Source organism: Vibrio sp. ArtGut-C1 (assembly GCF_002105475.1).
Taxonomy (GTDB): Bacteria; Pseudomonadota; Gammaproteobacteria; order Enterobacterales; family Vibrionaceae; genus Vibrio; species Vibrio diabolicus.
In genome coordinates this window covers 1-57,671 of record NZ_NCTH01000021.1, presented here as the reverse complement: position 1 = coordinate 57,671, position 57,671 = coordinate 1, and the positions used below count along the sequence as shown (strand labels likewise).

Below are 57,671 nucleotides of genomic sequence, written 5' to 3'. Positions count from 1 at the left end.
AGGCCATGCCGCTGGTCAAGTGGGCTTGCTGGTTAAAAGAGACCAGGGTTGGCTGTTCTTACTCGCCGATGCATGCTGGTTAATCGAGAGCTTGAGTGAAAATATCGATCAGCATTGGCTGGCGAACATGCTTTGCGATGACACAAAGGCCTATAAAAACACCCTCTCTGAGTTGAGAAGTTGCTACCAACAAACCCGCCACGTTGTTCGCTTTGTACCTTCACATTGTCAGGAAACTATCCAACAGCTAATCAAAGAAGGATGGATGAAGTGAGAACGCTTATCTCAGAATTCTGGCGAACCCGCTACCGCCCTTTCGGCTCAAGGGAACAAGTCGAAACGTGGCAGCAACAACACTTAACGCAACACTTGGATTGGGTATGCCGTCATTCACCGTATTACCGCTCTTTTCAGGGTGCACCACTCAGTGATTTCCCTATCATGAATAAGCAAATCATGATGGAGAACCTTTCAGAGTTAAATACGAAGGGCTTAGATGCTGAACAGTTAATGCAGCAGGCACTCAAAGCAGAGCAGTCACGCAACTTTGCCGCTTCGAAAGTTGGCGATGTTACGGTTGGGCTTTCTTCGGGCACATCAGGCATGCGCGGGCTGTTTCTTGCTGACAAGCAGGAAACACAACTGTGGGCCGGCAATATATTGGCTCGCCTTTTGCCCAACCTATGGCAAAAGCACCGAATTGCACTAGCCTTGCGAGCCAACAGCCCACTGTATAAATCCGTCGCGAAAGGGCCTGTCACATTCTTTTATGCCGATTTAACCAAACCTTACCAAGAATGGATAAAAGAGCTGGATGAGTTCCAACCCACGCTTTTGGTTGGTAGTGCGCAAGCTCTTCAGCTCTGCGCCCAGTTCAGCGGTCAATTTGGTCAACCCGCAATTCAACCACAACGGATCATTTCTGGGGCAGAGGTTCTAACCGAGAGTGACCGTCACTATATTTCTCAACGGTTCGACAGCGAACTCCATGAAGTCTATCAATGTACTGAAGGTTTTCTTGCATGTACTGATCAGCATGGACAAATGCGCTGGAATCAAGATGTTGTTTACACCGAAAAACACTGGCTGAATACCGAACGTACTCACTACAGCCCCATCATCACCGATTTTCGTCGTAAAACTCAGCCAATTATTCGTTATCAGCTCGACGATATTATTGAGAATAAACAGGATAATGGCGTATTTGAACCTCTTGGAGCGATTGCCGGACGATGTGGTGATCGCCTCACGCTAAACGCAAACCACGTCCCAGTGACGGTGTTACCAGATCTCATCTACCGCGCTATAACACTATCTGCCCAAGGTCGCGTGGATTACCGAATCACCCAAACAGGGTCACAAACCATTCAAATTGAAGCGGATGTTCACCACCATCGGGTTATACATCAAGCCTTGATAAAGTTGTTTGACCAATTACGGCTTGATCCTGTCAGATTTAGTTACCGCCCTGCGCCTATTTGGACGCCAATGAATAAACAACGACGTGTGGTGAACATATGCGGGTCTTAATCACCGGAGCCCGAGCACCAGTTGCACTAGAGTGGGCAACCATGTGTATGCATCATGGACATGAAGTAATTCTCACCGATTCGCTAAAAAAGCCTCTGGGATCATTTTTGCGGGGCATCGAGTCTTATATACCCACCGCTTCACCTCGATTTGCATTTCCCACCTACCAACAGCAGATCCTAAAAATCATTACTCAGATGCACATTGATATGGTGATACCCACTTGTGAAGAAGTGTATTACTTGGCTCATGTTGACAAACAATGCCCAGATGTGAATTTCTTTCTGCCCGATATGGCGCTGCTCAATGCCCTACACAACAAGTTGACCGTCTTTGAACAGCTTCAAGGCTTGCCAGAAATTACACTTCCAAAAACTCGTTTGGTCGCTGATAAAAGTGAGGTTGAAACTAATGAAAGAACCGTTCTAAAACCAGTTTACTCTCGGTTTGGCGGGCAAGTAATAAGAGATGTGACAACTCAGTCTATTTCTGCCGTCACGATATCGCCACTTTATCCTTGGGTTCAGCAACAAAAAATCCATGGGACTCCGGTGTGTAACTATGCGATTTTTGAACATGGTGACCTTAAAGCACACCAAGCTTATGTGCCGAAATACTGTGTAAACGGATCGGCCGCCAGTGCTTTTCAGCCACTCTCATGCGAACGACTAGATACATTTATCGCCGCTTTTGGTAAACGTCATACTTATCATGGGCAAGTGTCGTTTGACTTCATCCAATCACAAAATGAACTCTACGTGATTGAATGCAACCCAAGAGCCACAAGTGGTTTGCACCTGCTCTCCTCTCGATGCACTCAACTGCTTCCTAACATGGAGTTTACCAGTCCTTCCAAGCAGCGATTGCATCATTTAGGTCCAATAACACTCATCGCTGAAGGTGGGTTATCCCTGTTCAAGGCTCGAACTTGGCAAGATTGGTGGTCTGGAGTGAATGTGATGCAACAGCATAACTTACCGGTCGGGAGCCAAATCCGGAGTGTGTTTGAATTACTCCGGTTAGCTAGGCAGAACAAGGCGAAGTGGAGTGCCGCTTCTACCGTTGATATTGAGTGGAATGGAGAAGCGTTGCGATCATGACACTTTCCTCTCAAGAATGGCATCAAACCTTTATCACTCTTATGCAGTCGAATCCTATTGATGAATGCACAGCAAGCTTTGGTTGCTACTATATCGATGATGTTGCCATTCCCTACTCCGTAACACCAAAAATACCAAACAACTGTTATGCCGTGTCCCCTATGACACTGCTTAGTGGCTACGCCGAAGAAGAGCTTCACAAAGTCCAAAATGTGGCTGTTCGATGGGTATGTAAGCTACTTATTAATATGACTAAACCAATCTTATCATTGGCTGGATTGGATCAAGTCCAAACGCTCAACAATCAGTGCTTGTCCACCAATATGTATAGTGAACAATGGGAATCCTTAAAACTCGATGAGCTGCGCCGCGTGGCACTCGATCAATACCCCACCTTTCCCTTGGTGCTTCGCTCCATTAACCAGCGTCAGCATTCACACTTAATTCAGCGATTGAAGCAGCAACAATGGCAAAGTTTGGTAACGCGACAAGTGTATTTACTTGAGGATTGGCAAGCATTCAGCTTCAACCGAGATTTAACGAAAGACTTCAAGCTGTTTAATGATAAAGATTGGCAGTTTAAGCCACTGGCTACTGATGAAGAGTTTCAGCGTGCCAAAGCGTTATATGACATGCTTTACCTTGATAAATACAGCCGGAATAACATCCAGTTTTCAACCCAATATTTAAAACAGGCTAGCCAGAATAACTTAGTGTATTTAGTGGGACTATTTTATCAAGGAGAGATGCTGGCTACGTTAGGCATAGTAGAAATTGATAACGACATGACTTGCCCAATTTTTGGCTACGATACCAATAAGCCGCAGAGTTTTGCGCTATATAGAAGAATATCTGCTTATACCATCCGCCACGCAATGATATGCCAGCGTCGCTTTAATATGAGCTCAGGGGCTCCAGCTTTTAAACGCAACCGAAAAGCCCAGCCAGAAATTGAATTTAGCTATGTTTATATTGCGCACTTACCTTGGTACAAACGCGTAATTTGGAAAAGCTTGTGCTGGCTCACTCAGCACTTTTATCGCCCTTTATTGATGCGTTTTCAGCTATAAATCGACATCTATAATCAGGCAAGCCTGCGTGCACACAATCTGGAACGATAAAAAAGCCTGCGACGTTCGCAGGCTTTTGTAATGGAGCTGTGTGAAGTAACCGTTTTTACGGTGTGTAGTATGTTGCTGCGCCAGGGCCTACTGGTAAACCAAATACGAATACCCATAGATAGAACAACACACTCCAACCGACAATGAAGCAGATTGAGTAAGGTAGCATGGTCGCGATCAGCGTACCGATACCTAAGTTCTTCATGTAACGAGTTGCTACCGCTAGGATCAAACCAAAGTAGCTCATCATTGGAGTAATGATGTTTGTCGTCGAGTCACCAATTCGGTAAGCAGCCTGAATCGTTTCCGGTGCATAACCAACAAGCATTAACATAGGAACAAAAATCGGTGCCGTCACTGCCCACTGTGCCGATGCCGAACCAATCATTAGGTTGATAAAGCCACACATGAGGATGAAGGCAAAGAATAACATTGGGCCAGTTAAGCCAATTTCTTGCAGGAAACTAGCGCCAGCAACCGCGAATACCTGACCGAAGTTAGTCCATTTAAAGAAAGCAACGAACTGAGCAGCAAAGAAAACTAATACAATGTACATGCCCATAGAAGACATAGATTTCGCCATTGCATCAATTACATCGCGATCCGTCTTCATCGTGCCAACAACTTTACCAAACACAAAGCCTGGGATAGCAAAGAACACAAAGATGAATGCCACGATACTTTTCAGGAATGGAGAACCTGCAATTGTACCTGCATCAGAACGTAAGATGCCGTCTGCTGGAACAACCGTCCAAGCAAGCAACGCAGAAACAACCAGTACAGCAACACCTGCTAGTTTTAGGCCTTTCTTCTCAATGTCTGTCAAGCCGCCCATTTTGTCGTTCGACAAATCTTCTGAGGCTTCTTCTTCACTGTATTTGCCAAGCTTTGGCTCAACAATTTTTTCAGTAACAAACGCACCAGTGATTGCAATGAAGAACGTCGAAACAAACATGAAGTACCAGTTAACTTCTGGACCAACAGTGTAAGTTGGGTCAATCATTTGCGCTGCTGTTTCAGTAATACCTGACAGTAGCGGGTCAACCGTGCCGATAAGTAGGTTTGCTGAATAACCACCAGATACACCAGCGAATGCCGCAGCGAGGCCTGCAAGTGGGTGACGACCTAGAGAATGGAACAGCATTGCTGCCAGTGGAATAAGTACCACATACCCCAGCTCTGATGCCGTATTTGAAATGATACCAGCGAAAACAACAGTCACTGTTACCATGCGTTGAGATGCGCCCATGACCAAGCCACGCATAGCTGCAGATAGCAAACCAGAGTACTCAGCAATAGCAACACCCAACATCGCAACCAAAACCGTGCCTAAAGGCGCAAAGCCAACAAAGTTTTTCACTAAGTTAGTAACGATAAGTTCGAGTCCATCAGCGTTAAGTAAGCTGACGACATGAATCATGCCATCTGCGGCACGACCTTTTGCGCCCTCAGGACGAGGGTCTACAACGGAAACTTCGAAGTATCCTGCAATGCCCGACATCACCAGAATGGCTAAACAGAAAATGGCAAATAGTGTGATCGGGTGAGGTAATAAGTTCCCCAAATATTCGACAGTATCCAAAAAGCGCGTAAACAGCGGCTTCTTAGGCGAGTTTTGTTTAATTGAATCAGATGAACTCATCTGTTCCCTCCTTGTTTTTATTCCTGTGCAAATGTGACAAAAATGTCAAAAAAGCGAGCGAAGGGTACTTGAGTAGAAGGTTAAAGAAAAGCCCTAAATGTTACAAACTGTGACCATTAGAGAGTTTTATAACCAATAATAAACAAAAACGTAGATATTTCATCCATGTAAAACAGTTAAGTCAAAATTATCAACCAAACAAAACCATAAACCAGAAATATGCAGAACGATTACTTCTGCACAGCTTTAAACCTCGGATTCGCCTTACAAATGACATATAGACGCCCTCTTCGTTTTACGATCTGGCAATCCGGATGACGACTTTTTGCACTTTTTAATGATTTTACTACCTTCATGATTTATTCCTTTTCGCTCTTAAATTGACCAAAACGACGGTTGAAGTTCGCAATACGACCTTCTGTTTGAACCACTCGCTGTTTACCGGTGTAGTACGGATGGGAGGCTGACGACACATCTAACGTAAAGTAAGGGTAGGTTTTGCCATCTTTCCATTCGATGGTTCTCTCTGTTTTCAACGTAGAACCAACAACGAAGTATTCATCTACGCTGGTGTCGTGGAACACCACTGGACGATATTCAGGGTGGATTCCTGGTTTCATAATACTTTTCCTCTCAATTAAAATGTTATGTTATAACGTTATAATTAATAATCATTATCAACAAGAAAAGCAAGAGAAATTTGTGATACTTTTCATCTCAATGAATTCTTAAAGATGTCCACCATGTATTCCATTGAACCCATCGGTGTCATTGAGACACCGTACAAAGAAAAGTTTGCAGTACCGCGCCAGCCTCGCTTAGTACCAACTGCGAAAGCACGCGTAAAACTGTTAGGCGCAGCGAATAGCCCTGAAGCAGTACGCGGGCTAGAACAGTTCTCTCACGTTTGGCTGTTATTTTTGTTTGATCAGAATTTGGGAGCAGGTTGGAAGCCAACCGTCCGTCCGCCACGACTAGGCGGCAATGAACGAATAGGTGTCTTTGCCTCACGCTCTACTTTCCGCCCAAACGGAATCGGAATGTCAGCCGTTGAAGTAAACGGAGTCACTAAGCAAGGCGATCAAATCTATCTTGATCTAGGCAGTGTTGATCTCGTGGATGGCACACCGATTGTGGACATTAAGCCCTATATCCCCTATTCGGATTCGATTCCAGAAGCACAAGGTGGATACGCAGACCAAGAACCAGAAAAGTCACAAGTCAACTTTTCTGCTCAAGCATTAGCAACGATAGAAAATCGATCCGATACTGACTATGTAAGGTCAGTCATTGAACAAGTTCTGGCCCAAGATCCTCGTCCTGCATACAAGAAAAACAAGCCGGACGGCAAAGAATATGCGGTAAATTTGTTCGACTTGAACGTAAAGTTCACAGCAACAAGCAACTTAATAACGGTTACCGCTATTGAAAGCTTTTGACAAACGCAATTGGCTGATATTATAGACGGCTAATAAATTTCCCTTTCGGGAACTCCCATACTCCAGCTTATTCAAGCTTGAGTATCTAACTTAAATAAACGGATAAATTTAATGCGTACCAGTAATTATCTTCTTTCTACTCTGAAGGAGACTCCAAACGACGCAGAAGTAGTGAGCCACCAGCTCATGCTACGTGCAGGTATGATCCGTAAGCTGGCTTCAGGTCTATACACCTGGCTACCTACTGGTCTACGTGTACTGCGTAAAGTCGAAAACATCGTTCGTCAAGAAATCGACAATGCAGGCGCAGTCGAAACTTTGATGCCCGTTGTTCAGCCGTTTGAACTATGGGAAGAGACAGGCCGCAGCGAAAAGATGGGTCCTGAGCTACTTCGCTTTACTGACCGTCATGTTCGTCCGTTTGTACTTAGCCCAACCGCTGAAGAAGTGATCACTAGCCTTGTTCGTAATGAAGTGAGCTCTTACAAACAGCTTCCGCTAAACCTGTACCAAATCCAAACCAAATTCCGTGACGAACGACGCCCACGTTTTGGCGTAATGCGTTCACGTGAGTTCTCAATGATGGATGCGTACAGCTTTGACATTGATAAAGACGGCCTACAAAAGTCATACGACGCAATGCACGATGCTTACTGCAAAGCATTCGATCGCATGGGTCTGGATTACCGTCCTGTACTAGCAGATAGCGGTGCTATCGGTGGTAGCGGCTCTCAAGAGTTCCACGTACTGGCTGAAAGTGGCGAAGACATCATCGCATTCTCTACCGAGTCAGATTACGCGGCAAACATCGAAAAAGCAGAAGCACTAGCTCCAGCCTCTGAAGCAGCGGCACCAACGCAAGAAATGACGTTGGTAGATACGCCAAACGCAAAAACAATCGCTGAATTGGTTGAACAGTTCGAGCTGCCAATTGAAAAAACAGTGAAAACTTTGTTTGTGAAAGCGTCTGACGAAGTTGATGCACCAATCATCGCGCTTATCATTCGTGGCGATCATGAGCTGAACGAAGTGAAAGCAGAAAACCTTCCTCAGGTTGCAGCTCCACTGGAAATGGCATCTGAAGAAGAAATTCGTGAGCTTATCGGTGCTGGTCCTGGTTCTCTAGGCCCTGTTGGTCTTAAACTGCCGTTCATCGTTGACCGCAGCGTAGCGGTAATGAGTGATTTCGGTGCGGGCGCGAACATCGATGGCAAACACTACTTCGGCATTAACTGGGGTCGTGACGCAGAGCTTGGTCAAGTTGAAGACCTACGCAACGTGGTTGAAGGCGATCCAAGCCCATGTGGTAAAGGCACTATCCAGCTTAAGCGTGGTATCGAAGTTGGCCATATCTTCCAACTTGGCAACGCTTACTCGGCAGCGATGAACTGTGGTGTACTTGGTCCTGATGGTAAGAACGTCATCCTAGAAATGGGCTGTTACGGCATCGGTATCACTCGCGTCGTAGCGGCTGCTATTGAGCAAAACCATGACAAATACGGCATCATCTGGCCAGATGCAATCGCACCATTCCAGGTTGCGATCGTTCCAATGAACATGCACAAGTCAGAAGAAGTAAAAGAAGCCGCTGAGAAGTTGTACGCTGAGCTAACGGCAATGGGCATCGAAGTCCTATTTGACGACCGTAAAGAACGCCCAGGCGTAATGTTCTCTGACATGGAGCTTATTGGTGTACCGCATACCATTATTATCGGTGACCGCTCAATGAAAGAAGGCAACTTCGAATACAAGAACCGTGCTACTGGTGAGAAAACGCCAGTCGCAATGACTGATATTATCGAGCACGTAAAAGCTCAACTAAAGTAAGCGCTCTACGAGTTCGCATTTGAAGTAATTTCAAAATAATTAGAAAGGGTTGGCTTCGGTCAGCCCTTTTTTATTACTGGGCAACCTTACTACTCCCCTTTAGATCTATTCACTTTGTTAATCTTTGGTTCAGCTTCTTGCTATTAAACTGATTTCATCATCTAAAGGAGGTCAGTTATGGATTTAAAAAGTCTTCTAAACCAAGCACTCAAATCAGACTTACTCAAGCAAGGAGCTGATGCGTTAGGTAAACAAACTAACAACATCAAATCCTCATCAAACTCAAGTAGCCTGAAAACGCTAGGAGCAGGTGCCGTTGGCGGAGGCCTTGTCGGTATGCTGATGGGCTCGAAGAAAAGTAAAAAAATGACCAAGAAAATAGGCTCGGGCGCATTAAAAGTCGGTGGCGCTGCTGCGCTTGGAGCATTAGCCTACAAAGTTTATAACGACTGGCAAGCCAAACAGTCCGGTCAAGGTGTTCATGAGATCTTTGACCCCGATGACAGCAAACACAGTGTACTAATTTTAAAAGCAATGATTGGAGCCGCAAAAGCCGATGGCCATGTCGATGAAGAGGAAATGGCCCGCATCGAGCAAGCCCTCGCAGATATGGGCGCAGATGAGCACGTACGTCAACTCGTTCAGCAAGAACTAAACAAACCGCTCGATCCTGCTGAAATTGCTAATCAGGCGACCTCTCCTCAACAAGCGTCAGAAATTTATCTCGCGTCTTTGATTGTTGCTGATGAGCAAAACTTCATGGAAAAAGCGTATTTGCAAGAACTGGCAAAACAGCTTCAGCTTTCACCAGAAGTCACTCAGCAGTTAGAAGTACAAGTGCAGTGATTAAATCTCGCTCAAGCAACTCCTCAACTTGAGCCAAAACAACTCTGCACTTTGAGTTTCAAATCTGCTGTGTGTATATTGAGATAAGTTATCATTTAGTGGAAAGAAAACATGCAAGTATACGGCTGTTGTGAACTGGTTCGTGAGCTTTATGCTCAAATTGGTAGTGGCGATCAAGCTTACATTCCTCAGGCAATTTCATGTGCTGTTAAAGCGCTGAACGATGTTGCGGCGGATGAGTCTCTGCCTAAAGAAGTGCGTGAAAAAGCGGCATTTGCTGCGGCAAACCTACTGATTTCAGATTTTGAGGATAAGTAATGAATCTAGCGAACTTTGAATCCATGGATCCTGTCATGCTCATGAGCATTGTAAATATGAAGCTACGCGACGACTTCGGTGGTGACTTAGATAAACTGGTAGCTTTCTTCGATATCGATCGCACAGCACTAGAAGCAAAACTGGCTTCTGCTGGTTTTGACTTTCTTCCAGAAGCAGGACAATTCCGTTAACCCGCAGCAATCACCGCGGGTAACTGAAACGGGGAATAATCAACATGAAAAAGGGCTTGATGATCACTCATCAAGCCCTTCTCTTTTGTCCAATAGACGTTTCGATTAGCCGAATGAAGCCCAGATGACCGTAGCCACAAGAATTGGACATACAAACTTCACATACGCAGGCCATAACTTACCAAACCAACCTTGCGTAAACTCCGGGCAACCTTGCTCAAGCTCTTTGATTTTTGAGTTGCGATTCCATACCCAACCACCAAATAAGCAGAATAAGAGCGCAGCGGTTGGTTGTAGATACTGAGTAGCAACCGTCGCGACCATACCAAACAGAGCGCCAAAGTTATAAACAATCACCACACTGAACAAGGCGATGAGACCACCTAAAACCCAGCTCGTTGCGCTACGCTTGGTGTTGAAACGCTCACTCACTAACGCCACTGGACACTCTAACATTGAAATGGAAGACGTTAGCGCCGCAATCGTCAGCAATAAAAAGAACACAATAGAGAACAATTGACCAAGCAAACCTAAGCTATCAAACATCAACGGCAATACGGTAAATACCAACGTATCAGAGCTTAATAGAGAGCCATCTTCAGCATAGATTTGAACGCCTTTTTGCATCGCAACAAACATCGCTGGCATCACCACTAACCCTGCAATGAAAGCAACGGCAGTATCTACCATGGTCACGTTCATCGCCATCTTTGGTAGGTTCTCTTTCTTACTCAAGTAAGAGCCATAAATCAGCATTGAACAGCCACCGATCGTAAGCGAGAAGAAGCCCTGCCCCATTGCAGCAAGAATCAACTTGCGGTCCCATACCTTTTCGAAATCCGGTACCAAGTAGTGCTTTAGCCCTTCCATCGCACCGTTTTGCGTCATGATGTAAGCAAACAGTAGAGCAAACAAAACAAACAATGCTGGCATCAAACGTGTGGACCACTTCTCAATACCTTGTTTTACGCCACCTTGTACGATGAGAATCGTTAGCACATAAAAAGTAATGGTTCCGAACAAGTTACGTTCAACGCTAAAGCCCTTTAGCCATTGAGTTGCGGCTTCTAACCCCATTAGATCTGTGATTGCACCCAGTAAAAAGCAGATCAACCAACCACCGACAATAGAGTAAAACGCTAAAACAGCGCTTGGTACGCTTAAACCTATCCAGCCCACAATACCGCCGAGCTTTTTACCTACCGGATGATTGGTAAGCGAACGCATACTATCTACCGGGTTGGCTTGACCATGACGACCAATCGCCATTTCAACCACCAGCATAGGAAATGCGACGATAAGAATCATCACCAAATAAACCAACAGGAAAGCACCGCCGCCATTACTGGCAGCTTGGGTTGGAAAGCCCCAAATATTGCCAAGGCCAACTGCGGCACCTGCGGCTGCTAAGATGAATCCGAGACGAGAGCCAAAATGCTCACGAGGCTGAGAAGAGGTTTGCTGTGTCATACTACTCACACAAAATATCATTGAACTAGCTAACTAGTACACTATAGCAATATTCACTATTCAACAAGAGCACTCCGGTTAAATACTCGACAGTTGAAACAATTCACAGTCATTCAGCTTGTAAATTTTAACGTACATCTCACATTCATCATTCTAAGACCTGGCGACTTTTGTCTTTTTCACACGCTTAGAATTTATGATTCTCCCATCGTGAAGTGAGCCGAAAAATAATGAGCTTTGGTGTAAGGAACGAATAGTTCCTCGTGATACTGTGTCGAAAAGCAGAATATTGTGCTTCGCTTTTTCCCCCTTATGTCTATTTATCAGCTAGTTATTACTCTGTTCTCATTTATATCCATGACTCAAGGAGAGGAAAATGAAGGTCACTCTACTTCACGGAGCGATGGTTGCAGCACTCAGCGTCAGCTACCAAGCTCAAGCCTATAACTGCCAAAGCTTACCCGACTGGGACAGCACTGCGACTTATACATCGGGCACTTTAGTAAAAACGCAAGGAGCCGCTTACGAGGCCGCGTATTGGACGCAAGGCAATGACCCTGTTACTAATTCAGGGGCTTGGGAGGCATGGAAAGCGTTAGGGCAATGTGATGGTGGAAGCAACAACCTAGAGCCAACAGTGTCATTCTCCTCTCCAACAAACAACGCACAAATTCCCGAAGGCAGTGCGATCACCTTGCTAGCCAACGCAGCCGACGAAGATGGCCAAATCGCACAAGTTGAGTTTGTTGCAGGCAACCAAACGGTTGCTGTGGTAACTCAAGCACCATTCGAAGCATCTTGGACCGCTATTGAAGGTGTCTCGCAATTGACCGCAATTGCGACCGACAATGAGGGAGCCGTTACCACCACGACGATTTCTATCCAAGTTCAACCACAAGTCGAATTACCGCCACCAAGCATTTCATTGACAAGCCCAGTAGGCACAGAAGTGCTTAATGTAGGCGATAACCTAACCGTAGCCGCTCAAGCTGATGATATTGATGGTGTGGTCACACAAGTTGAGTTCTTCGTGAACAATCAATCCGTTGCGATTGATACCAGCGTACCTTACGAATATCAATGGACCGCGAATGCTGGTACACATTCGTTTAAAGCACAAGCGACTGATGACACATACCTCGCAACCATGAGCCAAGAAGTAACGCTTGTTGTTAGTAATTCAGAAACAGGGACGGGCGGATGTTCAGATGCAGTGCCTTACGCGGCGGGAACGAGTTATCAAGTTGGCGACCTGGTTTCTCACTTCAACCAAAAATATCGTTGTGATGTTGCTGGTTGGTGTTCCTCGGATGCGACATGGGCTTACGAACCAGGTGAAGGGCTATACTGGCAAGATGCTTGGAGTGGCCTAGGTGCTTGCTCGACACCACCGCAAGTTACCATTACGGCACCAACGGATGGACAAGTCGTGCTCGCTGGCAGCAATAACGAAATCACGGCAAACGCAAGCGATGCTGATGGCACCGTCACGCAAGTTGAGTTTTTTGCGAACAACACCAGCTTAGGGGTCACCACTCAAGCACCATATTCCGTTACTTGGAACGCCACACTTATTGGCGCTAACCAACTTAAAGCCGTCGCAACCGATAATGATAACAACACGTCAGAGTCCTTGGTTGGTGTGGAAGTCAGCGATAAAGATTTGGTCGTCTCACTGACTTCACCAAGTAGCGGTCAAATCGTCGGCTTAGGCAAAAACCTCGCATTAAGTGCAGATGCAACGTCTTTAACTTCAGGCATTAAGCACGTTGATTTCATGATCAACGGCTCTATTGTTGCAACCGATACCACGGCACCTTACACAGCCAACTGGACACCAACTGCACTTGGTAACTTTACAGTTAGCGCCCAAGCTGTGGATTTGTCAGGAAGCAATGCATTGTCTGACGCAGCAGCAATAACGGTGGTTGAGCAAGCAGAGAAACGTCATAAACTCATCGGTTACTGGCACAATTTTGTAAATGGAGCGGGCTGTCCAATTCGTCTAGCGGATATGGCAGATGCGTGGGATGTGATTGATATTGCCTTTGCTGAAAATGATCGCAACAGTGATGGCACCGTGCACTTTAATCTATATTCAGGCGATATTTACAGCGATTGTCCAGCGCTCGACCCAGCACAGTTCAAACAAGACATGGCAGCGCTTCAAGCTAAAGGTAAGAAGTTTGTTCTCTCTCTTGGCGGCGCAGAAGGCACGATTACGTTGAATACCGATCAAGACGAAGCCAACTTTGTCTCTAGCCTAACAGGTCTTATCGCTGAGTGGGGCTTTGATGGTCTTGATGTGGATTTAGAGAGTGGATCTAACTTGGTTCATGGCTCGCAAATTCAAGCTCGCCTTGGTCGTGCTTTGCTTCAAATAGAGCAAAACATGGGTGGCGACATGTACCTAACCATGGCACCTGAGCATCCTTATGTTCAAGGCGGCTATGTGGCTTACAGCGGTATTTGGGGAGCTTACATTCCTGTGATTAACGAGACACGCAGCACGCTCGACCTACTTCACGTCCAGCTATATAACAACGGTGGTTTGCCAAACCCATATCTGCCAGGCAGTGCACCAGAAGGCTCTGTGGATATGATGGTAGCGCAATCTAAAATGCTTATCGAAGGCTTTGAATTGGCCGACGGCACTCAGTTTGCACCACTACGTGATGATCAAGTCGCAATCGGCTTACCTTCAGGTCCTAGCTCGGCAAATTCAGGTCAGGCTCCGACACAGAATATTATCAGCGCACTAGATTGTTTAACCAAAGGCACTTCATGCGGCACCGTTAAGCCAGCGTTCAATTACCCGAATTATGCAGGGGTAATGACGTGGTCTATCAACTGGGATCAGTATGATGGTTTTAATTTCTCAAAACCTGTCGGCGATAAGCTCACCGAGATGAACGCGCAATAAGCTATCAAAGAACAAGCGGGTAAAACGGAAATATCGTCTTGCTTTCATTACTTGTTCAAGTAAGTAAAAACGAAAAGAGAGCACAATTGTGCTCTCTTTCTTTATACCATTGAGTTCTACTTTTTGAAGGGTAATTAAATCGTAAATACTCGGTAATCTTTTAGCTCAGGGATTTTCTTCAACAAATCGTCTTCTTGCCCTGCCATGTCATCCAACGAGTCACACAAGTCTTCTGCTTGTTGCTCTACCTCTTTCGAATGCTCAGCTAAACGCTCTTCTACTTTCGCGCTGAGTTCAGCCATACTCTCCGATAATGCAGTGAGGTTTATTCCCCCCTCTTCCTTCATTTTTTTCGATAAAGCATCCAACGAACTCGCTAAAAACTCTTTATTGAAGATCTCTTGTGCTTTTGCAAAGTCTTCAGTCCACCCTTGTGTCATGGACTCAAAACTTTCCGCTGGTAGAATGAAATCACCATCTTTGTAGTAACGTGATTCAACATCAGCGAAAAAGTCCTGTACTGCGACTTTGACGTTATCAAACGCGCCAGGTGCGTCTAGGCTTTCCGCGACATCATCGATGATGTCATTTGCAAGCGCTAAACCATCACTCGCCAACTGCTTTGCTTGTGGAATATACGCGTTCATTTTTTCGTGATAGTCTTCAATTGCCGCTTTCTGGTCGGCATTGAGTTCAATTAGCTCACCTTTGATGAAGAGGTTGTTATCCTCATCCACAACCGCTTTGTCACCCGTCGTTTGGCGAATTTCCAAGCTTTGCCCATCCATACGGACTTCATTATTGATGTCCACTCGACACTGCGCTGCATAACCAGTAGCACTGACCATCAGCAATGAGAGTGTAAAAAGCTTTTTCATGTCATTCTCTTTTATTTAACATTACTCGTGTTAAACATAACACTGAGTGATACATGAGATGTCAGCAAACCGTCACGACTTCGTAACAAGTTGTTTTATCTCCTATTTTTACATCAATCTCATCGCCTTCTTCTTTCCCGAATAACGCTCGACCAAGAGGAGATTTTGCTGTTAAGACAAAAACTTCCTGAGCCTGATATTTAACAGTCAGACCACCAGAACAAGGGCCTACAAAGAAGTGCTTTTCAAGCAAATTCTCATCTGCGAGAACGACGTAAGCACCTACACCAACAGGTGCGCCTTTAAAGTCGCGAGTCACTAGAGCGCGATATTGACGCATCTCGTCTTCACTCTCTTGGATTCGCATGGCTTGTCCATGAGCAAGATACGCGGCTTCAAGTGCTAACGTATCGTACTTATGCTCGGGAACAGTTTCTTCATCTGTCGCGGCATCAATGGCTCGCTGAGCCGATGCATGGGCCACTTGAAGTTTTTCTTCCAGATGTTGGATGATAATTTGGACTAAGTCAGCTTTGTTCATACTTTTAGGACGCGCGTTTGGCACTCAGGGTGTGTTAATGTACCTAAGTTTACCATCAAAGAAAGGTTTCCCTATTATGCAAAGTGACTCGCTGCATCAAACACTTCAATCCGTATTTGGTTTTGACTCATTACGCCAAGGTCAACAACCCGTAATTGAAGCGGTTATGAATGGTTACTCTGCTGCGGCCATCTTTCCTACAGGTTCGGGTAAGTCTCTCTGTTACCAATTGCCAGCAACCGTATTGCCCAATCTTACGTTGGTGATCTCGCCGTTGTTGGCGTTAATGAAAGATCAGCTGAACTTTTTGCAAAGTAAAGGGATCCCGGCCGCTTCTATCGATAGCAGTCAAAGCAGAGAAGAGTCACAACGCGTCATGGCAGGGGTAAAAAATGGACAGATCAAAATATTGATGATTTCTGTTGAGCGCCTAAAAAACGAGCGTTTTCGTGAGTTCATTCGCCAAGTACCGATCTCTTTGATGGTGGTTGATGAAGCGCACTGTATTTCCGAATGGGGACATAACTTCCGCCCTGATTATCTCAAGCTACCGCAATATCAACGTGAACTGAACATTCCACAATCTTTGCTTCTCACTGCAACAGCAACGCCCGCAGTTATTGAAGACATGAAACAAAAGTTCGATATTGCCAGTGAACATATTACCGTTACAGGCTTCTACCGCCCCAATCTAGATATCTCGGTGATCCCGTGCGAGGAAGCAATGAAACAAGAAAAGCTAAGTGAAATCATCGCCTCTTCTCCTAAGCTTCCGACTATCGTATACGTGACACAACAGCAGACAGCAGAGCAAGTAGCAAAATCACTAATCCATATTGGCATTAATGCTCACGCGTACCATGCAGGTATGAAAAGCGACATCCGTGAACAAATCCAACAGCAGTTTATGGATAGCCAAATTGACTGTATTGTTGCCACGATTGCATTTGGTATGGGGGTCGATAAATCTGATATCCGCCGCGTCATTCACTTCGACTTACCCAAATCGATCGAGAACTACGCACAAGAGATTGGACGTGCAGGCAGGGACGGGCAACGTTCTGAGTGCATTCTGCTGGGCAATACGTCCGGCTTAACGGTGTTGGAAAACTTTGTCTATGGTGACACACCTGAACTAACCTCGATTAACTATGTAGTCGAGCAAGCGAAAGAACATGCTCCACAATGGGAGGTAGTGCCACTGCGTTTATCGCGTGAAAGTAATATCCGCCAATTGCCACTCAAAACCTTGTTGGTTTATTTGGAGCTACATAAACTCATTGAAGCAAAATACAGTTACTTTGCGGAATATCGCTTTAAGTTTTTGCACGATCAGCAATTTATTGTGAATCAATTTCAAGGCGAGCGACGTCAATTCGTGGAGGCTATTTTCTCCTGCTCGCAAAAAGCCAAAGTGTGGTGCCAAGTTGACCTAGAAGCGTTATGGATTAACTATCAATCGGAACGCAGCCGAGTTGTCGCAGCCCTCGACTATTTTCACCAGAATGGTTGGATAGAGCTAGAGAGCAAACAACTGACCGATGTGTACTCTGTTTTGCCAACCACACAGAGTTCTGATGTTTTAATCCAACAACTGTATGAACTGTTCCAATCCAAAGAAAGCAAAGATATCGAAAGAATTCACACCATGCTGCGCTTGTTCCAGTCAGAGCACTGTTTGAGCTCACAATTGGCGAACTACTTTGCTGATCACAATGCACCAGAGCAATGTGGTCACTGCTCCGTGTGTCGTGGTCAAGTCGCTTCGTTCCCAACACCACAAGGTGAGGATATTGAGCCACCTCAAGTAGCAATGTGGGTGCAGGAATTTATTCAGCTCTCCCCTTCAGCTATCAGCAATGATGCTGTCGCCCGCTTCTTGTGTGGAATTAGTACCCCTTTAATTAGCCAGCTAAAAGCTTCAAAACTGGCGGGTTATGGTGCGATGGCCAACACAAGCTTTGAACAAGTATTAGCTCAGGTAGAAGCAGTAAGAGCCTAGAAAAAGCTCAATTGACGCGCTTGGTTCTCGGGCTTGAGCATCACGTTCAAGCCTAAAAGGCGTATTTCCCGTCCGTTTTGGCGCTTAAGAATATCTCTTAGCAAGATCTTGAAGTCCTCAAGCTCTAATTGCGGATGGATATGCTCAATTGTTGTCCTCCAATATTCCCAACATTATAATATTATCAATATTATAATAAGTAGTTGTTATATAAAGATAAAGAACAACAAAAAACCTATTTTATCTATTGACAATTATCAACCACCCCATATCATGTTTTTATATACAGTAGTTATGGGAAAAACATGAATACTTCAATTCTCAACTCGTTATCAAAATTACAAACTATTCGCTCTAGTGAGTACTTTCAGTACCTGACTCCCTTTGTAGAAGCCAATATACTTGAGGATCATCGCAACCAAATATTGAATATTTATGCAGCATATACGCTAGTCACGGAGTCCGAACGTAAAAACTTTTCTAGTCTGCGCATATTAAATGATAGTCAATCATTTAATATCCACATTCGAACTTTCGTTGGCTTCATCTACGCAGAAGCAGATGCATCTCTAATGACATCGTATCGCAGGGCAATGTATGCCAATAAAATCTTTAGTCATATGGCTCTATCCCTAGATCTTAGTTTCCAAAAAATAGACTTAAGCACGAAAAAAATCACAGGTGATGCGCAAGAATGTATTGATTTATATCGTCACACTCCTCTAGATAATAAAAAATTAAATTATCTAGATGGCTGGGCAATAAAATCAAAAGAAGGAAAGGAACTTCAAGTCAATCTAGATCCCATCTTTTGTCGATATGGTGCCGATTTTACTAAAAAAATCCACATTGCATTAAAGAACTATGGGTTAACAACAACGAGCTCTTCATTGAAAACTGAAATATCTGGGCTTTGTTCCTATATTTTGTATGGATTTACCCTGCATAGAAACCAGACGCTTGAAGAACTAAACGTCAAATTATCAACTAAGAATGCACAAACTTACTTCGCTGAAATTATGGATATCCAGTTCGCTAGGGTAAAAATTCTGGGTAACGATGAAAAAACATTCTATTCGAAGTGGCTCATGGCTATTAACACTTATTCTCAATGTTTTATACAAACTGGGATTTTTGATGCACCTTTAAAGCCGTTCTTAACTCCAACATGGAAAGAGCCTGTAAATGACGACTTATCATTCAGTATTGGTGGTAACGCAACACAGAAAGAATCTCAACGCTGGTTTGAAGATATAGACCTGCATATTAAAGATGAAGAAGCAGTTAATACCATTCACTTACGACTAAATAAAGATTTAAACCACATAAAAACCGTATGCGCTCATATTTTTGAACAAACAAAAACCATTCATACTCGTAATGTAAGCTATACCCAAGAAGGTAATATTAAACCATTAATAAACCCAACCCATGGTACTCGATTCCCGATAGGCCTTGGACATCTTAAAAACACCATTACTACTTTTTACCATCACGGTATTGGCGCGGACAGTTCTCACTATTTACAATTTTTAGGGTTCAAAGACAGCAATGCTCAAACACTTGCTAAAGAATTAGCACTCCCTACCAGAACGACAATGAATGCTATCTTATCACTACTAATATTAGCCCACCCCAAAATAACTCCAAGTTGGTTTCAAGAGTGGGAATTATTTGATAAAAAAGGCCGTCAAGTTGGTTTTAAGAAAGTTGGCAATCAGTGGGTGGCGGTATCACTCAAAAAACGAAGAGGTGTAACACTTGCTCAACAAGAGGTTATTCTAAATAAAGATACGAAGGCTATAGTTGACTTTTTAATTGAGCACACAGCTATAGCCAGAACGCGCCTGAAGTCACTTGGCGATAGAAACTGGCGTAAGATGATCATTATTGCGACACATAATAAAGCAATCGTGTACTCAAATTTAAATAACTCGTTAAGTCTCGACCCGGGATTTTACCACGAATTAAAGAACAACGAATACTTACCAAATAACAATGTACTTAATCAGGGCGATATCAATGTTATCTCTGAGATATTCTCACTTCGTTCACTACGCCGGCACCGAGGGTTACAAATCTATTTGGAAACCGAATCCATGAGTGCTGTCGCCAGAGCATTAGGGCATAAAGAAATTAATTTAAAGTTGTTAGAAGGCAGTTATCTTCCGAAGCCCCTTATGGACTTTTTTATTGATCGAGTTATACGGCAATTTCAGAATGCTATTTTATTCGAGGCAATGAAGGACTCTCAATATCTTTTAGATGCCATTGATATCTCAGAAAAAAACATCTCTGAATTCCTTGTGAATCACGGTATTAGTGACATTCCATTTCACTTAGGTCTCGAAGTGAAAAATCAATCACAAGTTAAAGATGTTATTAGTGCACTGGATGGGGTGGTTTTCACCATCAGTACAGCATTACTGCAACTTCTGATTACTATAAGAACGATAGTGGAGACAGTTGACACAAAAACTCAATTAAAAGAAGTTGTTGAGCATTGGTATCAATGTGCATTATTCATCCTTTTATCCCTTGAAACTGACATGTACAAGGAAGAAGAAGACTATAAACAGATGTTAGAAGATGCCAAAGCTAATCCTATCGATAGCAGTAAAATCATGAGGGCGTTAACATGCTAAAGTATCATCTAAAACTGATTGAAGATATCAAAGCTGAAGAGCGCTCATTAAGCTCCCTTTCAAAAACAGAATTTAAAGGCGTCTACGAAGCATCTCTTGCTAGTAGTGATTTTACAGTGTTAAGGATAGTTACAAACCACAATACCGGCATCTATGACTACGATGACCGCTTACCTTCATGGCTAGATTCAGAATTCGAAGCACCGATTTGGAAATTAACCCTCTTAGACACCCCAAAATTCATTCGATGGAATACTGTTATTCTTGATGATGGAGAAAAGCTCACAGCTCCCAAACACTCCAAGCTTCTCAACGCCTTTAAGTATTGGATAACTGCCACAGCTAACCCATTAGAAAACAGCGGTAAAGTAGATTTGGCATCCAAAACAATATTAACAAAAGTTTACTATGTTATCAGATTAATCAATGCTATTTTGCTGCATGCGAAAGAACTTCAATTAGCAAAATATCAACTATTATTTGTGGATACCAACTTTTGGCTGACTATTTTCACTCAAATGGCTACTTATGGTGCAACAGAAGGTGTTTATAGATTTGAAGATAGGATCAAAAAACTAGTTGATAATGGCTCAAAAACAATCAGCGACGAAGAATGCGAAAAATTCGTCGCACAATACCCTTACCTAACTTCCACGCTGGCATCAGAAGATATTTATATCAATCCCAATAACAGGCAAAAAGCAAGTGCATGGCTATTTAAGCAAGGATATTACCGAACTTATCAAAACATGCCTAAATATAATGGCAATGGAGCAGTATTAGGTAGCCTTGTTTTAGGTGAAAAATGTTTATCTGATGACATCAGAATATCTAACTTTGTTGAATTTCATCTAAAACCACAATGTATAACAACCGAATATAAAACTATTGACAACAAAGACAATAACCATGGCATTAATATTTCTGGTTTAAGACGCTATATTTCAGTTCTTAAACTGATACATACCAACCTAGACCGTCAAGATGCCTGCACCCCGAATGTTATTCCAGACACACTCACGGTTGAAACCATTAATGATATTAAAGGCGTGAGGCTAAAAAAAACAAAACGTACTCGAACCTTATCCCCTTCATTTGTTTTTAACCTAATTGACTGCTGCTATACATTTACGAAAGAAAACCAAGATGAGTTACTAGTTCAATGTTTAATTGCACTACAAGAAGGGAAAACTAAATCGGCATACAAAAATAGCAATAAGCACAAACCTCACAATGGAAATAGACTGTTCGATGAAGCTATCCATGGAGAAATGTCTGGTACTGAGCGAAGCCATTGGTTCAATACAAAAGCCATTAACTGCGTCAGCAGTGAGTGGTTAAAAAAAGGCATCAAACAGGTTAATGCGTTTGAAATCAACACACCTAACCGACATCAACGAATTAGAGACAATGAGAGCCTGTTTGATTTGTTCGACGTATTGCAAGGCTCTATTCAATTTTTGGTTGGTGCAATTATGGCTAGACGACAAGATGAATTGATTGCTCTCAAACCATATGGAAACTTGGTACCCAACAAAAATCCTTTTACTAGTGGTGAAAATGAATGCCTTTTTGAAAAAGGGGAAGATGGATTAATCGCCCCCAAGTACAGCTTACAATTCAAACTTAAAAAGTCAGGTAACAAAGGGAAAAATAAAACCATCACTCGTCCTATTCCGCTCTCTATTGCAAAATTTATTTGGAGACTAGAAGAATTTAATAGACAGGCTGAAAATGCAGGACTAAACAAAGGTAAGTTATCACTTTTCAACTACCTACAGTCTAAGTCTTGTACTCTCACTAAGGTGACCTCACAGAGTTTCGATGGGCACTATAATGCCCTTTGTGATTACCTGGAAACGGATTTAGTGTTAATGGACAATGGCAAATACCGCCGGAATTACATCCGTCAGCACCAACTTAGACGCTTCTTCGCACTGGTTTTCTTTTGGTCAAAGAAAAAAGAAAGCCTGGATGCACTTCGTTGGATGTTGGGTCACACCGATATGGAACACCTCTACCACTATATTTCAGAGTCAGAAACCGGTGCGGTACTAAATGGTGCAAAAGCCAGTGTTCTCGCTAGTAGCGTTATCGACAAAACAGCTAATGAGCTCGATACCGAACAACTCAGAACACTTCGTAAACTCCTCGCTACCCGTTTAACTGGTAATGAAAACGCTGAAGTGATGATCAACTCTCTCAGCAATACAGCTGATGACTTTTACGAAGATGATTACGAGACCGTTCCTCACATTAGTCAAATTGAAAAACAGCAAGTAATAGAAAATGAAATTCTCCAATTACTAGATGATGAAACTATCTCTCTTGAGCCTGAATTTTTTAGCGTGACAAATTCAGAGGGAAGTACAAAAAAAACATTCAATTTAGTACTTACATTCAATGAGAAAAATTGAGGCGGACCACGATGGAAGCTAAAGAAATCAATCAATTAAAAGTGTTAAACACCGTCAAGTTTCTAAAAGAAATAATTGATAAACCAGATAATTTTAAAGACGATGAAAATCTTATTAAAACACTAAATTCTCAAGGTGGCATTGCTAAATACGAAAATGAGGCACGAGAAATTTGCTCCTGCTCTTTAAATACGCTCAAAACCACCTCCGACAAGCTTTTGGAGCGAGGCTTTCTCTTGGGATTAGATCAGCTACGTTTAAATGCCAAGACTGCAATTGAAAGTGCTATTGAAGGCAAAAAGCCAAATAAGCAAACAAAAATGGGGTTAAGATACACAGTAAATGAGTTAAAAGATGAGTTAGATATTGCCAAACGTAGTAACTTCATACTCACAACAATGATAAGTGATCTTCGCTCTAAGCTTAAACAACTCGCAGAAAATGATGGCTCTGTAGAAGAAAGAAAGGAACTTTATCGCAGGTTTAATAAAGAAGTACAGACGAAACTAAATTACACTCTTAATGGGGAGCTTTAACATGCCCTATCGTAAGTTAAAAGACTTTGAATTATGGAGTCATGTTAGTCCTCTCGATGATACATTGGTCATCAATAAACCCATAGATATACAATACTTTACATGGAGTAACCATGTCCCATGCTATGAAGCAAATATGTATGTTCACAAGCGGTTGTTAGACAAAGTTGCAAGTTCGACATTAAAACAAGAAGCAGGGTTAATCATCCATCTTATCCGCTTTGTTGAAAATCAACCATCGATTAACTCCTTTCACCAACTTACCGATGCTTTGTTCAGGCTCTTTGTTCAGAATTTACAAACCGAAATGTTACCAACAGGCGAGTTAAAAAGAGAGAACAATAGAGTCGTTGATATTGCTGAACGATGTCTAGACTTTCTCAAGTTTGTACAGGCGTTCCATGATCTAACTAACTTCATCGGAAGTGATAAAGCCAACGCTATACAAACGATAGAAAAACCATACAAAATAAAAATCGAAGGACAAAAGGGATATAAAGAAGGTATCAAGACTTCTCACCCTTGCATACCAAACAAGGATCCGATCAAGTCAAGGCATCCAGTATCTTCTGATGATGCTTTAAAACTATGGGAATACCTTATGTCTCAACCAGCAGGAAGGGACAAACGTACTCGGGATAAAGCGATGTACGTAACAATGGAACAGCTCGGTGCCAGAATTACAGAGTTTCACATGATCACACTCTCTGATTATGAAGAAGCCAAGAGAACTGGCAACATTAAGGTACATACATTAAAACGAAGGGATGATAAAACGACTCGCTATATTCCCGTGCCAAAAATCGTCCTGGATTACATTTCTCAGTATGTCAAAGTTAGAAAAAGAGTGATGAAAAAGAAAAAAGTAAAGCATGACATGCTTTTCATTAACTTAAACAATGGGCTATCACTTTCATCAGATACTTGGGGTACTTACTTAAATGCGTGGAAAAAAGAGATAGGTATAGAAGGTGAATTACATGCTCACCTTTGGAGACATGCATTTATTACCGACAAGTTGAAAGATATGATCCTTACTCATAATGAGATAAACAACAAGGATGATTTTCGTAAGCACTTACTGAATACAAAAGCATTCAAACAACAGCTACAGCAATGGACTGGTCACACAATGCTGAGTTCATTGGATTCCTATATCGACTTAGTGTTTGAAGAAATTAACGGCTATACAGAAACGTACAACGCCGTTTCATTAAAAAACAGCGTAACGCTTATGAAACGTCAACTTTCCGATATTAGAAGCATGTACCAAAGCAAAGAGCTAACACGCGTTGAGTACGATTTACGTTTAGATGAAATGCTTAATAGCTTTGAGCATGATATAGATAGATGCGTGAATACATAACTTTGATTTATCGTCCCCATGCCGATGAAAGATGATCAAACCTCAAACCACTGTATATTTAAACAGCCATAACGTATAATTCAGGTTTAATAATACTTCACCAAAACACCAAGCTAATTGGTCAGGTTTAATAAAATAATTTTGGTGATTCTTGCCTTGAATCTGTTAGGTTAATTGTTTTGGTACAGAAAATCATCCATATAGATCTTGACTGTTACTATGCAGCCGTCGAAGCAAGAGACAACCCCGAACTGCGAGGAATCCCTATCGCAATTGGAGGTTCCCAGTATGGCCGAGGGGTTCTCTCAACATGCAACTATGAAGCTCGACAATTTGGTCTGCACTCTGCTATGCCTACCGCTAAAGCTCTAAAACTATGCCCCCAGTTAACCGTTGTCCCCGGCAACATGGATAAATACAAAACGGTTTCCAAACAGATTCATGACATTTTTTCTAGATATACTGATCTCATCGAGCCACTTTCACTAGATGAAGCCTATCTTGATGTCACTGATTCTCTGCTTTTCCAAGGCTCTGCCACCTTGATTGCTGAAGATATTAGAAAAGCAATCTGGAGCGAGCTAAATCTGACTGCAAGTGCAGGAGTTGCTCCGTTGAAGTTTATTGCTAAAGTGGCATCTGATGTTAATAAACCCAATGGTATCTGCGTTGTTCCGCCGCATCAAGTAGACAGCTTTATTGAACAACTTGAATTAGGAAAAATATCAGGTGTCGGCAAGGTAACGTTAGAGAAGTTGCATAAGCTTGATCTTTATAATGGTAAAGACATCAAAGAATGTGATCATCATGTTCTTTTAAATAATTTTGGTAAATTCGGCCAAGTCCTTTGGGAAAGATGCCATGGCATAGATAACCGTAAAGTTGAAACAAGCCGGATTCGAAAGTCCGTCGGTGTAGAAAGAACTTTTCAAACTGACATTTATTCGGAACAAGAATGCATCGAAGCGATTGATATGCTTTATCCAAAGCTCGTTGAAAGGCTACAAAAAGCCTCACATGATAACGACATCATCAAGCAAGGGTTAAAACTAAAGTTTCAGGACTTCAAGCAAACCACTGTCGAACACAAAAAATTGCAATTAGATAAAGGTTACTTCTTAGAATTGCTGAAAGAAGGCTTAGAAAGGCAACAAAATCGCGGTATCAGATTGATCGGTATCTCTGTTAGTTTGAACACAGAGAAAGACAGTGACCAAATGACTTTATTCTAGCGAGAACTCATTTTCACATTTACTTTACTTATATTTCATTATGTTAATCTTCGAACTCATCTCCTTTTTAAGACTATGAATAAAATTAAGCACTTGATTTCTCTGTTCTTCAGATAGTGTTGAAATAGCGGTAGCTATCTCTGCAGTAGAGTCATCCTCACAGAAGAAATAATTCAAAGGAACACCGAGTTCTTTAGCCAGCAACTTGAGTGTCCGCACATCCGGAGTGTGCCCCCCCCCTTTTCATATTGATTCATTCGGGCACTAGCTGTACCAGATTCCATGCCGATACTAATCCCCAAGTTTTTTTGGGAGATTTTCATTTTCTTTCGGGCTTCTTTGAGGCGCTTTGGGATTGGGTTGTCTGTTGACACTTATGTTTCATACTTGTTCGAAGAGGTGCTCCAATACTACGGACCACCCGATATCTTTAACTCCGATCAGGGCTGCGAGTTTACTAGCACTGAGTTCACACAGAAGTTGCTCAATCAGGGGAATATGGATCAACATGGACGGAAAAGGTCGCTGGATTGACAATCTTTTTATTGAGCGGCTATTGAGAAGTCTGTAATACGAGGAGATTTACTTAAAAGCTTACAGCACACCCCGTAAAGCAGAGCTTGAAATCGGGCACTACATGGTGTTTTATAATGAGGAGCATAAACACCAAGTACTCAATGACCTCACCCTCATTAAGTCTACTTTGACAGACAGAGATACGCTGCATGAGCTGGTGTCAATCACTTAAGATATTGGCTTATGTGTCCAACCATTGGGCTTCATTTCTCTAATCCGTTCATAACAATAAGTTTCGTAGATGCGTAAAGATAATTTATACACCTTTGATAGCTGGCCTGTAGGTACACCAGAACGCTTAATACACGGCTATTGGGAGTTGGGCGTGATGAGGTTTCACACATTTGATAGTGAATGCGGTAAAGAACTTCAAGATACGTACAATCGCATTAACCATGGACTGGGTGCTAATGTTGTGTACATCGACCTAACTTCAATGGGAGATGGTTATCGATACAAGTCAGAAATCTTAGATGTTATTCGAAGTGATCAGCAAACATGGGTGTGGTTCGTAGGCTGTAGAGCGCTTTTGGAGAGTTCGTTGGCGGGTTGGTTACGCTCTGTTTTGACGACATACAACCTAGACCACGTTCGAGTTGCTTTTGTGCTTGATAGCCGTGAGCAATTCAACCATATCTTTCAGGATTACTCAGCTCCGTTCTATCAATCTACCATAGATCTGGATCTCTCAAAGAACAGTTAGACTTATTCTTAGTTACTATTAAATATTTACTCTGCGCTTTAGCTAGTTCGTATAGATCCAGCCCTAAATGATCCAATTTAAGTGACTAAAGCGTAGCTTTTACGCTCATATCATCGCTAAATCTAACTTTTGTTATTTTTCGGTCGGGTGGCAATTCAAACAAATGAGAAGTTGATACACTTGGGGCATTTTTGATTCTGGTGATTAACTCCGAAACACAAACATACTGGTTCACAACTCATCAATATCAACGTCAATTTCTGGGGAGTTTTCTCTTTGCTTAACTAGTTCTCGGTCTTGTTCATCTTCCTCAAATTCAATTCGGGAAGAGTCAAAAACATCACGTCGTTCAACTAGAAAGTCAATATCCGCCTTATCCGCACCTTCCGAATAAGCCCCCCAATCTTTTTCACTTGTAGTCACGAATTCATCGGTGTGCGCAGTATGACTTGTTAATCCTTCTAAAAGGTCTTTTTCTGACAGCAGTTTTTTACTCATAACTTACTTCTCGATTCAAAAATGACATTAGATAATTTATAGCATAGTGAGCAGCTAGAAATTAGCTCTGAAACAAGCAAAGGGGCAGAAATGAGCAAGCTCGTTGGTATGTCTTCGCATGTCTGACACTAGCAGGGCTAGTATCCTTATTTGTTAGGTTTATCTCCAGCCTACGACTGAGACTGCGTGGATGAAAAATATAAGAAAGCCTACGAAACAAGAACTTAGCAATGATAAGCAAAATACCGTTTTCTCTATAATGTTCACTGTATTTTTAGCTTCGAATATCGTATTTATATTGTAGCAAGATATGATGAATAGAATTAATAATGCCAACTTGAATGGCTCTCCATAGTTCACAGCATTTGCAAAAAACAATGATCCAATTTGAGCAAAAACTTGTATAATCACTGTTTTAATGCCAATCCTCAAAATTTTCTCCTAATAAAACTAAAATTACCGAAAAATTGGGAAAAACCCACGCCTTAATTTTAAGCAGTGGGCTAAAGTTGTTTAGGGCAGCTATTGCTATACTCTAGACCGCATTAAGGTGTCTTATCCTTAAATGGTTTGCCCGACACTTCTCCTTTACCATCATATAAGACGGTAACGACAGCGACGCTTTTAGGGTGTCTATTCGGGGAAGGGACTATCCATCCATTAGGATCTGCACCTTCGTTAACCGTGCAGTCATCATTTGCAGATTTAACACACAAGATAGAATACAGAAGCATAACTTTGTCATCATTAACAAGAAGCTTCATGACGGGGTTTGCATGATGGTTCTTGTAGTAATGGTTCATTGTTTCTATTTTTTGCTTGGCAAGCTCACTGTCTATCACATCATCAATTCGAAACCATTTAGTATCATAATTCTCATCGAAATTACCCCATTCGGGCTTCCAACGCTTTTGCCACTTTTCACGGGATGAGCCGCCACCAACTCCATTTTCCCATTCACCTTTTATGGCGCTAGGGATACCAATGCCAATGCTTGCACTTTTACAACAGCCCTGAACGCTCCCATAAGCAAAGTTTGCACCTCCACCATAGATATCACTGACCCACATATCACGAATAAAATGAGGACCGCTTAAAGACCCTGCATTGCCAATGCTCGCAACTGAAACTGGCTTGCTCTCAAAGCAACCATTAAGTAAAAAGCACATGCTTACAGCAATTAAAAATCTATACTTCATTATCAAATACTACTCGCTTGAGTTGGTTTCCTTCTTTCGTGACCGCATTAACAAGACTATCCATTGCAGTCTCACATCCTGCGTTGATAAGTGCATCATGAGGGCGATGTATCCATTCCTTTCCATACTGGCTAATCTCACCCTGCCAATGTGTCGGTGCAATGCTTCCTAACGGTTGAGCTAATAACTTTTCATTCAACGTTTTTAAAGCCACATCATTTCCTGTCAATTGGCTAAAATCTTGTTGATAGGCGAGCTTTTCGTCATCCCAATTAACACCTGCAACCTCTGCCTGCTGTTTCATTCTTTCTAATGGCAAAGCCGAAAGAGCATTGCTAATAGGCTGTAACTCGTAATAATAAAGGATGCCATTCACCAGTGTCACAACACCATATAAACCCTTAGTTCTGCATTCCAAATTCCAAGCATCTTGAGCTTGCTTGTGTAGGCGATCACTGTATGCGGCGGCTCCATAAACATTCTGTTGTGCTTGTATATCTTCCCTTATGGATTCTGTTTTTATTAACTCACGATTATAAGTTGCAGACAGAGGCATTCCATACCTTTCAGGTAAACCTTGCTTTGCATACTGCTCTTTTGAAGGATAACCGCCACCAATGTCTGTGTGACAGCCAGCAAACACCTCCTCATAAAAGTTAGAAGGTAGAATGCCATCGCTAGGTAGCAGTGACGTTAGAGGGAAGTTTTTTCTGTATTCGTGATGGGCGCTTATCTGGAATACACGCTCCGCACAACTAGTATCAAGTCCTAGTTCAAAATTGCCTTCATCGTTGTTTCCTGCTAGATAGAACGAGCCTACGGTATCAAATAATCCGACAAAACGAACACTACAGGTACGTGTTTCGTCAGGATAGTAACCATGTTTAGGTTGGCTACTGATATCATCTTGGTGGGCTAATAAGTTCGGGAAAACTTCACCGAATGCTTCACCATCACGCGGCTTGTTATAGTCAGGTAATCCATCTTTAACGGCATTAACAAAGTGACGAGCTAAAGCCGCTCCGCGACTAAAACCAAATACATCGAACTCAATGTGTGTTATCCCCTGAAATGATTGGTTATCTTTTAAGGATTGGATAATGTTAAAATATTGCTTTGTCCAATTTTGCCACTTATAAAATGCCCCTGTATCATCAGCGACAAGGTTATAAGCCGTATCAACGAACGTCCATGTTTTCTCTAAATTATTGGGGCTGACACCAAACGCCTGAGCTAGATCGACCTCATCTTTTCCTTCATCTATTAAGGTTGGGGTTTGCCAGGCTCCATCCACGGTCCCAACTCCAGCAACATAAATTGCATTAGAATTATCATCTAATGGGTAAATTTCAAATAGCCGTGCCACATTGGTGCGCGATTTTACCCCACGTATTTCTTTGTAGAGATCATTCAGATGGTTTTGCCCAGTTCCATCAAAGAACACCCCAATCCGTAGTATTTTTTCTTCGACCTTTTTTACATTGAGGACTGGTGTTGTCTGAGAAATACCTTGAAGCTCAAAGATGTGTTTCATTGACGGAGAAAGCAGTGGCTGATTGTACCTCCCCCATGTATTACCTAATACATAGCTCTCGCCAACTTTTATCTCCGTTAACGGAGAGGGAGATTCTTTGGTTTCTTGAGTCTCATCGACAACATCCGATTTTTCAACAATAAGAACATCGCCAGCTCTTAAAGCCATCGGAGCTTGTTCGAATGATGGATTTAATTTGAGGAGTTCTTTCGGGCTAAGGTCGTAATACCCTGCAATGTCACTCCAACTTTCATGCTGTCCATTATCCTTCATATTCACTTTATGCGTTTGAATTTCTTTGGCAGCGGTATCGTTGATGTCAGAAGGTGCTTCCCTTGGTAGAAGAGGCTGTTGTAAAGAAGAAACAAGTAGAGCTGTGTCAATCAGTGTCGCATTTTCATCGAGCCAAGCCATGCTTACTTCGCTCAATTGCTCGTTGGTCAACTTACCACGGGAATAGAGTATGTGTTGTTTCTCTGGTTCTTTTCCTTCAACTTTAACAGGAACCAGTAGAGAACTAAAAACATGATCGCTTACAGGGGTGCTAGATATACCATCAAACGATGAAGATTGAGTAATACGCCATCCCCATTTTCCGTCACCGAGTATATCGAGTTCATACAACAACTTACCTTCGTAGAAGTAGTAATAGAAGCCATGTAAAGCCCAACCTAACTTAGACTCGGTCTCTAGAGATGGCAGCAATGGTATAAACTCAGCATTAAAGTACACCGAGCCGACAGATCTTGGCGTAACGTCAAATGATGTGCTGATGCCAAAGTTCTGATGAAACTCATGAGTCAGTTTTTTTGGCTCTTCGACATGACACTCTCCAGTCAGCACGGTATACCTTGCCGAGTCTAGCGCCTCTTCAGAGCGCCAGCGTCTAACGCTCTCCTCATTATCAGATTTACTAAGAGAGAAGACACCTAATTTCAGGCTAGACAGATCGGACTTTGGTGCATAGATCTTAATACGGCACTCAAACCCCGCTACAGGCTCAGGTTCGAGCGCTGGGGTTGGAGTTGGGGGAGCAAGAGGGACATCATCCTGAACTGGGGCATATCCAGCGCTTGTTAACCGTTTCGGCTTAGGGAATTCTATAGGCATATCATATACTTTCAACTCAAAAGTACATTTTACCAACAGTGCATAAATCACACAGTAAGCAAGTGAATTGTTTTGCTATGCAATATGCCTGATTTCTTAGGAATTTTAACTAAAAAAGACAAGCTCTGTGCACATTTACAGAATGTTTGATGGTCTTTAATCCCTAAATAGCCTTGGTACAAAGACGATATCAATTCAAAACCACCTTTTAATGAAGAAATCTTTGTCTCTTCACATTAGCTATATTTGTGCAAAAGTCGGCTAACTATGACCGTAGCTTGTTGCACAAATAATTCTCATGTTGGCTTCATGTACTCTAAACACGCCTTGGGGCATTTTTGATTTTGACTGATTTGTGCAACAGGCTGTTGCACAATTGGGAAACGGCTTGTTTCACTAACAAGCGAGTCTGATTTTAGCCAACAGGTTGTTGACCAAATTTTTCATCTGGAAGGTCTTGCTCATCATCGAACATTACAATGCTTCGGCGATGCTCCTTTAGAGCAGATAATGCAACTTGAAAACAACGTTCACACATATCAAGGTGGTGATTAATACCGTCCATTTTTGACCCAAATCCCCAGTTAGCAGTCAGTTCACCAACTTCTTCTAACTGAACACCATTTGAATCGACCATCACGCTAGCACCACAGATATCACAATATCGATCGACAACGACCTCTATCGTTTTTTGTCCATAAACTTTCATTGTGAACTCCTGTCGCTGATAAGATTAATCATTACTTGAATGTTAGCCAGTACCAAATAACAACTAAGTAGTAGCTGAAAATTATAGCTGCCCTATAGGCAACTGAGCAATTAACAAGGTCACTGAATTTTTATTGTTACTCAGCGAAGTATCCTTCTTATGTAGACATGTTCAACGTATTAGCAAAACTCAGTCATGAGGCAGAGCAACAGGGAACAGACTCAATGGACGCTGGCACACAATGGGACATTTTTGATTCAGGCTAATTTGTGCAACAGGCTGTTGCACAATTGGGGGCGATGACAGTAGTTGCTGATTTTGCAACAACTGAAGTTTTTCACCTCTCAGGCAACTATTGCACATTTTGCAACAGTTCCCGAATCCACTGGAAAGAAGGAATACTGGGTAGTTGATTGATAAGCAATGCCCATATTAGTCCTACTGCCAAAGCGATGTGTCGAGTAAAAGATTTACGAAATAACTTGTTTCGCAATTTTGCAAGAGCCTCTTGCATAATTGGGTACGAGAAATTGTCCAACAGCCTGTTGGACAGGTTACCCCTATGACGGCTTGCTGCAAAAAGTGCATTTCAGGACTCTTTTAAGGGAAGCACAGTCAACGATCTTAATTTTGACATCTGGTAAACTTGCGATTTTCAACACTCAATTTTAGACTATGCTTGAGAGCCTCGGATATTCCTGCTTTTTCTTTGAGTTACTACGTACTGCTTGGCCAGAAGTAATGGTAGCGATTTGAACTTGGCATTACTGCAAAGTAGCCCACCGAGGACATCCGATAAGCTTAGGTGTTTTCCCTCCCTATTGTGGTGATAAAACACCCAGCGCTGCACACAGAATGCGTTCCCTCTTCAAATTGAATGAAAAACATTCTGTCGCTGTTATACAAAGCCACAGGTCCTGCTTGTGGCTTTGTCGTATCTGAGAGAGCGAAAAATAGCTGTACCGTTTGCCTAATAAAGCATTCCAATTCGAAATCAAAGAGTGGCTTAGTCCTGCGGTTAGAAGAGGTACTCAAACGCTGTCATTGTGCGCCATAGTTACGTTTTGTTTGTTTATTCGACTCATGTGGGTGCGTAGCGTACCTCGATTCAATCCTAGTATTCTTGAAGCTTTCGCTTGATTGCCTCGACAATGTATGACGACTTCCTCAAGCACAACGTCTCGAACAAATGGCAAAAGAGCAGACACATCCGGCGTAGCTGTCCGACTGTCGCGAGTATGCGAAAGAAGTGCATTGAGGTGTTCTAGAAAGAGTTTATTATCAATAGGTTTACAAGGCATGATGGTATTGCTGTGTTATGACGATGAATGCCCTAATTATACGACACAACTCTCAAAATACTTGATCAAGCTTGAGACGCAATATGGCAAAATGATGCTATCTGAATGCTCAACGTTGGGAAGAGATGGGAAAACTCAATGATGCACAATTGCAGCATCGCATCGAACATATTTTAGAGCGCCATCCTAATGCCTCGTCCTTAGTCGTGCGCCAGCGTCTAATGTCAAATCTAAAGCCATCGCACATATATCCGCACTTAGTACCCTTCTACGAGCAGTACCGCATTGATGATAGTGCCGATATTCAGCGCGAGCTAAAAAAAATGATGTCGATGCACTTAGGGCTGAGCATCATCGCGCAAACCTTGTCGACCGGTTGCTTTAACTACCGGCAAGTAGAAAAAGCCTTGTTAGAGTTGACGGCTGATTTTGACCATCTAGCACAAGCTCAGCATTGTAAAGACTTACGCTTTGGTCATGGCGCTCCAACGGATGAGCATCACCAGTCTCAAATTGTGATGACGTTACAAAGGCTAGGTCACCGCTTACCCGACATTTGGCAAGTATTGCGGCAAGCGACCGAAAGTAACAAAATAGCCAAACCAAGATAACAAACGTTATCCCTCGAATTATCAGTAGCCTATCCCTGTTTTGGGAGGCTCGCTATAACTTCAAAGTATGACGACAATCCCCACTTGTTGGTGCTCTAGAAGCCTCTTAAACTAGCGATGCGGCTTTTCGAGCTGTGGGTTAAAGTGAGAGCATTGAGTACAGCTATAGGGACGTACAAGGATGTGAAAAGCCGCCCACAGGTTGCATTTATCCCATTTTTATTTTTCAGCAAAACACGCTAATTAGGCTTTGAATAATCAATCGTGTATCGACACGTTGGAAACGAAGTGCAACCATAGAATGCTTTCCCTTTATTTGCTCCTCGTTTCGCCACTCGTTTTACAAGGACAGACTGACAGTTTGGGCATACTTTCGGTACCGGTTTCGCGTCGCTCGTTGGTTTTGGTGGTTTATTTTCAAAGCTCCGTCCATCCTCAATCATATGAACCAACTCTGAGCCGTTGACCAACCACAGGCGTTTATCTTGTGCGTAAGCAATGGCTTCCGATGTAAAGTCTCCTGATGTGACGATAATCATTTTGCTTGCGTGATGCTCTATCATGACACCGTACATTTCTCGAAGTACCTGAATGCCAACTTTCTTGGCCTTCCAGTGTTTACATTGCACTAGGCTCAATTCACCATCTTTCGTCAACCAAATATCAATGCCGCCGTCAGGCTTTTGTGAAAAAGACTGCTTTACGGTATAACCTTGATGCTTAAAGTACTCGCCGACATAGGATTCAAACTCTAGCCAGCTTAATTGGTGGAATGACGTGGTTGCTTGTTTCGAGCGAATATGTGAAGTGGTCGTCCGATACCTCTGCCTTCTCTGAAATTGTTTAAAAAAGGCAATCGGCGCGGGAATGAAAAACAGCAACGCAAAATATGGGGCGAACATGGAAAGATTTGGGGCGATAGCATTGAAAACAAAGTTGTCACTGCTGACAGCAAGCTCTGGAAATACGTATGAAAGGGCGACATACACACCTATCGATAAAATCACACTTAACCACCACGGTGCATCCATCAAATGCCAGATGATGCCATCACTTTTCCTTGCCATTAACCCTCCCTTAAATATGCACTAAAATGCATTTAATCATAGTTTGACTGGCAGGCAAATCATGATGAGCATTAATCCATAAAACAATTCGTTACGGGCTCAAATTTTTATCTTCTTCTAGGGCAATTTCCTTAAAGTATCGTGTCACTCTCAAATATTTTTGCCTACCAACGTCACAAAACTGAATCGTTAGAGATGGCCTAAATCCGCCCATATCACTATGCAAAGTGTGAACTTTCAGATTGGAACATTCTATATCTCTACCTACTCAACCAAATGCACTATTGAATGCTCACATTTTCCGTTAAATCACCACGGTGATGAGTGTCATGGAGCTTGATACAGTTCGACTATTTAACGTGTGGCGGTGAACCTTTTCCGCTCAATTCCTCGTTGTCATAAGAGCCGAATGGTATGGTTAATGATGTAAATTTCACCTTTGATGTTTCTGGGTTCTCCGGTGCATTTAAAGTCGAAAGCTTTCGAATAACAGAGACAGTCTCTTCTCCCTTTGAAATGAATCTAACGGTATTGTCTGACGATGATGCCATCACGTTTGATGCCTTAAGTCGAAAAATGGGCGTCCTGAGCCTGTTTGGTCAAGGGGTGGGAACGGCTCGTCAGTTTAACGGCAGCATCTCTGAGCTTCGCTATTTAGGTACTGGTCGCCGCTTCTCGCGTTATCATATTACCTTGGTTCCACACCTTTGGTTTCTTACTCAGCGCCAAGACTGTCGAATCTTTCAGATGCAAACCGCGCCCGACATGATTCGTCAGGTTTTTGATGATGCAGGCATGAGCGATTACCGCTTTGAGCTGTCAGCGCAATATGAAGCGAAAGAGTACGTTCTCCAATACCGTGAGAATGACCAACACTTTGTGCAGCGATTAATGGCAGAGCATGGGCTTTGGTATTATTTCGAACACAGCGACGCTGGACATACCATGGTCATTGTCGATAGCAACGATGCGATACCAGAGCTTATCAGTTCGCCTATCAATGCTTCTTACCTAGGACCAGTGATTTATCACACCCAAGGCGGTGGCACGTCAGACCGAGAACATATTTTCGACCTTGAGCAAATCCATCGAACTCGTACTGGGTTAGTGAGCTATGGTGATTACAACTATCTCACACCGAAAATCCCGCAAGGTACAAGCGCGGATGAAGGCCCAAACTTTGATTTGCAGCGCTACGACTATCTTGGTCGCTACACAACGCCAGAATTAGGGCAGCAACGTGTAACGGAGTGGATGTACGAGTACACGGTGGATAGCCATCAGATTGAGGCCGCGAGCGACATCATGCGTCTCACCGCAGGTTATAGCTTCGATATCAGCCAGCATCCTCGTTCCAACATCAACCGTGATTACCTCATGTTGACGGTGATGCACACGGGTTTTAACCCCCGTGTACACGAAGAAGAATCGAGCGATGAGCCTATGACTTATCACAATCAGTTTGTCTGCTTACCACGAGACGTAACATTCCGTGCACCTAAAATGGCGTCACCTGTCGTTGATGGTCCTCAAACTGCGGTTGTAGTTGGCCCTGCGGGTGAAGAAATCTACACCGATGAATATGGGCGCATCAAAGTTCAGTTCCATTGGGACCGCTATGCGCAAAGTGATGAGCATAGTTCATGTTGGCTACGTGTTAGTCAATCAATGGCAGCACCAAACTGGGGAGCAGTCTATCTACCTCGTATTGGGCATGAAGTGATTGTGACCTTCCTAGAAGGCGACCCAGACCGCCCGTTAGTGACGGGTGCGGTTTACAACGGTTTACACACACCGCCATACCCGTTGCCAGAGAACAAAACGCGCACTGTGTTTAGAACCCAAAGCCATAAGGCCAAAGGTTACAATGAAATGTACTTTGAGGATGAGAATGACCAAGAAGAGGTACATTTTCGTGCTCAAAAAGACATGAAGACCAAAGTGCTCAATAACCGTTATCGAGACATCGGTAATGATGAAGAGTTAAAAGTCGGCAACAACCAAGAAAATAATATCTTAGGCGACCGTAAAGAAGTGATTGATGGGCATAAAACCTCCATCACTAAGCAAACCTTTATGGAGCAGGTTGAGGAAGATGTTCACGTTACTTACAACGCGAATGAATCCGAGAAAATAGCCAACAACCGAGATTTGTACATCGACGAAAATCGTCAAACTTTGATTGGCAAAGACGATTCACTGGATGTAGGGCAAGACCAAAACACGGTAATCATGGCATCGCGCTCTATTGATGTGGGGGCTGACGACACACATAGCATCGGCAATAACCTCAGTGTCGAAGTGAACGGCAATACCTCTATCCGCTCTGATGGCGAAACAGCGGTGATCTCTGCGGATGAAATCAAGGTGCAAGTCGGTGCATCCAGCTTAGTGCTAAAGAGCAGCGGTAATATTCATTTAAACGGCACTTCAATCACGATTGATGGTGCAAGTAACGTTACCGCTACGGGAGGCAAGGTAGACATCAATCCGGGCGGTGCGGCAAACGGCAACAGCAGCGTTTCTACAAGGCGTCCTAAAGGATTGTCTATAGCGAAGAAAACACCACCTGTTATGTCTCCGGCCGCTTATAAAGGGTTTGTTGAAGATGGTGGCTTAATACAAGAACTGTGTGATTGTGGGAGCGGTAAAACATGTCAAATACACAGCTAAATCCAAACTGGCGAATTCAAGGTAATGCCCAACCGAACCTAATTACGAATCAACAAGCGTACGCGATTATCGAACCTCTTCTTTGGCCTGAATGGAAAAAGAAATTGGAGGTGCATCTTGAGTCATTCGAGGTTATCCCGTTGATGGCTGGTACTCGTCTATCACACCTTAACGAGGGGCCTGTCTTAGTTTCTATCGGGTCATCAGAAGAGGCACTTCAGGCATGCGTAGCTAAGATGAGCCAGACCCCTTGTGGTTGTTTGGTTTGGAGTTCGCCCACTCACTCTTCTTCGGAGGTAGCAGCCTCATTGCGTCAGCGTCTCTTTGTGTCGCGCAGTCAAGGAGAAGCATTGTTTCGATTTTATGAGCCCAGAACTCTAGTACCTTTAATGGCAGCATTAAGTGATGAGGAGCGACGACAAATGTTTCCTTTACTCTCATCTCTGCATTGGCATAGCAAACAATGGCTAAGTATTAACTTATTCCACGCTAATAAGGCTACTACGTCAATTCAACCTTGGACACTCTCGCAAGAACAACTGAGCACAATGCAAAACATTGCGCAGCAATGGTAATGGACGCGTTTCATGAGTAACAAAACCTACGTAATTAAACCCGGTGACACCCTTATTGGCATCGGTATCGAGCAAAGTGTTAACTTCAACATCTTGTTAGAACTAAACCCCAAGTACCAACCAAATCCTGATTTAATCCAAGTTGGCGATACGTTAATCCTTCCTAGTCAGGAAGAGGAAGAGCCTATCCCTGTCGAGTTTCCGGTAGAGCCAATCGCCAAAATGTGTCCAAAAGAGAAAGGGACAATTGTTGCGCCGCCTTTGTGTGAACCAAAGGAAATTGAAGATATCATTTTTGCCACGGGTGAATCAGCGAACCGATTCTATTGCCTAACGAAAGAATCGGTGGAAAAGCTTGATAAGGAAATCGAAGAAACGACGAAGTTATTTCAATGCTACAGTGACCTAGTCCATCAAGCTCCAACGGGCAAAGAAACATGGGCTGAGTTGGAAAAGCATACGCAAAAGCGAGAAGCCCTATGCGCCGACCTGATATACGCAGGCATATTGCCAGATCCCAGCCGTAAGAATCCAGCAAGTGTCAAAGCAGAACAGTCTCGAAAAGAAAAGGTTGAGAGAGAAAAAGCTTTAGAAAACCAGCGAATGGCTAACGCTAAAGTAACCGAGTTGAAAAAGCGTATCCGCTACATTGAGGAATACTCAAATTGGTTTGGCTCTGAAGACTCAGCCATTGAGCTAAAAGAGCGTTTGACTGCGACAGTCGTACCAAACCTTAAGAAAGAGCTTGCGACGTGGGAAAAGATGGCCAAAGTACCACCAACCAAAGAGAGCTCTTCTGGCAAGCCTGTTGATGCTAAAAAAATGGCGGTAAAAGAGAGAACATTGGATGGCATTGTAACAAATACTGGGGTTAGAGAGTTGTACTCGATTAATCGCGGCGTTTACACCTATGTTCGAGAAGCATTCTTTCAAGAGGAAACTACCGTTCGTAATAGTTGGCGAAATACCTCTAATACCAACAACGCGAACCGAGCATTACGTACGGGAAATATCAAAGAATTTGGTAAAGCTATCGCTGACGATATTACCAGCGACCTTGAGCAGAAAAAGCTTGGCCCCGATATTAAAGCCAATCTTGCGAAATGGCAGGCGCCCGGCGGAAAAATTGCCGAATGGAAATCGACGGATACACTCTTACGCGACGATGAAGGCAATACAATGTTTGCGGTGAGTTCTGAGGCGCAACTTGGTCGCTGGGGAATGCAAGCGGCTGTCGATGCTGAGTTAAACCCGTTTGAGAAGGATGAGCACGGTAATGCGAAAGGAAACGTAGATTTAGGTGTAGGTGCTTCTGCGGGCTTTTCTGCCTTTGAAGCGGCCATTACGGCAGAAGTCTTCTTACCTAGCGATGCGGGTTATACGCCATGCCTAAATTACACCGATGCGAATGGTCAGCCAGCCTTACACTCCTTTGGCAGTTTTCGCTTTAATGCCAAAATGAAAGTGGGTTGTTTTGTGGGCGTAGTTGCTCAAGTAAAAGGCGGTGTCAGTAACAGAAAGCCGGAAACTGGTGATGATGTTGGGATATTGTTTGACCCTCATGTGAGCATGGGCAACGCAGGAGGTGGTCAAATTGGCATCAAGGCCAGTGTTTTTGGTGGAGGCCAGTTAAGTGGTGAGTTTGTAGGTGGCGTTCAATGGAAAGCGCCAGAAATAGATCAAATCACAAACTTTAACTCTTTGGCTGAAATTCAGACCGAAGGTAATGTTTCCGTTGGTGGTGGATATAATGCGGATTTTGAGCTCTATTTAGATGGTACAAAGTTCTTCCTTAAAATCTCAGCCAAACTGGTTTGGGGGGCAGGCGGCGGCGGTGGCTTTTCGGTCGCTATAAACGCACAAGAAATTTGGAATCTAGCGAAAGTAATCTGGCAAGGACTTCAATATATCGACTACCGACGTTTAGATAACATTAATAACGAAGCATATAAATATTTGGTGGATGCGACTTACTTTGCCTTTGCGATTGCCGAAGGATTCGTCTCACCTCATGATGCTCTTAAAAGCGCAGTTGAGAAAGGGCATAACACGATACAACTCATTAGGGAAGCGAGGCAAGAAGCGCTAAATTTCGAGAGTGAAGCAATAACATTAGCAGAACGCGTATTAAATGATTCGACGCGCAGCGGAGTTTCTTTTGACCTACTCCAACCTGAGGCAATTGGCAGAATGCTCGATACTTTAACGCGAACCTTCATATTCAATTGGGAGGAAAAGCAAGAGGACGCCATTTGTAAATTACTCGCAGAAAGTACCCATAGTTGGCATAAGTTTGAAGAAATTCTTGCGAGAATGAATGACAAAGGAGAAAAGGTTTCAGGTGAACAAGCTCTCTTTAAGAGCATTCAACGAATCAATGCCACACTTGATGGGAAGCAGCAAAAAGAATTTAATCTTTGGGTAGCAGCCTTAGCAGAAACAAACTCTGCTGTTGAAATTGCGTATGCTCCTTTTACACCCTATAACAGCACAGACTTTACTCATAAAAGAGTACAAATAGAGCAACAATATGCTTCACTATACGGTGTTAGCGGCATGTTCCCCTACGTATAGACAGCAGGCCCAGTTGGGTCTGCTCGATTTTACTTCGTCAAAGGTTTCAGTTTCTGAACTGAACAACGAAAGCTAAGTCGTGAAGTATAGACATCCGACTCTAAATCTTCTCCGCTACGTCCAAAGGTCATTTTATTGCTTACGCTATCGCGTAAAACTTTTTGTGTTCCTGTATTTGGACCTACAGGATTAGTTTCCGCTGAGCTGAGGTAATAGTCTTTTTCGTACCAATCATTAACCCATTCAGAAATACCATTGCTCATCCCATAAATACCCAAGGGATTAGCAGGCCATTGGCCGATATATTCCTCAGTACTAGTGCTGCTATTGACTTCTGTAGGTAGTATATCTTTGAATCTACCGAAATTTGGATCGTAATATTGTCCTTCCTTAAGAGAGCGGTAACCATCATTGGTTGCATAATAGTAATGCTGTCCACGGCTTCGAGCTGCGAATTCCCACTGTGCCTCGGTGGGAAGGTCAAAAGGTAAATTGGATACCTCTCCTAGCCACTGACAATAATCTTTACTCTCTTGCCATGCTTTGGTCTTCGCAACTTTCTGATGCTTCAAATGCCGCTTGATTAAAGTAGAATATTCTTCTGTACCGCGTTCAACAGCTTCTTTAAGTTGTACATACCCTTTTAGTTTATTGGCTGCTACCGGTAATCCATTTATTTGGCGCATCCACTCCATATCCAAGAAGCTCGTTTCATACTTAGATATCGAATAAGAGTCGAGAGTTACCCTGTGCAAGTACTGAGCACCAAACATACTACTAGCAAAATGACTTAAACACTGCGCATCAGGAGACCAATCTAAATGATTCTCAGATTTTGATGGGAAATCACAATCCATCTTGAAATCGCCCATATCAAAGCTTCCGCCTTCGACGAACACCATGTTCTCGATCGCTCTCACCACCACTTCTGCCGCTTTCTGCTTTTGTTCCGGAGTTGCTTCTGGGTAGAGCTTATTGATATTCGACGTTATCGTATCTATTTGCTTTTGTGAGACGGTCTCGCTAGACACCGCGACTGCTGAACTTTCGCTATTGCACGCAACCAATAAAGGAAGCACACAAGCCATACCTAACCATCTGTTTTTCATTTGGTATTCCTTTTACTTTATGTGCATATTTTACGCAAAAATAAAAGATGAGAACAGTTTCAAAGGCACTGTATGACTAGTTATAACGACGGCGTTCCTGTTTTTTGTTTAGGAGGAGGCGAGACTGTGCACAAGTGAGTTTAAGCATGTTGTAGTGGCATAGTGAATTTGGCCACCTGATTAGAGGTGTTAAGATACACCTCATAAAATGACAGGTGAAACTATGACTAAGCGAATCAGACGTACTTTCAGTGCGGAATTTAGACTCGAAGCAGCGCAACTTGTTCTCGACCAAAACTACACCGTTGTTGAAGCCGCAAAAGCCATGGGTGTGGGTAAATCGACAATGGATAAGTGGGTAAGGCAGCTCAAGCAAGAAAGAATGGGAGTAGCACCTCAAGCCTCACCAATGACACCAGAGCAGATTGAGATACGAGAGCTGAAGAAGAAACTTGCACGCCTTGAAGAGCACAATGAAATATTAAAAAATGTATGGTCTGCTCCGTTTTTGCAAGTAAAAGCTCGCTGTCAGAATACGTTTGCGTCAATGTATCCGGCCTGTTTGTGAACCATCGAGTGTTCTGGCCTTGATGGGATCCGCACGTTGTTGTCCTAATAAAGCGCTCAGTCATAAAAGACTGCTTTTTTAGCCAGGCTTCAACATCGTGGGTTCAACGCTTCTGTCATCAGCTTGTTTCTCGCAAAATCTATGGCAAATATAATTCGTTATATGTTAATTCGCAGCCGAAGCTGGATAAGGTTGATACTCCTGACCTGAGGTCAATACCTTCCAACAAATTCTCATTATCTTGTTAGCCAAGGCAATTAAAACAACATGGTGATGATGTGTCGCCTCTAACTTGGCTATCCACTGCCCAAGTGCGGATTTGTCTCGCTTCATGTGTATCTTTAATGCTTTAGCCCCTTGTATCACCTGTCGGCGTAGATAAACGTTACCTCTTTTACTTATACCGCCAAGATTGCTTTTCCCACCTGTGGAGTATTGTCTGGGAACTAAGCCTAACCATGCTGACATATCTCGGCTTCGTTTAAATTGAGTGCCGGAGCCAACCGCTGCAATTAACCCAGTTGCGACAATTGGACCAATACCCGGAATGCTGGATATAAGTTGGCACTTCTCTGATGCAATTGAGGCCTGTTGTAATTGCTCGCTCATATCGTCAATTTGAACATCAAGATATTGCCAGCGCTCTCGCAAGCGGAACACTAAAGCGCGGATAAAGTCAGGAAGCCCATTTTCCGCATCCTCTAAGATGCGAGGTAAGTTACGTTCGAAAACTTTGCGACCTACAGGAACTGTAATACCGTACTCAAGCAGTAAAGCCCGCATTTGGTTGACAGTTGCAGTGCGCTCGACAATAAAGCGCTGCCTTACTCGGTGAGTCGCTTGTAAGGCAAGTTGTTCGTGTGTCTTTAAAGAAACACAACGCATAGTGCCACGGCTGCCTGCTTCAGCGATGGCAGCAGCATCATTGAAGTCATTCTTGTTTGATTTTAAGTACGGCTTAACAAACTGAGCGGGAATAATTTTCACTGAGAATCCTGCATCATTAAACAATCTTCCCCAGTATTGGGAACCCGGACAAGCTTCAACCGCTACAACGGCAGGTGGAGTGTTAATCACAAAGGTTTTAAGCTGATTTCGATTAAGCTTTTTTCGCCAGAGAATATGCCCTTGACGACCCATTGCTACGATGTGAAACCAGTTTTTTCCTAGGTCGATACCGTAGATATACACATTTGAACTAGACATGGTCGGTCTCCTTGCTTTTGCGCTCTCCCTTGCTGAGTATAGATATCAGAGGGAGGAGCAGACCATCCCATTAGGCTACAGCTCTCTTGATGTCGGACTCACTGAACAACTCGCGATAATCGAGAAACTCAGGCAGAGCTTTAATATAACCACCTTGTGTCATGTGTTCAGTGTCCACCGCAGCAGTTACAAATACTGGCGTTGTCGCCCTAAGCGTGTTTCTCCAGAGTTGGTGAAGCTAAAAAGTCTTATTAAAGAAGTTCATACGGCAAGCAACGGCTCTGCGGGTGCGAGAAGCATTGCCGACATGGTGACGGCTCAAGGTATAAAACTGACCCGTTATCGAGCTTCTAAGATAATGAAATTATTAGGGCTGGTAAGCTGTCAAACACCGAAGCACCGATATCGAAAGGCATCACAAGAGCACGTAGAGATCCCCAATCATCTGTCTCGACAATTTGCCGTTACCGCTCCCAACCAAGTCTGGGTCGGTGATGTGACGTATGTCTGGACGGGACAGCGCTGGATGTATCTTGCTGTTGTCATCGACCTGTTCGCGAGAAAGCCAATTGGTTGGGCGATGTCAGTATCGCCTGATAGTAAGTTGACAGGGAAAGCACTCTCTATGGCGTTTGAATCACGAGGTAAGCCCAAAGGCGTGATGTTCCACAGCGACCAAGGAAGTCATTACACCAGTCGTTCTTATCGGCAACTGTTGTGGCGTTATCAAATCAAGCAAAGCTTATCTAGGCGAGGTAATTGCTGGGACAACAGTCCGATGGAACGGTTCTTCAGAAGCTTAAAGACAGAATGGATACCCGTGTCGGGTTATCGGAGTTTTAGCGAAGCGAGAGAACATATAACTCGATACATCTCGGGCTACTACAGCCAACTCAGGCCACATCAATATAATGGTGGTCTAACACCCAATGAGTCTGAACGACTGTATTGGGAAAGCTCTAAAACCGTGGCCAATTTTAGTTGACCACTACACCATAGTCTAGAGGAAGCACCTAATAGAGAAAAAGACAATATAAACCTGATTGATTGGAACGATATCTTTACTTATTTATTACTTGGTCTTTTCCACAAATAAAAGCAAACTCATCACGCAAGTTGCATCACGCAACCTGCGTGATACGTTTTTTGGCTCGGAGAAGGAATCAAGAGAGGTTTGCCATTAATGCATAGCACACTCTTGGACAAAAATTAGTTTGGGGGGAATAAAATAGGATAACTAAGAATATGGAAAAGCTTGTGCTTTGTAGCGTTATACCAAAGTCAATCACCTGCGTATTTTCATCCCAGCAGATCAACCAATAACCAGATCGCCTTTATGTAAATACGCAACCACCTAGCTTCGATCTATGGATAACATTGAGACAAGCTTAGAAGGCAATCACAAAACGTCAATATGCAACCAAGATCGCATCATTCATGCTTGTACACTATCCATGCCTCATTACTTCTACTAGATGACGATGAGGGAAAATGTTTTTTCCTTAGTCAACCATCGCTCGGATTTAACCGCAGAACCAAAAACTAATAAAAATACTTGTAGCAAGGCAATAGCTTCTTCAGGCCAGTAAACCCGATACCATCCTTTCGGAGTCGGTCGTTCATCATCAAGGTAAACTTTCATGCTAACTCCTTATTTTTATGGATGTTGACTTAAATTAATCCGAAGTTAGTACTTTTACAACAAGCGGTTAGATTCGTATCCCTTTGATCGTTATAATACTCGACAGATAATGAGCTCATAATGGCTCAAAACGAATTGAAACAGGAATAATAAAAATGACAAGTAGCCAGCAACGCGCCGCCCTGCAACGCCAGATATGGGCGATCGCCAACGATGTTCGTGGTTCAGTAGATGGCTGGGATTTTAAACAGTATGTACTAGGCACTTTGTTCTATCGCTTTATCAGTGAGAACTTTGTTCACTTCATTACCGGTGGAGATGAAAGCGTAGACTATGCAGCTATGTCGGATGATGACGAAAATATCGAATTTGCCAGAGATGATGCAATTAAGACTAAAGGTTACTTTATCTATCCAAGTCAGCTATTTAGCAACGTAGTCGCTAGTGCATCTAAAAATGAGAACCTAAATACTGACCTTGCTGCTATCTTTTCAGATATCGAAAACTCAGCCAACGGCTACGATTCAGAAAAAGACATTAAAGGCCTGTTTGCGGATTTTGATACTACGAGTAACCGCTTAGGTAACACAGTAAAAGCTAAAAATGAACGTCTAGCCAAAGTGTTAAAAGGAGTTGCAGATCTTCCGTTGGGTAACTTTGACCAAAACCAGATTGACCTGTTTGGTGATGCTTACGAGTTCTTGATTTCTAACTATGCAGCGAATGCGGGTAAATCCGGAGGCGAATTCTTCACGCCTCAACACGTATCCAAACTGATTGCCCAACTAGCTATGCATGAACAAACCAGCGTTAATAAGATTTACGACCCTGCTGCTGGTTCAGGTTCTTTGCTACTTCAAGCTAAGAAGCACTTTGATGCACATATCATTGAAGATGGCTTTTTTGGACAGGAGCTCAACCACACGACCTATAACTTGGCTCGTATGAATATGTTTTTACACAACATCAACTACGACAAGTTTAATATTCAGTTAGGGGATACTCTTCGCGAACCACACTTTGGCGATGATAAACCATTCGACGCTATTGTTTCTAACCCGCCTTATTAGGTTAAATGGATTGGTAGTGATGACCCGACACTAATCAACGACGAACGCTTTGCACCTGCCGGCGTGCTTGCACCAAAATCTAAAGCTGATTTTGCTTTTGTGCTTCATGCGCTTAGTTATCTTTCTAGCAAAGGTCGAGCGGCTATTGTTTGCTTCCCTGGTATTTTTTACCGCGGTGGGGCGGAACAAAAAATCCGCAAATATCTTGTTGATAATAACTATGTTGAAACTGTTGTCTCGCTAGCACCAAACTTGTTCTTTGGTACCACCATTGCCGTGAATATCTTGGTGCTTTCTAAACACAAGACAGACACAACTACCCAGTTTATTGATGCAAGCGGCCTATTTAAAAAGGAAACAAATAACAACGTTTTAACGGATAACGATGACGAAAAAAATCCGGGCCATATTCAGCAAATCATGAACGTGTTTGCTAGCAAAGAAAACGTGGAGCACTTTGCTAAATCCGTTGATTTGGATGTCATCGCAGACAATAGCTACAACCTTTCGGTAAGCAGTTATGTTGAAGCTAAAGACAACCGCGAGTTAGTGGATATTGTAGAACTTAATGCTGAACTTAAAACCACCGTCGCTAAAATCGATGCGCTTCGCAGTGATATTGACGCTATTGTTGCGGAAATTGAAGGTGAGGAGCTTGAGGCATGAGTACTTTGAGCTATTTAGAGAAGCTTCTGGATGGGGTTGATGTCGAATGGCAGGCTTTGGGGGAAATTGGCGAATTTATTCGTGGTAACGGCCTGCAAAAAAAAGACCTTGTTGAAACGGGGTTTCCCGCGATTCACTATGGTCAGATCTATACGAGATACGGCTTATGTGCAGATAAAACATTTACTTATGTTTCTGAAGAGTTGGCAGGTAAACTGAGAAAAGCTGAACAAAACGACTTATTGTTAGCAACGACTTCAGAAAATGATGAGGATGTAGTTAAACCTTTAGCATGGCTTGGGGGGCAAACTGCTATTTCTGGCGATATGATGCTATATCGACATAAACAAAATGTTAAATATTTAGCTTACTTTTTTAAAACAGAAGCATTCCAAGAGCAAAAAAGACCATTCATCACAGGGATCAAGGTACGTCGAGTATCAAAAGATAATCTAGCTAAAATTAAAGTTCCAATTCCATGTCCTGAAGACCCAGAGAAATCATTGGAAATCCAAGCCGAAATTGTGCGTATTCTGGACTCATTTACTGCCATGACCGCTGAGCTGACCGCTGAGCTGACCGCTGAGCTTAACATGCGGAAAAAACAATACAACTACTACCGTGACCAATTGTTGAGCTTTGATGAAGGTGCTGTCGAGTGGAAGTCATTAGGCGAACTTGCTGACAACTTAGACTCTAAACGCAAGCCAATAACTAGTGGACAGAGAGTACCTGGTGATATTCCATACTACGGTGCGTCCGGTATTGTTGATTATGTTAAAGATTTCATCTTTGATGGAGACTTTTTGCTTGTTTCAGAAGATGGAGCCAACTTGTTGGCAAGAAACACACCTATTGCATTTAGTATTAGTGGTAAAAACTGGGTAAATAATCACGCTCATGTGCTGAAGTTTGAAACTTATGCTGAGAGAAGGTATGTAGAGTACTACCTAAATAGTATCGATCTAACTCCTTACATTTCAGGAGCTGCACAGCCAAAGCTGAATAAAAAGAACTTAAACAGTATTAGTATTCCTAACCCTTCACTTGAAGAAAAAGAACGTATTGTTTCCATATTAGATAAGTTCTATACATTTACTAGTTCGATATCTGATGGTTTGCCGCGAGAAATAGAACTACGCCAAAAGCAATACGGGTATTATCGGGAGCTACTGTTGAGTTTTCCTAAGCAGGAGGTAGTTGCATAGTATGGGGAAATCACTGACTGAGATTGCAGAAGAACTCAGAAATTCGCCTAAGAAAATACAGTTAATCTATGCGTTTAATGGTTCAGGAAAAACTCGACTTTCGAGAACATTCAAGGAAATGCTCGCAGCCGAAGTAAATGAAGAGGATGCTGAAGATCTGTTAGGGCTGTCGAACAAAAATATCCTCTACTACAACGCCTTCACTGAAGACCTTTTCTATTGGGATAACGACTTAGAAGCGGACGAGACTCGAAAGCTAAAAATACATCCAAACGCGTTCACCAAATGGGTTTTTGAAGACCAAGGGCAAGACCAGAACATCGTTGCTCATTTTCAACGTCTGACAAACAGTAAATTGACCCCGGAGTTTAGTGCTGATTTTTCCGAAGTCTCTTTTTCAATGGTAGCTGGGGACGACGATCATTTAGGGAATTTAAAAATTTCTAAGGGTGAAGAAAGCAACCTGATTTGGAGCGTATTCTATAGCTTACTTGAGCAAGTGATTGAAGTGCTTAATGTTCCCGAAATCGACGATAGAGAAACTAATGCCTTCGATAAGCTAAACTATGTGTTCATTGATGATCCTGTTAGCTCCTTAGACGATAACCATCTTATTCAGTTGGCGGTCGATCTGGCGGCATTAATTAAGTCTAGCGATTTTACCAATGGGCATGGACTTAAGTTTATTATCACTACACATAGCCCACTATTCTACAACGTTCTTCACAACGAGTTGGGACTCAATAAAGGCAACAAGAAAGATGGTTGTTATCTACTGGAGCGCTTTGAGGATGGCACATTTAACTTGAATGTGAAGTATGGCGATTCCAACAAGAGTTTTTCATATCACTTGCATTTAAAACAGCTCCTCGAACAAGCGATAGAGCACAACCAAATAGAGCGTTATCACTTTATGCTGCTGCGTAATTTATACGAAAAAACAGCAGGATTCTTGGGTTACCCTGAATGGGGAGAGCTGTTAAACACTGTCCCAGGTAATAAACAGGCCTATTTAAACCGTATTATTCAATTTACCAGCCATAGTTCTCTGTCCAGTGAAGTTATTTCAGAACCAAATGAACAAGAAAAACAAACAGTGAAGCTTCTGTTGGACAATTTAATGGAGAACTACAGCTATTGGCAGCAGGAAGCGCAAAATGACTGACTATAAAACGATTGCAGAATCCAATAACTTTATCGTCTTAGATAAATACACCAAACAATTGCAGCCTAGTGATAGTTATCAAAGTGAAAGTGATTTAGAACGAGAACTGATTCAGGATTTGCAGAATCAAGGCTATGAGTTTTTGCCTGAGTTAACAACCCCAGACTCAATGATGGCAAATGTGCGGACTCAACTTCAAGATCTCAATAAAGTTGAGTTTACCGACGCTGAGTGGGGGCGTTTTCAGGAACAATACTTAAATACGCCAAGTGACAACATCATCGAGAAAACGCGTAAAGTACACAGCGATTATATTTACGATTTTGTATTTGATGATGGTCATATTGAAAATATCTACCTGTTTGATAAGACAACCATCGCACGTAATAAAGTTCAGGTAATTAAACAGTTCGAACAGACTGGGAGCCATGCTAACCGCTATGATGTGACTATCTTAGTCAATGGATTACCATTGGTTCAAATTGAGCTGAAGAAGCGCGGTGTAGCGATTCGTGAAGCTTTTAACCAGGTTCATCGCTACAGCAAAGAAAGCTTCAATGCTGAAAATTCTTTATATAAGTACTTACAGCTGTTTGTGATTTCAAATGGCACCGATACTCGGTACTTCGCTAATACCACTAAGCGCAACAAAAACAGCTATGACTTCACCATGAACTGGGCGAAGTCAGACAACAATCTCATCAAAGATTTAAAAGACTTTACGGCAACCTTCTTCCAAAAAGAAACCTTGTTGGAAGTGATTCTGCGTTACTCCGTGTTTGATGTCAGCAACACTTTGCTGGTGATGCGACCCTATCAAATAGCGGCGACTGAGCGCATTTTGTGGAAGATTAAAAACGCCTATAACAGCAAAAGCTGGAGCAATACGGAAAGCGGTGGTTATATTTGGCATACCACCGGTTCGGGTAAAACGCTCACCAGTTTCAAAGCAGCACGATTAGCTACGAAATTAGATTTTGTAGATAAGGTATTCTTTGTTGTTGACCGTAAAGACCTCGATTATCAGACCATGAAGGAATACCAGCGCTTTTCACCGGATAGCGTGAATGGTTCAGAGAGTACAGCTGGGCTTAAACGTAACCTGGATAAAGACGATAACAAAATCATTGTTACCACCATTCAAAAGCTCAACAATTTAATCAAGAGTGAAAGTGATTTGCCTGTCTACAAGCAGCAAGTCGTGTTTATTTTTGATGAATGTCACCGCAGCCAGTTTGGTGAAGCGCAAAAGAACATTAAGAAGAAATTTAAAAAGTATTACCAATTTGGTTTTACTGGAACGCCTATTTTTCCTGACAATGCGCTTGGAGCAGAAACAACCGGTAGTGTTTTTGGTCAGCAACTTCACACTTACGTCATTACTGATGCGATTCGTGATGAAAAAGTCCTTAAGTTTAAAGTGGACTATAACGATGTTCGTCCTCAGTTCAAGAGTATTGAAACGGAGCAAGATGATAAAAAGCTCAGCGCGGCTGAAAACAAGCAAGCCTTTTTGCATCCAATGCGTATTCGGGAGATCTCGCAGTACATCTTAAATAATTTTAATCAGAAAACGCATCGGGCTTACAAGGGCGCAAAAGGCTTTAATGCTATGTTTGCAGTAAGTAGCGTTGATGCAGCAAAAGCCTACTATGAGACCTTTTCGCAACTGCAGAAAGATGCTGAAAAACCACTGAAAGTCGCAACCATCTTTTCCTTTGCTGCGAATGAAGAGCAAGATGCCATCGGTGATATCGCAGATGAAAGCTTTGAAGTGACGGCAATGAATAGCAGTGCCAAAGAATTTCTAAGCGCTGCAATTGATGATTACAACAGGATGTTTAAGACCAACTTTGGTGTAGACAGCAATGGTTTTCAAAACTACTACCGCGATCTTGCTCAGCGAGTGAAGAAGCAAGAAATCGATGTGCTGATTGTAGTTGGGATGTTCTTAACTGGGTTTGATGCGCCAACGCTGAACACTTTATTCGTTGATAAGAACTTACGTTATCACGGTTTGATGCAAGCATTCTCTCGAACTAACCGTATTTATGATGCAACTAAGACCTTTGGCAACATTGTTACTTTCCGAGACCTAGAACAAGCGACCGTTGATGCTATTACCTTGTTTGGGGATAAAAACACGAAGAACGTTGTACTCGAAAAGAGCTACAAAGAGTACATGGAAGGCTTTACCGATATTGTCACGGGTCAGGCTCGCCGTGGTTTTGTCGAGATTGTTAGGGAGTTGCAGGAGCGTTTCCCTAACCCTGAAGACATCGTCAAAGAACAAGATAAAAAAGACTTTGCTAAGTTGTTTGGCGAATATCTTAAAGCGGAAAATATCCTACAGAACTACGATGAGTTCGCCGGTCTTAAAGCGCTGCAAAACCTAGATACTAGTGATGAGCAGGCTGTTGAAGCGTTCAAAGAAAAATATTATCTGAACGATGAAGACATTGCGGCAATGCAGACGATAGAAATGCCAAACGAACGTGTGGTTCAGGATTATCGTTCTACTTATAACGATACCCGTGATTGGCTACGTCGTGAGAAAGAAGGCCAGGAAAAAGATAAACCGACCATGGACTGGGACGATGTCGTTTTTGAGGTCGATTTGCTTAAATCGCAAGAAATTAATCTTGATTACATTCTTGAGCTGATCTTTGAGCACAACAAGAAGAACAAGAGCAAAGAAGGGTTAATCGATGAAGTGCGCCGTCTTATCCGTGGTAGCCTTGGTAATCGCGCTAAAGAGAGCCTAGTTGTTGATTTTATTAATCAAACTAATTTAGATGAAATTAGTGATAAAGCCAGCATCATTGACGCGTTTTTCAAGTTTGCACAAGCAGAACAAAAACGCGAAGCAGAGGCGATCATTGATTCTGAAAAATTGAATGAAGAGGCTGCTAAACGCTATATCACCTCATCGTTAAAGCGTGAGTATGCATCTGAGAATGGCACCGCGCTGACAGAAGCATTGCCGAAGTTAAGCCCACTCAATCCTAAATACCGAACTCTTAAGCAGACTGTGTTCCGTAAGATCGCTGCTTTTGTTGAGAAGTTTAAAGGTGTGGGGGGGCAGATTTAAGGCTAAAATATCGATGTTGATGTGGTTTCATATGAGTATAGACGCTAAGATAGGTTTGTCATTGAAAAATAGATAGTTTAGGTAATCGACATCTCTGGATGTGTCTTTTGTTTAACATAGCCTGATTACTGGTGATGTCATCAGGCTTACTTAAGCAAAGCTAGACCTATTAAATGGAAGTAGGAGAAAACATGAGGGTTATTGATCAGGTAAAGCTGTATATCTTATCGCTTATGTTTCTTTTTTCTTGGTCATGCTTATTTCGTTAGATACCGATCCATGTAAGCTTGCTGCGGGATGTGAACCTTTATCAGTTATCGATTATATTAAGGCTAATTGGTTACCATGTTTTATGGTTTTTATGATTGGCGTATGTGAGTTAATACGTAGAGAATTCGAATATAAATTATCGGGAAACACCTCTGATACTCTTCGTGTTTTAGAGTCTAAAAGTGAGAGTTACGAGCATCTAACTTTCCTCGCTACATATATCATTCCATTCGTTGGATTTAATTTTGATTCAATACCTCGCCTACTAGCCTATTTATTTCTTCTGGTGATTATTGGTCTGATTTTTATCAGAACTGGTATGTATTACGCAAACCCCACTTTGGCTATATTTGGTTACAAGTTGTATCGCATCACACTTGCTGACCAAAACAATCACTACGAAGCTGTTACGGCTATAGCAAAGGACGATATAAAACAAGGAGTTAATGTTCATTATCAATTTATATCTAAGACGGTCTGTTTTGTAAGGAAGGTTAGAGAATGAATACAACTAATGCTAAAGCTGCCATTAAGGAAATAACTGACTCTTGCATTGGTATCAAGATATATTTTGTCGATAAATCTAACCAGATTTATGACTCTGATGTAGACGACAAATTGTTAGCTGACTATCGTGATGATTTTGTCGATGCTTTAACCAGAAGCTATTCAAATAATGAAAACTTCACTTGTCCTGCTCTTTCTCAAGAAGATGGGCGTAACCATGCTCTTTATCATTTTGATTTTGACGATGAGGATAAGCCATTTGAGTTTAGTTTTCTGGATACAGTGAATAACCTTCGTGCAGATGAACCATTAGATACATACCCAGCAAGAGATGCGGGTTTGGGTAAGCTACGAGGTTATATTATTCGCTTACGAAATAATGATGGCAAAGTAATGTCATTCTTTCAGTACATACACCATTCATACATTGCAACTCCAGGAAAGACGATTTTCCTTACCACACATGAGTCAAGGGTTGTAAGGCTGACACATGACGTTCTTCGTTTAGGCAATAGGTTCGTTTTTGCCAAAATTGGCGATGATTATTTAATTGAAAATGTGAACGCATTAGAAAAAGAATTCGGTTTTGACAAGATTATTCATAGTAAAGCTGTACAGTATTGCGCGACTATCGAAGATAAAGCTATTGTTAAAGACCTAACCAAGTTTAAAGATCAAATGAACAATGACACGTCATTTGCCAGAAAGCTTGTGAAAGTATGTAAGGGATCGGCTGTTATTGAAAAAGAGATTGCCAACGATACAATTATGCAGTTTGCAATGAGCAAGGTGTACTACAAAGAAAAACTGAAACTAACGGAAGACGAAAGCCAGTTTGATTTAGGTAGTATCAATCGTTGTCGACATTTTCTCACTCTACTTGATGATGAATTTGTTAAGTCGGAATTGACTCAACAAGAATACATATCGAAAGCAAAGGATAGAGCTTCTTAAGTTCAGAAATAATCTATCATTTATAGTTTTAGTCTAATACTGACGTGAGCAGCCTATTGCATTTTTATGCGCTGGTTATTCATTTTTAGGTTAAAACTAAGAAATGTTAATTATATCGAAGCCATACTTTTAGTGATGAATAACTTTCGTTCAGCTATGCGTCTGAAGCGACGCGCTGCACTCAATCAGCTTTGGCTAGAGGATGCTATCAATTGACAAGAAATCGCCATAATGGGCGCATTGGGAAAAAGTTGAAAGTCGGCAAATTTGACTTTAATACCTTGTTTAATAATCGATTTATCTGGGCTTGCACGCTCTAAGCGTTTCTCGAGTTCAGGATAAAGTTTATCCTCGATCACTTGCCAACATTCATCATAGCTCGAGATATTCTGGCTGAATGTCCGTTCCACACCGACGGATTTTCTCTCTCGCTCAACGACGACCTCTCGATTATCAATTCCATGGCTACGCTGCCATAAAGATGCTCCCTGACGACCAAACTGTCTCAGCAATTCACGATAGTCGCTGTTTTTAATATCCTCACATCGATAAAAGCCCGCTTGATGTAGCTTCTCAAGACTCACCTTCCCAACACCAGGAATGTTTTCCAGCGGAAGTGTATCGATAACTTCCTGGACCTTATCTGGCGGGATAACAAACTGACCGTTGGGTTTATTCATATCAGAGGCAACTTTGGCAAGGAACTTAATCGGTGCAATGCCCGCCGATGCCGTCAGCCCAAGCTCATTCCATATGTCGCGTCGAATAGACTCCGCGATCAACGTTGCGGAGCCACGACAAGCTGTCGAGTCCGTAACATCGAGGTATGCTTCATCTAATGATAGAGGTTCAATGATAGGCGTATAACGCTCAAAAATAGCACGAATCTGCAGAGAGACTTGTTTGTACACGTGCATTCGACCGGGAACGACTAGTAAATGGGGGCAGAGTTGCAATGCTCGCGCCGTTGACATTGCACTACGAACGCCATATTTGCGCGCCTCATAATTGCAGGTGCTAATCACGCCACGCTGTTTTTCATGACCGCCAACGGCGAGTGCAATGCCACGGTAACTAGGATTATCTCTCATCTCAACGGCAGCAACGGCAAACTTGTGGGTGAAAAATGTAATTTTAACTGACTGAGTTAGTGAATAATCATTTATAACATAGAGTTAGATACAAATTTTCACTTACAACTCTCCCTTACAAAAAATCTGAGAAATTTATGTAAAAAATGGGCATTTTCTTAAAAATCCACTTACAAAAATCACAAAGGGAGTTGTAATTGATCAGTTGATTCCTTGGGTTCAATACCAACACTTAGTCCGACTAAACGTATACTTCGTCCATGACTTCTAGCAACGGCTTCTTCACATAACTTGATAAAAAACTGCATATCCATTTCATCATACTTATGTTCAACCGTTGTTTGTTGAAAATCGTTGAACTTTAACTTCACACCGAGTTTCGTGATCACTTTATCTGCAAGCGCTTTTTCTAACCTTTGCTCTAATTCGACATACAAAGGCTTTATTACAAGTATGCATTCATCCAGGCTATGAATATCATTTAAGTATGTCCGTTCAACTCCTACTGACTTTCTTACCCTTTCAACAACAATATCTCTATCATCAATACCATTGCACCTTTGCCAAAGCGTATGCCCAAATTTACCAAATTTTGAAATCAACGTGTTTTTATCGAAATTCTTAATATCCTCCCCTTTATACAAGCCAAGTTTGTTTAATTTCTCTAACGTCACCTTCCCAACACCATTTATTTTCCCTAGTTCTAATTCGTCTATAAAAGTTTGGATTTCAGAAGGTGGGACAATACATATACCGTTAGGCTTATTCACATCTGAAGCGACTTTAGAAACAAACTTTAATGGGGAAACTCCTGCTGAAGCCGTTAAATTCAATTCCGTTTGAATAGATTTACGTATGTCTTCTGCAATTAAAGTTGCTGAACCTTGAAACAAATTAGAACCTGTGACATCTAAATATGCCTCATCTAACGACAGTGGCTCTATTACATCCGTATACCGTCTAAATATTTCATGGATTTTCCTAGATACCGCCTTATACTTTTCCATATTTCCAGACACTACCGTTAAGCTTGGACAAAGTTGTAACGCTTTTGCTGTAGACATAGCCGAACGCACACCAAAAGCTCTCGCCTCATAGCTACAAGTTGCAATAACGCCGCGACCATCTTTCCCTCCAACAGCTAGAGGGATTCCACGTAAAGAGGGGTTGTCCCTTGCTTCTACAGAGACATAGTAACTGTCGAGATCTATATGGATTATCTTTTTCATTAATAAAAGTTCACTATATCCCTGAAATGTTTAGTAAGGCGATGTCATCACTGCGTGAAAACATCACCTCACTACAAGGGGATTTAAAAGAACGATGGTCAAGAAAAATCATAAATGCCTAGCGAATAGTGAGCGGTGCGAGCGTAACGAGTGGCTTTATTATTATTCTTGACCATCACTGACAGACTTAATTGCTCAAAAAACCACCGCCAAACATGTGTATTCATACAGTATACTATCATAGCGTACCCACCACCACGGAGGATTTGTATGCAAGAAGAATTACTCTATTTAATCAATGCGAAAGCGAAGATTTTGGGCGCGTCGACAAGTGCGATAAAGGCGGCTTTAGCCATGAAGTGCTTACTGGATGAAGAAGCTGCCGATGACCCAATTTCATTGTTCAGAGACATCGGCATAAACGATATACATTAATGCATAACGTTGGTAGCAGCGCATCTTTGGTCGGAGAGCTGACACCAATCTTATTCTAACAAAAATCAGCTTCATCAAAGCAGTGTCGGAAGACAATATAGCTTGATCGGAAAAGTGCCTTTCAAACACCTCTTAGGCGATCAAAAGGTAAAGTTTGAGGCATTTTTGGGGTGCATTGCTAACCGAAACACTGTAGAAGTGACAATAAAGCTTGTTATGAATCCCTAAAGGTGTAACACCCATTATAATGGTTAATATCTAAGATTATGTGGGTGAACTGAAAGAAAGCATGGTTCTTATAGGAAC

Annotated in this window: 44 protein-coding genes and 6 pseudogenes (1 of these 50 running past the window's edge); 31 read left to right on the top strand and 19 right to left on the bottom strand. The window is 42.5% G+C overall.

Going from position 1 to position 57,671, the window contains the following annotated elements; all coding sequences use genetic code 11:
• The 4 genes in view from B7360_RS16965 to B7360_RS16950 are tightly spaced (each overlapping or abutting the next) and all read left to right on the top strand, a layout consistent with a single transcriptional unit that may run on beyond the window.
• Positions 1-274, top strand: partial view of an MBL fold metallo-hydrolase gene (locus tag B7360_RS16965; RefSeq protein WP_085344082.1) — the 3' end only. It extends 590 nt beyond the left edge of the window; the window shows 274 of its 864 coding nt (coding positions 591-864); its start codon lies off the left edge, out of view; its stop codon occupies positions 272-274.
• Entirely contained in the window at positions 262-1,530 is a 1,269-nt protein-coding gene (locus tag B7360_RS16960) for a F390 synthetase-related protein (RefSeq protein ID WP_173670004.1), read from the top strand. The genes B7360_RS16965 and B7360_RS16960 overlap by 13 nt, the downstream gene beginning before the upstream one ends.
• Complete coding sequence (locus B7360_RS16955) at positions 1,518-2,630, top strand: ATP-grasp domain-containing protein (RefSeq protein ID WP_085344081.1); 1,113 nt, start codon at positions 1,518-1,520, stop codon at positions 2,628-2,630. Before B7360_RS16960 ends, B7360_RS16955 begins: the two co-directional genes overlap by 13 nt.
• The gene (locus tag B7360_RS16950) at positions 2,627-3,700 is read left to right on the top strand and encodes a hypothetical protein (RefSeq protein ID WP_085344079.1); all 1,074 of its coding nucleotides are present in this window, start codon (positions 2,627-2,629) and stop codon (positions 3,698-3,700) included. The genes B7360_RS16955 and B7360_RS16950 overlap by 4 nt, the downstream gene beginning before the upstream one ends.
• Positions 3,701-3,806: 106 nt before the next feature.
• Here B7360_RS16950 and B7360_RS16945 read toward each other — a convergent pair whose 3' ends face one another.
• From B7360_RS16945 to B7360_RS16935, 3 genes are all read right to left on the bottom strand, one after another.
• A complete protein-coding gene (locus B7360_RS16945) occupies positions 3,807-5,393 on the bottom strand; it encodes an AbgT family transporter (RefSeq protein ID WP_006742541.1) in 1,587 nt (528 codons plus the stop codon).
• Positions 5,394-5,623: 230 nt separating this feature from the next.
• Entirely contained in the window at positions 5,624-5,749 is a 126-nt protein-coding gene (gene ykgO / locus B7360_RS16940) for a type B 50S ribosomal protein L36 (RefSeq protein ID WP_009844388.1), read from the bottom strand.
• 3 nt (positions 5,750-5,752) lie between these two features.
• Complete coding sequence (locus tag B7360_RS16935) at positions 5,753-6,013, bottom strand: type B 50S ribosomal protein L31 (RefSeq protein WP_012841491.1); 261 nt, start codon at positions 6,011-6,013, stop codon at positions 5,753-5,755.
• Between the two features lie 123 nt (positions 6,014-6,136).
• On the opposite strand from B7360_RS16935, the gene tsaA reads away from it, so the two are divergent.
• The 5 genes from tsaA (at position 6,137) to B7360_RS16910 (ending at position 10,014) form a co-directional block, all read left to right on the top strand.
• The gene (gene tsaA, locus B7360_RS16930) at positions 6,137-6,832 is read left to right on the top strand and encodes a tRNA (N6-threonylcarbamoyladenosine(37)-N6)-methyltransferase TrmO (protein ID WP_085344077.1); all 696 of its coding nucleotides are present in this window, start codon (positions 6,137-6,139) and stop codon (positions 6,830-6,832) included.
• Positions 6,833-6,943: 111 nt separating this feature from the next.
• Positions 6,944-8,659 (top strand): proline--tRNA ligase, encoded by a 1,716-nt coding sequence (locus B7360_RS16925; protein ID WP_046874977.1) that lies wholly within the window; start codon positions 6,944-6,946, stop codon positions 8,657-8,659.
• Between the two features lie 177 nt (positions 8,660-8,836).
• Positions 8,837-9,505, top strand: coding sequence for a tellurite resistance TerB family protein (locus tag B7360_RS16920; RefSeq protein ID WP_085344075.1), 669 nt, complete (start codon positions 8,837-8,839; stop codon positions 9,503-9,505).
• A 111-nt stretch (positions 9,506-9,616) separates the two neighbouring features.
• Entirely contained in the window at positions 9,617-9,823 is a 207-nt protein-coding gene (locus B7360_RS16915) for a YaeP family protein (RefSeq protein ID WP_005391765.1), read from the top strand.
• Complete coding sequence (locus B7360_RS16910) at positions 9,823-10,014, top strand: DUF4250 domain-containing protein (RefSeq protein WP_012841490.1); 192 nt, start codon at positions 9,823-9,825, stop codon at positions 10,012-10,014. Before B7360_RS16915 ends, B7360_RS16910 begins: the two co-directional genes overlap by 1 nt.
• A 105-nt stretch (positions 10,015-10,119) precedes the next feature.
• Here B7360_RS16910 and B7360_RS16905 read toward each other — a convergent pair whose 3' ends face one another.
• Entirely contained in the window at positions 10,120-11,484 is a 1,365-nt protein-coding gene (locus B7360_RS16905) for a sodium-dependent transporter (protein ID WP_012841489.1), read from the bottom strand.
• 376 nt (positions 11,485-11,860) lie between these two features.
• Here B7360_RS16905 and B7360_RS16900 point away from each other — a divergent pair, with 376 nt between their 5' ends.
• Positions 11,861-14,407 carry an Ig-like domain-containing protein gene (locus B7360_RS16900; protein ID WP_085344073.1) on the top strand — a complete coding sequence of 849 codons (2,547 nt, stop codon included), beginning with the start codon at positions 11,861-11,863 and terminating at the stop codon, positions 14,405-14,407.
• Between the two features lie 134 nt (positions 14,408-14,541).
• Here B7360_RS16900 and B7360_RS16895 read toward each other — a convergent pair whose 3' ends face one another.
• The gene (locus tag B7360_RS16895) at positions 14,542-15,285 is read right to left on the bottom strand and encodes a YggN family protein (protein WP_085344072.1); all 744 of its coding nucleotides are present in this window, start codon (positions 15,283-15,285) and stop codon (positions 14,542-14,544) included.
• Between the two features lie 61 nt (positions 15,286-15,346).
• A complete protein-coding gene (locus B7360_RS16890; protein ID WP_085344106.1) occupies positions 15,347-15,826 on the bottom strand; it encodes a GreA/GreB family elongation factor in 480 nt (159 codons plus the stop codon).
• A gap of 76 nt (positions 15,827-15,902) precedes the next feature.
• On the opposite strand from B7360_RS16890, the gene B7360_RS16885 reads away from it, so the two are divergent.
• A complete protein-coding gene (locus B7360_RS16885; RefSeq protein WP_085344104.1) occupies positions 15,903-17,828 on the top strand; it encodes an ATP-dependent DNA helicase RecQ in 1,926 nt (641 codons plus the stop codon).
• Here the strand turns inward: B7360_RS16885 and B7360_RS24660 are convergent.
• A pseudogene (locus tag B7360_RS24660) lies at positions 17,825-17,995 on the bottom strand (DNA polymerase IV); the annotation flags it as partial. The gene B7360_RS16885 and the pseudogene B7360_RS24660 overlap by 4 nt on opposite strands.
• Before the next feature lie 138 nt (positions 17,996-18,133).
• Between B7360_RS24660 and B7360_RS16880 the strand changes: the two are divergent.
• The 5 genes from B7360_RS16880 (at position 18,134) to dinB (B7360_RS16860) (ending at position 26,024) form a co-directional block, all read left to right on the top strand.
• Positions 18,134-20,473: a hypothetical protein gene (locus tag B7360_RS16880; RefSeq protein WP_085344071.1), complete on the top strand. Its 2,340-nt coding sequence runs from the start codon at positions 18,134-18,136 to the stop codon at positions 20,471-20,473.
• On the top strand, positions 20,467-22,890 hold the full coding sequence (locus tag B7360_RS16875) for a hypothetical protein (RefSeq protein WP_085344069.1): 2,424 nt from the start codon (positions 20,467-20,469) through the stop codon (positions 22,888-22,890). The genes B7360_RS16880 and B7360_RS16875 overlap by 7 nt, the downstream gene beginning before the upstream one ends.
• Before the next feature lie 11 nt (positions 22,891-22,901).
• Entirely contained in the window at positions 22,902-23,426 is a 525-nt protein-coding gene (locus tag B7360_RS16870) for a hypothetical protein (protein WP_085344067.1), read from the top strand.
• A gap of 1 nt (position 23,427) precedes the next feature.
• Positions 23,428-24,792 (top strand): site-specific integrase, encoded by a 1,365-nt coding sequence (locus tag B7360_RS16865; RefSeq protein WP_085344065.1) that lies wholly within the window; start codon positions 23,428-23,430, stop codon positions 24,790-24,792.
• A gap of 179 nt (positions 24,793-24,971) precedes the next feature.
• Positions 24,972-26,024: a DNA polymerase IV gene (dinB, locus tag B7360_RS16860; protein WP_085344063.1), complete on the top strand. Its 1,053-nt coding sequence runs from the start codon at positions 24,972-24,974 to the stop codon at positions 26,022-26,024.
• 24 nt (positions 26,025-26,048) lie between these two features.
• On the opposite strand, the pseudogene B7360_RS25280 reads toward dinB (B7360_RS16860), so the two are convergent.
• Positions 26,049-26,398 (bottom strand): annotated as a pseudogene (locus B7360_RS25280) (helix-turn-helix domain-containing protein).
• Positions 26,399-26,417: 19 nt separating this feature from the next.
• Here B7360_RS25280 and B7360_RS25035 point away from each other — a divergent pair.
• Together B7360_RS25035 and B7360_RS16845 are read left to right on the top strand one after the other, a co-directional pair.
• Positions 26,418-26,753 (top strand): annotated as a pseudogene (locus B7360_RS25035) (integrase core domain-containing protein); the annotation flags it as partial.
• Positions 26,754-26,841: 88 nt separating this feature from the next.
• A complete protein-coding gene (locus B7360_RS16845) occupies positions 26,842-27,303 on the top strand; it encodes a hypothetical protein (protein ID WP_085344062.1) in 462 nt (153 codons plus the stop codon).
• A 231-nt stretch (positions 27,304-27,534) separates the two neighbouring features.
• On the opposite strand, the gene B7360_RS16840 is transcribed toward B7360_RS16845, so the two are convergent.
• The 5 genes from B7360_RS16840 to B7360_RS25395 form a co-directional block, all read right to left on the bottom strand.
• Entirely contained in the window at positions 27,535-27,801 is a 267-nt protein-coding gene (locus B7360_RS16840) for a hypothetical protein (RefSeq protein ID WP_005379032.1), read from the bottom strand.
• A gap of 545 nt (positions 27,802-28,346) precedes the next feature.
• Positions 28,347-29,000, bottom strand: coding sequence for a hypothetical protein (locus B7360_RS25030; protein WP_085344060.1), 654 nt, complete (start codon positions 28,998-29,000; stop codon positions 28,347-28,349).
• A complete protein-coding gene (locus tag B7360_RS16825; protein WP_254048131.1) occupies positions 28,990-31,644 on the bottom strand; it encodes a DUF2235 domain-containing protein in 2,655 nt (884 codons plus the stop codon). Before B7360_RS16825 ends, B7360_RS25030 begins: the two co-directional genes overlap by 11 nt.
• 415 nt (positions 31,645-32,059) lie before the next feature.
• Positions 32,060-32,353, bottom strand: a complete 294-nt coding sequence (locus B7360_RS16820; RefSeq protein WP_085344058.1) for a hypothetical protein — start codon at positions 32,351-32,353, stop codon at positions 32,060-32,062.
• A 1,031-nt stretch (positions 32,354-33,384) separates the two neighbouring features.
• Complete coding sequence (locus B7360_RS25395) at positions 33,385-33,654, bottom strand: helix-turn-helix domain-containing protein (protein ID WP_085344056.1); 270 nt, start codon at positions 33,652-33,654, stop codon at positions 33,385-33,387.
• 125 nt (positions 33,655-33,779) lie between these two features.
• On the opposite strand from B7360_RS25395, the gene B7360_RS16810 reads away from it, so the two are divergent.
• Positions 33,780-34,265 (top strand): hypothetical protein, encoded by a 486-nt coding sequence (locus B7360_RS16810; protein ID WP_085344054.1) that lies wholly within the window; start codon positions 33,780-33,782, stop codon positions 34,263-34,265.
• Positions 34,266-34,504: 239 nt separating this feature from the next.
• On the opposite strand, the gene B7360_RS16805 is transcribed toward B7360_RS16810, so the two are convergent.
• Positions 34,505-35,332, bottom strand: a complete 828-nt coding sequence (locus B7360_RS16805; RefSeq protein WP_085344052.1) for a restriction endonuclease — start codon at positions 35,330-35,332, stop codon at positions 34,505-34,507.
• A 414-nt stretch (positions 35,333-35,746) separates the two neighbouring features.
• Here B7360_RS16805 and tssI point away from each other — a divergent pair, with 414 nt between their 5' ends.
• Genes tssI through B7360_RS16790 form a run of 3 tightly spaced genes read left to right on the top strand, consistent with a single transcriptional unit; the run spans position 35,747 to position 41,154 of the window.
• The gene (gene tssI, locus B7360_RS16800) at positions 35,747-38,005 is read left to right on the top strand and encodes a type VI secretion system tip protein VgrG (protein WP_085344050.1); all 2,259 of its coding nucleotides are present in this window, start codon (positions 35,747-35,749) and stop codon (positions 38,003-38,005) included.
• Positions 37,987-38,580, top strand: a complete 594-nt coding sequence (locus tag B7360_RS16795) for a DUF4123 domain-containing protein (protein ID WP_085344048.1) — start codon at positions 37,987-37,989, stop codon at positions 38,578-38,580. Before tssI ends, B7360_RS16795 begins: the two co-directional genes overlap by 19 nt.
• A 12-nt stretch (positions 38,581-38,592) precedes the next feature.
• Positions 38,593-41,154, top strand: coding sequence for a LysM peptidoglycan-binding domain-containing protein (locus B7360_RS16790; protein ID WP_085344046.1), 2,562 nt, complete (start codon positions 38,593-38,595; stop codon positions 41,152-41,154).
• Positions 41,155-41,183: 29 nt separating this feature from the next.
• Here B7360_RS16790 and B7360_RS16785 read toward each other — a convergent pair whose 3' ends face one another.
• Entirely contained in the window at positions 41,184-42,263 is a 1,080-nt protein-coding gene (locus B7360_RS16785) for an SUMF1/EgtB/PvdO family nonheme iron enzyme (RefSeq protein ID WP_085344045.1), read from the bottom strand.
• A 223-nt stretch (positions 42,264-42,486) separates the two neighbouring features.
• On the opposite strand from B7360_RS16785, the pseudogene B7360_RS16780 reads away from it, so the two are divergent.
• Positions 42,487-42,750 (top strand): annotated as a pseudogene (locus B7360_RS16780) (transposase); the annotation flags it as partial.
• A gap of 246 nt (positions 42,751-42,996) precedes the next feature.
• Here B7360_RS16780 and B7360_RS16775 read toward each other — a convergent pair.
• On the bottom strand, positions 42,997-44,037 hold the full coding sequence (locus B7360_RS16775; RefSeq protein ID WP_085344041.1) for an IS110 family transposase: 1,041 nt from the start codon (positions 44,035-44,037) through the stop codon (positions 42,997-42,999).
• A 73-nt stretch (positions 44,038-44,110) separates the two neighbouring features.
• On the opposite strand from B7360_RS16775, the pseudogene B7360_RS16770 reads away from it, so the two are divergent.
• Positions 44,111-45,022, top strand: a pseudogene (locus tag B7360_RS16770) (IS3 family transposase); the annotation flags it as partial.
• 486 nt (positions 45,023-45,508) lie between these two features.
• Here B7360_RS16770 and B7360_RS25025 read toward each other — a convergent pair.
• Positions 45,509-45,679 carry a cyclic-phosphate processing receiver domain-containing protein gene (locus B7360_RS25025; RefSeq protein ID WP_164673228.1) on the bottom strand — a complete coding sequence of 57 codons (171 nt, stop codon included), beginning with the start codon at positions 45,677-45,679 and terminating at the stop codon, positions 45,509-45,511.
• Positions 45,680-45,834: 155 nt separating this feature from the next.
• On the opposite strand from B7360_RS25025, the pseudogene B7360_RS16765 reads away from it, so the two are divergent.
• The 6 genes and pseudogenes from B7360_RS16765 (at position 45,835) to kwaB (ending at position 54,610) form a co-directional block, all read left to right on the top strand.
• Positions 45,835-47,415, top strand: a pseudogene (locus B7360_RS16765) (type I restriction-modification system subunit M).
• Positions 47,412-48,623 (top strand): restriction endonuclease subunit S, encoded by a 1,212-nt coding sequence (locus B7360_RS16760; protein ID WP_085344039.1) that lies wholly within the window; start codon positions 47,412-47,414, stop codon positions 48,621-48,623. Before B7360_RS16765 ends, B7360_RS16760 begins: the two are co-directional and overlap by 4 nt.
• Position 48,624: 1 nt before the next feature.
• Positions 48,625-49,788 (top strand): AAA family ATPase, encoded by a 1,164-nt coding sequence (locus B7360_RS16755; RefSeq protein ID WP_085344038.1) that lies wholly within the window; start codon positions 48,625-48,627, stop codon positions 49,786-49,788.
• Positions 49,781-52,879, top strand: a complete 3,099-nt coding sequence (locus tag B7360_RS16750; RefSeq protein ID WP_085344037.1) for an HsdR family type I site-specific deoxyribonuclease — start codon at positions 49,781-49,783, stop codon at positions 52,877-52,879. The genes B7360_RS16755 and B7360_RS16750 overlap by 8 nt, the downstream gene beginning before the upstream one ends.
• A 253-nt stretch (positions 52,880-53,132) precedes the next feature.
• Positions 53,133-53,654 (top strand): anti-phage protein KwaA, encoded by a 522-nt coding sequence (gene kwaA / locus B7360_RS25390; protein ID WP_371343735.1) that lies wholly within the window; start codon positions 53,133-53,135, stop codon positions 53,652-53,654.
• Entirely contained in the window at positions 53,651-54,610 is a 960-nt protein-coding gene (kwaB, locus tag B7360_RS16740) for an anti-phage protein KwaB (protein ID WP_085344035.1), read from the top strand. Before kwaA ends, kwaB begins: the two co-directional genes overlap by 4 nt.
• Positions 54,611-54,795: 185 nt before the next feature.
• Here the strand turns inward: kwaB and dinB (B7360_RS16735) are convergent, their stop codons facing one another.
• On the bottom strand, positions 54,796-55,743 hold the full coding sequence (gene dinB / locus B7360_RS16735; RefSeq protein WP_371343734.1) for a DNA polymerase IV: 948 nt from the start codon (positions 55,741-55,743) through the stop codon (positions 54,796-54,798).
• Between the two features lie 137 nt (positions 55,744-55,880).
• Positions 55,881-56,930, bottom strand: coding sequence for a DNA polymerase IV (dinB, locus tag B7360_RS16730; RefSeq protein WP_078558460.1), 1,050 nt, complete (start codon positions 56,928-56,930; stop codon positions 55,881-55,883).
• A 270-nt stretch (positions 56,931-57,200) separates the two neighbouring features.
• Here dinB (B7360_RS16730) and B7360_RS25020 point away from each other — a divergent pair, with 270 nt between their 5' ends.
• On the top strand, positions 57,201-57,365 hold the full coding sequence (locus B7360_RS25020; RefSeq protein WP_164673229.1) for a hypothetical protein: 165 nt from the start codon (positions 57,201-57,203) through the stop codon (positions 57,363-57,365).
• The last annotated feature ends 306 nt before the right edge of the window (positions 57,366-57,671 follow it).

Bases quoted from the DNA above. Each gene is read 5' to 3' on its own strand.
- B7360_RS16960 (WP_173670004.1), top strand. From the start codon at position 262: ATGGATGAAGTGAGAACGCTTATCTCAGAATTCTGGCGAACCCGCTAC.
- B7360_RS16955 (WP_085344081.1), top strand. From the start codon at position 1,518: ATGCGGGTCTTAATCACCGGAGCCCGAGCACCAGTTGCACTAGAGTGG.
- B7360_RS16950 (WP_085344079.1), top strand. From the start codon at position 2,627: ATGACACTTTCCTCTCAAGAATGGCATCAAACCTTTATCACTCTTATG.
- B7360_RS16945 (WP_006742541.1), bottom strand. From the start codon at position 5,393: ATGAGTTCATCTGATTCAATTAAACAAAACTCGCCTAAGAAGCCGCTG.
- ykgO (WP_009844388.1), bottom strand. From the start codon at position 5,749: ATGAAGGTAGTAAAATCATTAAAAAGTGCAAAAAGTCGTCATCCGGAT.
- B7360_RS16935 (WP_012841491.1), bottom strand. From the start codon at position 6,013: ATGAAACCAGGAATCCACCCTGAATATCGTCCAGTGGTGTTCCACGAC.
- tsaA (WP_085344077.1), top strand. From the start codon at position 6,137: ATGTATTCCATTGAACCCATCGGTGTCATTGAGACACCGTACAAAGAA.
- B7360_RS16925 (WP_046874977.1), top strand. From the start codon at position 6,944: ATGCGTACCAGTAATTATCTTCTTTCTACTCTGAAGGAGACTCCAAAC.
- B7360_RS16920 (WP_085344075.1), top strand. From the start codon at position 8,837: ATGGATTTAAAAAGTCTTCTAAACCAAGCACTCAAATCAGACTTACTC.
- B7360_RS16915 (WP_005391765.1), top strand. From the start codon at position 9,617: ATGCAAGTATACGGCTGTTGTGAACTGGTTCGTGAGCTTTATGCTCAA.
- B7360_RS16910 (WP_012841490.1), top strand. From the start codon at position 9,823: ATGAATCTAGCGAACTTTGAATCCATGGATCCTGTCATGCTCATGAGC.
- B7360_RS16905 (WP_012841489.1), bottom strand. From the start codon at position 11,484: ATGACACAGCAAACCTCTTCTCAGCCTCGTGAGCATTTTGGCTCTCGT.
- B7360_RS16900 (WP_085344073.1), top strand. From the start codon at position 11,861: ATGAAGGTCACTCTACTTCACGGAGCGATGGTTGCAGCACTCAGCGTC.
- B7360_RS16895 (WP_085344072.1), bottom strand. From the start codon at position 15,285: ATGAAAAAGCTTTTTACACTCTCATTGCTGATGGTCAGTGCTACTGGT.
- B7360_RS16890 (WP_085344106.1), bottom strand. From the start codon at position 15,826: ATGAACAAAGCTGACTTAGTCCAAATTATCATCCAACATCTGGAAGAA.
- B7360_RS16885 (WP_085344104.1), top strand. From the start codon at position 15,903: ATGCAAAGTGACTCGCTGCATCAAACACTTCAATCCGTATTTGGTTTT.
- B7360_RS16880 (WP_085344071.1), top strand. From the start codon at position 18,134: ATGAATACTTCAATTCTCAACTCGTTATCAAAATTACAAACTATTCGC.
- B7360_RS16875 (WP_085344069.1), top strand. From the start codon at position 20,467: ATGCTAAAGTATCATCTAAAACTGATTGAAGATATCAAAGCTGAAGAG.
- B7360_RS16870 (WP_085344067.1), top strand. From the start codon at position 22,902: ATGGAAGCTAAAGAAATCAATCAATTAAAAGTGTTAAACACCGTCAAG.
- B7360_RS16865 (WP_085344065.1), top strand. From the start codon at position 23,428: ATGCCCTATCGTAAGTTAAAAGACTTTGAATTATGGAGTCATGTTAGT.
- B7360_RS16845 (WP_085344062.1), top strand. From the start codon at position 26,842: ATGCGTAAAGATAATTTATACACCTTTGATAGCTGGCCTGTAGGTACA.
- B7360_RS16840 (WP_005379032.1), bottom strand. From the start codon at position 27,801: ATGAGTAAAAAACTGCTGTCAGAAAAAGACCTTTTAGAAGGATTAACA.
- B7360_RS25030 (WP_085344060.1), bottom strand. From the start codon at position 29,000: ATGAAGTATAGATTTTTAATTGCTGTAAGCATGTGCTTTTTACTTAAT.
- B7360_RS16825 (WP_254048131.1), bottom strand. From the start codon at position 31,644: ATGCCTATAGAATTCCCTAAGCCGAAACGGTTAACAAGCGCTGGATAT.
- B7360_RS16820 (WP_085344058.1), bottom strand. From the start codon at position 32,353: ATGAAAGTTTATGGACAAAAAACGATAGAGGTCGTTGTCGATCGATAT.
- B7360_RS25395 (WP_085344056.1), bottom strand. From the start codon at position 33,654: ATGCCTTGTAAACCTATTGATAATAAACTCTTTCTAGAACACCTCAAT.
- B7360_RS16810 (WP_085344054.1), top strand. From the start codon at position 33,780: ATGGGAAAACTCAATGATGCACAATTGCAGCATCGCATCGAACATATT.
- B7360_RS16805 (WP_085344052.1), bottom strand. From the start codon at position 35,332: ATGGCAAGGAAAAGTGATGGCATCATCTGGCATTTGATGGATGCACCG.
- tssI (WP_085344050.1), top strand. From the start codon at position 35,747: ATGGTTAATGATGTAAATTTCACCTTTGATGTTTCTGGGTTCTCCGGT.
- B7360_RS16795 (WP_085344048.1), top strand. From the start codon at position 37,987: ATGTCAAATACACAGCTAAATCCAAACTGGCGAATTCAAGGTAATGCC.
- B7360_RS16790 (WP_085344046.1), top strand. From the start codon at position 38,593: ATGAGTAACAAAACCTACGTAATTAAACCCGGTGACACCCTTATTGGC.
- B7360_RS16785 (WP_085344045.1), bottom strand. From the start codon at position 42,263: ATGAAAAACAGATGGTTAGGTATGGCTTGTGTGCTTCCTTTATTGGTT.
- B7360_RS16775 (WP_085344041.1), bottom strand. From the start codon at position 44,037: ATGTCTAGTTCAAATGTGTATATCTACGGTATCGACCTAGGAAAAAAC.
- B7360_RS25025 (WP_164673228.1), bottom strand. From the start codon at position 45,679: ATGAAAGTTTACCTTGATGATGAACGACCGACTCCGAAAGGATGGTAT.
- B7360_RS16760 (WP_085344039.1), top strand. From the start codon at position 47,412: ATGAGTACTTTGAGCTATTTAGAGAAGCTTCTGGATGGGGTTGATGTC.
- B7360_RS16755 (WP_085344038.1), top strand. From the start codon at position 48,625: ATGGGGAAATCACTGACTGAGATTGCAGAAGAACTCAGAAATTCGCCT.
- B7360_RS16750 (WP_085344037.1), top strand. From the start codon at position 49,781: ATGACTGACTATAAAACGATTGCAGAATCCAATAACTTTATCGTCTTA.
- kwaA (WP_371343735.1), top strand. From the start codon at position 53,133: ATGCTTATTTCGTTAGATACCGATCCATGTAAGCTTGCTGCGGGATGT.
- kwaB (WP_085344035.1), top strand. From the start codon at position 53,651: ATGAATACAACTAATGCTAAAGCTGCCATTAAGGAAATAACTGACTCT.
- dinB (WP_078558460.1), bottom strand. From the start codon at position 56,930: ATGAAAAAGATAATCCATATAGATCTCGACAGTTACTATGTCTCTGTA.
- B7360_RS25020 (WP_164673229.1), top strand. From the start codon at position 57,201: ATGCAAGAAGAATTACTCTATTTAATCAATGCGAAAGCGAAGATTTTG.